Annotated in this window: 44 protein-coding genes (1 of these 44 running past the window's edge); 20 read left to right on the top strand and 24 right to left on the bottom strand. The window is 63.2% G+C overall.

Going from position 1 to position 57,671, the window contains the following annotated elements; genetic code table 11:
* Both MGN01_RS17215 and MGN01_RS17210 read right to left on the bottom strand, forming a co-directional pair.
* Window positions 1–313 carry the beginning of a pyridoxal phosphate-dependent aminotransferase gene (locus tag MGN01_RS17215; protein WP_147048061.1) on the bottom strand. Its footprint begins 875 nt before the window's first position, so 313 of the gene's 1,188 nt are visible here — the first part of the coding sequence; its start codon is at window positions 311–313; the stop codon falls past the left edge of the window.
* 87 nt (window positions 314–400) lie between these two features.
* Window positions 401–592, bottom strand: a complete 192-nt coding sequence (locus tag MGN01_RS17210) for a hypothetical protein (protein WP_147048060.1) — start codon at window positions 590–592, stop codon at window positions 401–403.
* A 355-nt stretch (window positions 593–947) separates the two neighbouring features.
* Between MGN01_RS17210 and MGN01_RS17205 the strand changes: the two genes are divergently transcribed.
* The 5 genes from MGN01_RS17205 (at window position 948) to MGN01_RS17185 (ending at window position 8,955) form a co-directional block, all read left to right on the top strand.
* Complete coding sequence (locus tag MGN01_RS17205) at window positions 948–3,080, top strand: TonB-dependent siderophore receptor (RefSeq protein WP_147048059.1); 2,133 nt, start codon at window positions 948–950, stop codon at window positions 3,078–3,080.
* 491 nt (window positions 3,081–3,571) lie between these two features.
* Complete coding sequence (mprF, locus tag MGN01_RS17200) at window positions 3,572–6,202, top strand: bifunctional lysylphosphatidylglycerol flippase/synthetase MprF (protein ID WP_147048058.1); 2,631 nt, start codon at window positions 3,572–3,574, stop codon at window positions 6,200–6,202.
* Window positions 6,199–7,575 (top strand): AcvB/VirJ family lysyl-phosphatidylglycerol hydrolase, encoded by a 1,377-nt coding sequence (locus MGN01_RS17195; RefSeq protein WP_147048057.1) that lies wholly within the window; start codon window positions 6,199–6,201, stop codon window positions 7,573–7,575. The genes mprF and MGN01_RS17195 overlap by 4 nt, the downstream gene beginning before the upstream one ends.
* A gap of 115 nt (window positions 7,576–7,690) precedes the next feature.
* The gene (locus tag MGN01_RS17190; RefSeq protein WP_147048056.1) at window positions 7,691–8,158 is read left to right on the top strand and encodes a low molecular weight protein-tyrosine-phosphatase; all 468 of its coding nucleotides are present in this window, start codon (window positions 7,691–7,693) and stop codon (window positions 8,156–8,158) included.
* On the top strand, window positions 8,155–8,955 hold the full coding sequence (locus MGN01_RS17185; RefSeq protein ID WP_147048055.1) for a fructosamine kinase family protein: 801 nt from the start codon (window positions 8,155–8,157) through the stop codon (window positions 8,953–8,955). Before MGN01_RS17190 ends, MGN01_RS17185 begins: the two co-directional genes overlap by 4 nt.
* A 208-nt stretch (window positions 8,956–9,163) precedes the next feature.
* Here MGN01_RS17185 and MGN01_RS17180 read toward each other — a convergent pair whose 3' ends face one another.
* The 3 genes from MGN01_RS17180 to MGN01_RS17170 are packed head-to-tail and all read right to left on the bottom strand — an operon-like array spanning window position 9,164 to window position 11,920.
* Window positions 9,164–10,573, bottom strand: a complete 1,410-nt coding sequence (locus MGN01_RS17180) for an ATP-binding protein (RefSeq protein ID WP_147048054.1) — start codon at window positions 10,571–10,573, stop codon at window positions 9,164–9,166.
* Between the two features lie 13 nt (window positions 10,574–10,586).
* Window positions 10,587–11,303 (bottom strand): response regulator, encoded by a 717-nt coding sequence (locus MGN01_RS17175; RefSeq protein ID WP_147048053.1) that lies wholly within the window; start codon window positions 11,301–11,303, stop codon window positions 10,587–10,589.
* Complete coding sequence (locus MGN01_RS17170; RefSeq protein ID WP_147048052.1) at window positions 11,303–11,920, bottom strand: MarR family winged helix-turn-helix transcriptional regulator; 618 nt, start codon at window positions 11,918–11,920, stop codon at window positions 11,303–11,305. Before MGN01_RS17170 ends, MGN01_RS17175 begins: the two co-directional genes overlap by 1 nt.
* A 111-nt stretch (window positions 11,921–12,031) precedes the next feature.
* Here MGN01_RS17170 and MGN01_RS17165 point away from each other — a divergent pair, with 111 nt between their 5' ends.
* From MGN01_RS17165 to MGN01_RS17155, 3 genes are all read left to right on the top strand, one after another.
* Complete coding sequence (locus MGN01_RS17165; protein WP_147048051.1) at window positions 12,032–12,919, top strand: branched-chain amino acid aminotransferase; 888 nt, start codon at window positions 12,032–12,034, stop codon at window positions 12,917–12,919.
* Window positions 12,920–13,077: 158 nt separating this feature from the next.
* Complete coding sequence (locus tag MGN01_RS17160; protein WP_147048082.1) at window positions 13,078–13,320, top strand: DUF3072 domain-containing protein; 243 nt, start codon at window positions 13,078–13,080, stop codon at window positions 13,318–13,320.
* 140 nt (window positions 13,321–13,460) lie between these two features.
* The gene (locus MGN01_RS17155; RefSeq protein ID WP_147048081.1) at window positions 13,461–13,646 is read left to right on the top strand and encodes a Flp family type IVb pilin; all 186 of its coding nucleotides are present in this window, start codon (window positions 13,461–13,463) and stop codon (window positions 13,644–13,646) included.
* A 75-nt stretch (window positions 13,647–13,721) separates the two neighbouring features.
* Here the strand turns inward: MGN01_RS17155 and MGN01_RS17150 are convergent, their stop codons facing one another.
* The 3 genes from MGN01_RS17150 to MGN01_RS17140 form a co-directional block, all read right to left on the bottom strand.
* Window positions 13,722–14,603 carry a DUF937 domain-containing protein gene (locus MGN01_RS17150; RefSeq protein WP_147048050.1) on the bottom strand — a complete coding sequence of 294 codons (882 nt, stop codon included), beginning with the start codon at window positions 14,601–14,603 and terminating at the stop codon, window positions 13,722–13,724.
* A 137-nt stretch (window positions 14,604–14,740) separates the two neighbouring features.
* A complete protein-coding gene (locus MGN01_RS17145; protein ID WP_147048049.1) occupies window positions 14,741–16,189 on the bottom strand; it encodes an MATE family efflux transporter in 1,449 nt (482 codons plus the stop codon).
* Window positions 16,182–18,077 (bottom strand): monovalent cation:proton antiporter-2 (CPA2) family protein, encoded by a 1,896-nt coding sequence (locus MGN01_RS17140; protein WP_147048048.1) that lies wholly within the window; start codon window positions 18,075–18,077, stop codon window positions 16,182–16,184. The genes MGN01_RS17145 and MGN01_RS17140 overlap by 8 nt, the downstream gene beginning before the upstream one ends.
* 207 nt (window positions 18,078–18,284) lie before the next feature.
* On the opposite strand from MGN01_RS17140, the gene ispH reads away from it, so the two are divergent.
* The 3 genes from ispH to serA all read left to right on the top strand — a co-directional run bounded on the left by ispH (window position 18,285) and on the right by serA (window position 21,829).
* Window positions 18,285–19,307, top strand: a complete 1,023-nt coding sequence (gene ispH, locus MGN01_RS17135) for a 4-hydroxy-3-methylbut-2-enyl diphosphate reductase (protein WP_147048047.1) — start codon at window positions 18,285–18,287, stop codon at window positions 19,305–19,307.
* A gap of 85 nt (window positions 19,308–19,392) precedes the next feature.
* Complete coding sequence (locus MGN01_RS17130; protein ID WP_147048046.1) at window positions 19,393–20,358, top strand: homoserine kinase; 966 nt, start codon at window positions 19,393–19,395, stop codon at window positions 20,356–20,358.
* 223 nt (window positions 20,359–20,581) lie between these two features.
* Complete coding sequence (gene serA, locus MGN01_RS17125) at window positions 20,582–21,829, top strand: phosphoglycerate dehydrogenase (protein ID WP_147048045.1); 1,248 nt, start codon at window positions 20,582–20,584, stop codon at window positions 21,827–21,829.
* Between the two features lie 231 nt (window positions 21,830–22,060).
* Here serA and MGN01_RS24430 read toward each other — a convergent pair whose 3' ends face one another.
* On the bottom strand, window positions 22,061–22,192 hold the full coding sequence (locus MGN01_RS24430; protein WP_280178552.1) for a hypothetical protein: 132 nt from the start codon (window positions 22,190–22,192) through the stop codon (window positions 22,061–22,063).
* Window positions 22,193–22,422: 230 nt separating this feature from the next.
* Window positions 22,423–22,599: a hypothetical protein gene (locus tag MGN01_RS23650; protein WP_170246034.1), complete on the bottom strand. Its 177-nt coding sequence runs from the start codon at window positions 22,597–22,599 to the stop codon at window positions 22,423–22,425.
* 158 nt (window positions 22,600–22,757) lie between these two features.
* Here MGN01_RS23650 and MGN01_RS17115 point away from each other — a divergent pair, with 158 nt between their 5' ends.
* From MGN01_RS17115 to MGN01_RS17105, 3 genes are all read left to right on the top strand, one after another.
* Window positions 22,758–23,027 carry a hypothetical protein gene (locus MGN01_RS17115; RefSeq protein WP_147048043.1) on the top strand — a complete coding sequence of 90 codons (270 nt, stop codon included), beginning with the start codon at window positions 22,758–22,760 and terminating at the stop codon, window positions 23,025–23,027.
* Between the two features lie 608 nt (window positions 23,028–23,635).
* Complete coding sequence (locus MGN01_RS17110) at window positions 23,636–23,878, top strand: DUF6894 family protein (RefSeq protein ID WP_147048042.1); 243 nt, start codon at window positions 23,636–23,638, stop codon at window positions 23,876–23,878.
* 1,359 nt (window positions 23,879–25,237) lie between these two features.
* Entirely contained in the window at window positions 25,238–26,011 is a 774-nt protein-coding gene (locus tag MGN01_RS17105) for a response regulator transcription factor (RefSeq protein ID WP_147048041.1), read from the top strand.
* A 331-nt stretch (window positions 26,012–26,342) separates the two neighbouring features.
* Here the strand turns inward: MGN01_RS17105 and MGN01_RS17100 are convergent, their stop codons facing one another.
* Complete coding sequence (locus tag MGN01_RS17100) at window positions 26,343–27,599, bottom strand: polysaccharide biosynthesis/export family protein (protein WP_147048040.1); 1,257 nt, start codon at window positions 27,597–27,599, stop codon at window positions 26,343–26,345.
* A gap of 550 nt (window positions 27,600–28,149) precedes the next feature.
* Between MGN01_RS17100 and MGN01_RS17095 the strand changes: the two genes are divergently transcribed.
* Window positions 28,150–29,001: a LuxR C-terminal-related transcriptional regulator gene (locus MGN01_RS17095; protein ID WP_147048039.1), complete on the top strand. Its 852-nt coding sequence runs from the start codon at window positions 28,150–28,152 to the stop codon at window positions 28,999–29,001.
* A gap of 36 nt (window positions 29,002–29,037) precedes the next feature.
* Here MGN01_RS17095 and MGN01_RS17090 read toward each other — a convergent pair whose 3' ends face one another.
* The 3 genes from MGN01_RS17090 to MGN01_RS17080 form a co-directional block, all read right to left on the bottom strand.
* On the bottom strand, window positions 29,038–30,291 hold the full coding sequence (locus MGN01_RS17090) for an HlyD family type I secretion periplasmic adaptor subunit (protein ID WP_238258078.1): 1,254 nt from the start codon (window positions 30,289–30,291) through the stop codon (window positions 29,038–29,040).
* A 158-nt stretch (window positions 30,292–30,449) separates the two neighbouring features.
* A complete protein-coding gene (locus MGN01_RS17085) occupies window positions 30,450–32,213 on the bottom strand; it encodes a type I secretion system permease/ATPase (RefSeq protein WP_147048037.1) in 1,764 nt (587 codons plus the stop codon).
* A gap of 109 nt (window positions 32,214–32,322) precedes the next feature.
* A complete protein-coding gene (locus MGN01_RS17080; protein WP_147048036.1) occupies window positions 32,323–34,377 on the bottom strand; it encodes a right-handed parallel beta-helix repeat-containing protein in 2,055 nt (684 codons plus the stop codon).
* 293 nt (window positions 34,378–34,670) lie between these two features.
* Between MGN01_RS17080 and MGN01_RS17075 the strand changes: the two genes are divergently transcribed.
* Window positions 34,671–35,774: an AraC family transcriptional regulator gene (locus tag MGN01_RS17075; protein WP_147048035.1), complete on the top strand. Its 1,104-nt coding sequence runs from the start codon at window positions 34,671–34,673 to the stop codon at window positions 35,772–35,774.
* 245 nt (window positions 35,775–36,019) lie between these two features.
* Here MGN01_RS17075 and MGN01_RS17070 read toward each other — a convergent pair whose 3' ends face one another.
* From MGN01_RS17070 to MGN01_RS17060, 3 genes are all read right to left on the bottom strand, one after another.
* Entirely contained in the window at window positions 36,020–37,375 is a 1,356-nt protein-coding gene (locus MGN01_RS17070) for a UDP-glucose dehydrogenase family protein (RefSeq protein WP_147048034.1), read from the bottom strand.
* A 271-nt stretch (window positions 37,376–37,646) separates the two neighbouring features.
* Entirely contained in the window at window positions 37,647–38,804 is a 1,158-nt protein-coding gene (locus tag MGN01_RS17065) for a DegT/DnrJ/EryC1/StrS family aminotransferase (protein WP_147048033.1), read from the bottom strand.
* A 229-nt stretch (window positions 38,805–39,033) separates the two neighbouring features.
* Entirely contained in the window at window positions 39,034–40,128 is a 1,095-nt protein-coding gene (locus MGN01_RS17060) for an NAD-dependent epimerase/dehydratase family protein (RefSeq protein WP_147048032.1), read from the bottom strand.
* Between the two features lie 548 nt (window positions 40,129–40,676).
* Here MGN01_RS17060 and MGN01_RS17055 point away from each other — a divergent pair.
* Together MGN01_RS17055 and MGN01_RS17050 are read left to right on the top strand one after the other, a co-directional pair.
* The gene (locus MGN01_RS17055) at window positions 40,677–41,888 is read left to right on the top strand and encodes a glycosyltransferase family 4 protein (protein ID WP_147048031.1); all 1,212 of its coding nucleotides are present in this window, start codon (window positions 40,677–40,679) and stop codon (window positions 41,886–41,888) included.
* A 96-nt stretch (window positions 41,889–41,984) separates the two neighbouring features.
* Window positions 41,985–43,331, top strand: coding sequence for an O-antigen ligase family protein (locus tag MGN01_RS17050; RefSeq protein ID WP_147048030.1), 1,347 nt, complete (start codon window positions 41,985–41,987; stop codon window positions 43,329–43,331).
* Between the two features lie 114 nt (window positions 43,332–43,445).
* Here MGN01_RS17050 and MGN01_RS17045 read toward each other — a convergent pair whose 3' ends face one another.
* Together MGN01_RS17045 and MGN01_RS17040 are read right to left on the bottom strand one after the other, a co-directional pair.
* Window positions 43,446–44,759 (bottom strand): lipopolysaccharide biosynthesis protein, encoded by a 1,314-nt coding sequence (locus tag MGN01_RS17045; RefSeq protein WP_238258071.1) that lies wholly within the window; start codon window positions 44,757–44,759, stop codon window positions 43,446–43,448.
* 206 nt (window positions 44,760–44,965) lie between these two features.
* On the bottom strand, window positions 44,966–47,143 hold the full coding sequence (locus MGN01_RS17040; protein ID WP_147048028.1) for a GumC family protein: 2,178 nt from the start codon (window positions 47,141–47,143) through the stop codon (window positions 44,966–44,968).
* 568 nt (window positions 47,144–47,711) lie between these two features.
* Between MGN01_RS17040 and MGN01_RS17035 the strand changes: the two genes are divergently transcribed.
* Window positions 47,712–49,181, top strand: a complete 1,470-nt coding sequence (locus MGN01_RS17035; RefSeq protein ID WP_170246031.1) for a right-handed parallel beta-helix repeat-containing protein — start codon at window positions 47,712–47,714, stop codon at window positions 49,179–49,181.
* A 60-nt stretch (window positions 49,182–49,241) separates the two neighbouring features.
* On the opposite strand, the gene MGN01_RS17030 is transcribed toward MGN01_RS17035, so the two are convergent.
* The 5 genes from MGN01_RS17030 to MGN01_RS17010 form a co-directional block, all read right to left on the bottom strand.
* Window positions 49,242–50,519 carry a glycosyltransferase family 4 protein gene (locus MGN01_RS17030; protein ID WP_170246029.1) on the bottom strand — a complete coding sequence of 426 codons (1,278 nt, stop codon included), beginning with the start codon at window positions 50,517–50,519 and terminating at the stop codon, window positions 49,242–49,244.
* Window positions 50,520–50,642: 123 nt separating this feature from the next.
* Window positions 50,643–52,115, bottom strand: coding sequence for an exopolysaccharide biosynthesis polyprenyl glycosylphosphotransferase (locus tag MGN01_RS17025; protein ID WP_147048025.1), 1,473 nt, complete (start codon window positions 52,113–52,115; stop codon window positions 50,643–50,645).
* A 174-nt stretch (window positions 52,116–52,289) separates the two neighbouring features.
* Window positions 52,290–53,291 carry an NAD-dependent epimerase/dehydratase family protein gene (locus MGN01_RS17020; RefSeq protein WP_147048024.1) on the bottom strand — a complete coding sequence of 334 codons (1,002 nt, stop codon included), beginning with the start codon at window positions 53,289–53,291 and terminating at the stop codon, window positions 52,290–52,292.
* A 451-nt stretch (window positions 53,292–53,742) separates the two neighbouring features.
* Window positions 53,743–54,525, bottom strand: coding sequence for a WecB/TagA/CpsF family glycosyltransferase (locus tag MGN01_RS17015; RefSeq protein ID WP_147048023.1), 783 nt, complete (start codon window positions 54,523–54,525; stop codon window positions 53,743–53,745).
* Entirely contained in the window at window positions 54,526–55,503 is a 978-nt protein-coding gene (locus tag MGN01_RS17010; RefSeq protein WP_147048022.1) for a UDP-glucuronic acid decarboxylase family protein, read from the bottom strand.
* Window positions 55,504–56,123: 620 nt separating this feature from the next.
* Here MGN01_RS17010 and MGN01_RS17005 point away from each other — a divergent pair.
* Entirely contained in the window at window positions 56,124–57,488 is a 1,365-nt protein-coding gene (locus tag MGN01_RS17005; RefSeq protein WP_147048021.1) for a hypothetical protein, read from the top strand.
* The last annotated feature ends 183 nt before the right edge of the window (window positions 57,489–57,671 follow it).

The raw sequence follows: 57,671 nt of genomic DNA, 5'->3' as shown, positions 1-57,671 counted from the left end.
ACATGGTGACCTTGCCGCCGGGCACGATCATCACCGAGTCCGGATGAACGGTTACCCGATGGCGCCGCAAGATGTCCGAAGCAACCGCCTCGCGAAGCGGCAGGATGCCGACCGCCGGCGTGTAGCCGTGATGCCCGTCACGAAGGGCCTTGATACCGGCCTCGACGATGTGGGCGGGCGTCGGCATGTCGGGCTGGCCGATGCCAAGGTTGACGATGTCGCGGCCTTCCGAGGCAAGCGCGCCGGCGCGCGCCAGCACGGCGAAGGCGTTCTCCTCGCCGATACGGTCGAAAGCGGGAACGACGTGGAGCATGCTGTCCTCGTTCGGTTGAGCCCCGCTTATCAGGCGCGGCCGAGGCGGCCTGTGGCGGCCGCTCCCGGACGACGCCCGAGCAAGAAATCAGCCGTTCGAGCGCTCGGCGAGCTTGCTGGCCGCGAACGAGATCGCGCCACCGACGATGATGAGGATTACCGAGGTCTTCACGGCTGCGTAGAACAGGTCCGGCAGGACGCCAGTGTCGGTGTAGAGCACGAGACCGATGGCCGCGAGCGGCAGGCAGAACAGGATACCGAGCGGAACCAGCGGGTTCATGGACAATCACTCATGTTGAGCGGGGTCGGATCCCCGCATCCGGAAAACAGGTGCTCATAGCACCGCTCCCGCGCCGAGGGAAAACCCCTTCATCAACAATTTTGCCGGCCGTCCCGATGGGCGAGTGGCTGCTGATCCGCTTTGCACGCCCGGCAAGATCAAGGAGTGACAGCGCCTCCACCGGACATCCGATCCTTCGTTTTCAAAACGACAAACTGATGATGTGTGCCAGGATTTTTGCTTTAGAAATGTTATAGATTCAATTTGTGCTGTAGAAGGCTGTGATATTATTGCGACGGATTTCCAGACGAGATGTCCGATAAGTCGGATCTGATCTTTTGGAATTCTTTGCTTCATGATTCAGCCGTCGCATATCCTGCTGTTCAGCGTATCGATGCTCGCTTTCGTCCATGCGGGGCAGGCCGTAGCCCAGCAGTCGGTCCAGCTCGATCAGGTCGAGGTCGTCGGCGACGGCTCGGGCTCCGGCGCCGATGGATCGAGTGGCGCGCCCGGCATCGTCGCGACCCGGGGCTATACCGGCATCGGCGGACGCACGGCGACGAAGACCGACACGCCGATCTTGGAAACTCCGCAGGCGATCTCGACGGTGACGAATCGTCAGCTCGAGGACCGCCAGCCGCAGTCGTTGGTGGAGGCGGTGGCCTATGTGCCCGGTGTCAATACCGGGCAGTTCGGCTTCGATCCGCGCTACGATGCCTTCAAGATCCGCGGTATCGACGTGACCTATACGGGCGTCTTCCGCGACGGTTTGCGCCAGATCAACAGCCCCAACGGCCTCTTCCGGCTGGAGCCTTACGGTCTGGAGGCGATCACCATCCTGCGCGGGCCGGCCGCGTCGATCTACGGCGCCAGCAGTTCGGGCGGCATCGTCGATCTGATCTCGAAGCGTCCGACCTTCGTGCCGCTGCGCGAGATCAACCTGTCTACCGGCTCCTACGACCGTATCCAGGGTGCCTTTGACCTGTCTGGCCCCATCGAGGGCAACCCGACCATGGCCTACCGGCTGACCGGCCTCGTGCGCAGCTCCGGTACGCAGATCGATGCGATTGCCGACGACCGGGTCTTCATCGCCCCGGCCTTCACCTGGAAGCCCGACGAGGACACCAAGCTCACCCTGCTTGCCGAATACATGAACTCGAAGACCGGCGGCACGGCCGCCTACGTGAACAATTACGATCCGGTGACCTTCACCTCGATCGGGGCGACACGGGTCTTCGCCGGCGACAAGCGCTTCAACGACTTCATCCAGGATCAGGGCCGCATCGGCTACGAATTGGAGCAGCGACTGTCGGACGCCATCGTCCTGCACAGCCGGTTCCGCTTCTCAGGCCTCTCCACGAACCAGGAATACGTCTCCTCGACTTTCCCAGGCCTCGTCCTGGAGAGCAACAGCGGCATCGTCGCCGACAACTACTTCGAATCACGCTTTCGTACGGGCTTCGCCGAGCACCAGCTGATCACCGGTGTCGACGTCACGAGCCTCGACTACACTTCGCGTCAGGGCTTTGGCACGCAGCCCTTCACGAGCACCTTCACCTACGTTCCGCCGATCACCACTCGCGACCGGCAGAATCTGACGGAGGTCGGGCTGTATGCGCAGGACCAGATCAAGGTCGATGCGTGGCGCCTGACCCTCGGCCTGCGCCACGACTGGCTCGACACCACCTTCACCAGCGGCGCCGTCGGGTCGCCATCGAGCACCTTCACACGCCAGGACGGCCAGACCACGGGCCGCGCTGCGCTGAGCTACGTCACGCCCTTCGGCGTCGTGCCCTATGTCAGCTTCGCCACGAGCTTCGTGCCCAATCCCGGCACCGTCCTGAACGGCGCCGCAGGCTCCGGCTCGCTCGCTGCGCCAACAACCGGCCAGCAGGGCGAGATCGGCGTCAAGTACGAGATTCCAGCCTACAACGCCCTCGTCAGCGCCGCCTTGTTCGACATCGATCAGAAGAACGGTGTGGTCTTTGAGGCTTCGTCCGGCGTCAACGAGCAGATCCAACTCGACCTGCGCTCGCGCGGCTTCGAAATCGAGGGCACCGCTTCGCCTCTGCCGGGCCTCAACCTGACGGCATCCTACTCGTACAACGACGTCGAGATCACCAAGCTGACGGCGGCGACGGTGGGCAACACACTGAACGCCTCGCCGTATCACACGGCCTCGATCTACGCCGACTACACGATCCAGGGTGGGACCTTCGACCGGTTCGGCTTCGGTGCCGGCGTGCGCTACGTCGGGTCGAGCTTCGGCGACAACGTCCATACGCCAGCCCTGAACAACGCGCCCGGCACGTTCGTTGACGCCGCGCTCCACTACGAACTCGGCGCCCTCGACCCGCGCTTCGAGGGCGTGCGCCTGCAGGTCAATGCCACCAACCTTCTCGACGACGTTCAGCAGGTCTGCACGTCCGGCTACTGCTACTTCAACCAAGGGCGCCGGATCATCGCCAACCTGCGCTACCGGTTCTGAATGCGGGAGGCCTGACGCTAGGACGAGGCGGGAATGCACCATCGCCTTGGCCGCCGGATCGTGTCCCCGCGATGCCCGAGGATGGATCGGATGGGGCTCGCCATGAGCGGATAGCAGGCGCGGACGATCAGCCGGTCCGGCAAGAGGACACGGTTGCCGGACTAGGAAGAGCGGTATGACGGCAAGGTGCGGGTTCTCGCTGGCGCGAGTGCCCGGATGACGGTGCTCCGGCTCGAGATACCCGCGGACATGCGGCGGCTCCGAAGAGCGATGCCGTGGCAACCGCTTAGAACCGTGTGCACAATTGCAAATCCGCTGCCTCGGCGTGCATTTTGCATTCAATTTGTGCGATGCTTGTGTAATTCTTCGCCTCATTCACGCAACATTCGGGCTCGATGGCAGAGAAGCGTGAGACGGGGTCGCTCCAGTGACCACGGCACCCGCGGCACCCTCCGGAGCGAAACCCGGCCCGCCTGATGTCTTCACCAACGATGCCTTCATCGACGCCCGCTACCGCCGAGCCCCAGGTCGCGGTGCTGCCGGCCGCGCGGTCGCATTGGCGCGTGATCGGGCGCGCCCTGCCGCGCGCCGTCGGCTTGTGCCTGACCGTCGTGGCGGCGATCGCGATTCATCGCACGCTCGGCCGCGTCTCGATCGAATCGGTGACGAAGGCCTACGACCAGATTCCCGATGCGTCGCTGATGCTGGCGCTGGGGCTGACTGCGGTGAGTTTCGCCGCCATCGCGATCTACGATCTCATCGCCGTTGAGGCGGTGGCGCCAGGGCGCATCCCTCGCATCGCGGCCCTCGCCACGGGCGCTGGCGGCTACGCGGTCTCGAACGCCCTCGGCTTCCCAATCCTGACGCAGGGCGCCTATCGCGTCCGCGCCTACGGATCGCGTGCCTCGGGTCTCGCCGATGTCGGTCGCGTGCTCGGCGCGTCGTGGTTCGCGCTGCTGATCTCGCTCGTCACGATGACCGCTCTGGCCCTGATCTGTGGCCCCGAGCATTTCAGCGGCTTCGGCAACACCACGTCCCAGGTCGCCGCTCTGCTCGGCATGGCGGTGCTCGGTCTCGTGGCCGGATCGCTGATCTGGCTCGGCCCGACCTCCCGGACCCTGCGGGTGCGCAGCTTCGAACTGCGCCTTCCGACCTCGCGCGCGGCGCTGCTTCAGATCTGTGCAGGCATCGTCGACATCACGGCGGCGGCCGGCACGCTCTACGTGCTGCTGCCAGCGGATGTGGTGCCCGGCTTCCCGGCCTTCCTGCTCGCCTATATCGCGGCCACGGTCGTCGGCATCGCAAGCCATGCGCCGGGCGGCCTCTGCGCCTTCGAGGCGACGCTGCTGGCGAGCCTTGGCCTCGCGGACCGGCCCGACCTGTTCGCGGCTTTGCTTGCCTACCGCATCATCTACATGCTGCTGCCCCTCGGCCTCGCGCTGACCGGCTTGGCGGCCGTGGAAGTCTATCGCCGCCGCGAACCGATCCAGGCCTCCCTGCGCTTCCTCGAACCGGCGGTGCCGGCCGCCTGGTCCGCCATCGCCTTTGCTGGTGGCGCGATGCTGCTGGCTTCCGGCGCGACCCGCGACCTCGCCTCGCGCATCGCCGTGCTGTCCGATGTCGTGCCAGTGCCCTTCATGGAGGCCTCGCACTTCGCTTCCTGCCTCGTGGGCGTCGCACTGCTGGTGCTCGCGCGCGGCTTGTACCGGCGCTTGGCGCGAGCCTGGAACGCTGCCCTGATGCTGCTCGTGCTCGGCGCCGGCTTCGCGCTCGGCAAGGGACTCGACTGGGAGGAGGCCACGCTTCTCGCCGTGCTCGCCGCTCTGCTCGCCCTGTTCCGCGGCTCGTTCTACCGCTGCCCCAAGGCCAACCCTTTCGCGGTGAGCCGGATCTGGCTGAAGCGGGCCGGGTTGCGCTCGACGCTCGCGGCCGGAGGCCTGCTGACCGCCGCTTCCGCGGGCCTCGGCTTCCTCGGATGGACACATGTCGCTGTCGCCGACGCACTCTGGTGGCAGATCTCCTGGGACGGGAGCGGCTCAGGCGCCGCTCGCGCCACCTTCGCCGTCGTGGTGGCTCTCGCCGCAGTCGGCTTCGACGGCGCCGTCAACCATCGCGGCCGCCGCCGCGAGCCCGAGCCCGCCGTGCCTGCGGCCATCGCTGATCTCGTCGCCGCCTCGCCGAACGCCTCAGCCGCAATGGCGCTCCTCGGCGACAAGGAATTCCTCACGTCGCCCGACGGCGAGGGCTTCGTGATGTATGCCCGCGCCGGCCGCAGCCTCGTCGCGCTGGGAGATCCCGTCGGACCGGCCCGGCTCCAGGCGGACCTCGCCTGGTCGTTCCGCGAACTCGCGGACCGGACCGCTGCGCGCCCGGTCTTCTACGGTGTGGGCCCTGAAAACCTCGCCCTGTTCCTCGACATGGGCCTGACGGCCCTGAAGCTCGGCGAGGTCGCACGCGTCCCGCTGGCGGATTTCTCGCTCAAGGGACCGGCGAGACATGACCTCCGCTACGGCCAGCGCCGTGCCGAGAAGGAGGGCCTCACCTTCGAGATCCTGCCGCGCGAGCGGGTTCGTGCCGCCATGCCGGAGCTGCGCGACGTCTCGGACGCCTGGCTGGAGCTCAAGCAGGGCGGCGAGAAGCGTTTTTCCATGGGCGCCTTCGACCCCGCCTATCTGTCGCGCTTCGACATTGCGGTGATGCGCAAGGACGGCCGCATCGTGGCCTTCGCCAACCTGCTGCGCGGTGCCGGCCACAACGAGATCGCCATCGATCTCATCCGCTACGCGCCGGACGCCTCGAAAGTGATCATGGACGCCCTCTTCGCCAACCTGCTGCTGGCGGCGAAGGAGCAGGGCTATCGCTGGTTCAACCTCGGCGCCGCCCCGCTCTCGGGCCTCGTCGACAAGCGGCTGGCCTCGCGCTGGAACCGCTTCGGCGCCTTCCTCTATCGCCGGGGTGCCGACCTCTACAGCTTCGACGGCCTGCGCAGCTTCAAACAGAAGTTCGATCCGGTCTGGACGCCCTACTATCTGGTCTGCCCCGGCGGGCTGCAGACGCCGAAGACGCTGCTCGACGTCGCGACGCTGGTGAATGGCTCACCGTTCGGCTTGATCCGGCGATGACCCGTCGCCTCCGCCTCGCCGTCGGCGGGGCGATCCTCCTGGCCGTACTCCTTGGCCTGGTCTGGATGCTGACCAGCCGGCCTGGCGGGACGGTGATCGTTCCCGAGCGCATCTCCTCCTCGCATCTCGACGATGTCGAGGTGCAGGCGCCCATGGGGACGCCGGTCGGGCTGGCGGCCGTCGTCTCCGGCGCCGGAGGAACCGGTGAGGCGGAACGCACGATCGGCGCGGCGCTTCGGGCCCGCGGCTTCATCGTGCTCCAGCTCGATCTGGAGAAATGGCGCGCTGCGCTGAACCGCGACACCACGCCCTGCATCCGCCCCATCGTCGATGTCGAGTTGCTGGCCAAGGAGGCGCAGCGCTCGCTCAAGGGCGGCAGCTATCTCCGGCCGGTTCTCGTCGGGCTGGGCGAGGGCGGCACGCTCACCGAGGCGATCCTGGGGCGGACCTTCGCGGCGACGCTCGGCGGCGGCGTGGCCCTCGATCCCGCCGCCTCCTTCGCAACTGCCCGCGCGATCTGCGACGATAAGGCTCCGGTGGCCGCTCCCGTGCCGGTATCCGGCGGCTTCGCCTACCCGCTGCCGGCGAAGACGCAGGCTCAACTCACCGCGGTGAGCGCCGCCCCCACGGCAGCCGCTGCCGACGCGGCCGCTGGTGCTGGCCCCTTTGCGGTTGAGCGCCATGTCGAGGCCGACTCCAACCGCCGCACGGCCGCTGCCGTCGATGCCGCTGCGGCCATCGCTGCGCAGGATGCCGGCACGGGCGGGCTGCCGCTGGTCGACCTGCCCGCGACCGGCACGACGAGGGCCTTGGCCCTGTTCTTCTCTGGCGACGGCGGCTGGCGCGACATCGACAAGACGATCGGCGAGCATCTGACCCGCGACGGCATCCACGTGGTGGGCCTCGACGCGCTCCGCTATTTCTGGACCGACCGAGAGCCCAAGACCGTTGCCGCCGATGTCGCGGCGATGCTGCGCGGCGCCGATCCCGACGGCACGCTGCCGGTGATCGTGCTGGGCTACTCCTTCGGCGCCGACCTGTTTCCGTTCTCCTGGAGCTATCTACCCGCGTCGATCCGCGACCGCATCCGGCTGATCGCGCTGCTGGCGCCCGGTCGCAGTACCGGTTTCAGCGTCTCGGTGAAGGGCTGGCTTGGCTATGGCGGCGCGCATGCGGTGCTGCCGCAACTCGCGGCGCTTCCGCTCGAGCGCGTGTTCTGCGTCTACGGTTCGAAGGAAGCCGACACCACGCCTTGCCTCGACCCGAGCCTTGCCGCCACGCGCCGCCTGCTCATCGATGGCGGCCACCATTTCGATGGCGATTATCCTGCGCTCGCCCGGCGCATCATCGACGAGGCACGGCTGCCGCGGTGATGGGTGGCCGTGCTCGACTGCGGTACCTGAAATCCGGCTCGTGTTCCCTGCTCACGCGCAGCGGAAGTCATATTGCCGAAAACGTTCACCGGTGATGCCTGCCGGAGGGGAATCGATGCCCGATCGCAAACCGGCCGTGCTGTTCGTCTGCCTCGGTAATATCTGTCGCTCGCCGCTGGCTGAGGCCGCGTTTCGGCGCGAGGCCGAGCGCAGTGGTCTCGATGTCGCGGTCGACTCCGCCGGCACGAGCGGCTGGCACATCGGGTCACCGCCGGACCCCCGGGCGCAGGCGGTGGCCCTGAGCCACGGTGTCGACATCTCCGGCTATCAGAGCCGGCAGGTGCAGCGGGAGGATTTCGCGCGCTTCAGCCACATCGTCGCCCTCGACCGCGAAAACCTCGCTGCGCTGAAGCGGCTGCGCCCGGCGGATGGCGCCGAGCTGTCGCTGCTGCTCGACCACGTTCCTGGCCGCCGGGGCGAGGCGGTGGCCGACCCCTATTACGGGGATGATGCCGGGTTCGACACGACCTGGGCCGACGTCACCGCGGGCGCAAAGGCTCTTGTAGAGCGGCTGAAGCGGTGAGCGGGCTCGCCGAACACGGGGCAGCGTTGCTCGGCGGCAGGCTTCTGCGGGCCGAGGCCATCGGTGGCGGCAGCCTGTCGAGTGTGATTCGTATCCTCTTGGATGACGGGCGCGAGGCCATCGCCAAGGACGGGCCAGCGCCTATCGTCGAAGCCGCGATGTTGCGCGCGATCCGCGCCTCCGGGGCGCCCGCACCCGAGGTGTTCGGAGCCGATGCCACGGGCATCGTCATGGCGTGCCTGCCGACCGGGCCTGGGGATGCCGACCGGGATCTCGGCCATGCCGTCGCCCGGCTCCACGCGGCGACCGGCGACCGCTACGGTTGGGAGAGCGACTACGCTTTCGGCGAAGTCGCCATCGAGAACGCGTGGAGCGAGGACTGGCCCAGCTTCTGGGCCGAGCGGCGCCTGCTCTGCCATTGTCGGCATCTCGACGCGCCGCTCGCGCGCCGCCTCGAAGCCCTTGCGGCGCGCCTCGCCAAGCTTCTGCCGGCGAGGCCGCGACCGGTGCTGCTGCACGGCGACCTCTGGGGCGGCAACGTGCTCACCGACGGGAGCCGCGTCTCCGGCCTGATCGATCCGGCCTGCTACCATGGCCACGCCGAGGTCGATCTGGCGATGCTGACGCTTTTCGGTGGCCCGGGATCATCCTTTCGCGAGGCTTACGGTCCTGCCGAGCCCGGCTTCGCTGAGCGAGTGCCAATCTACCAGCTCTGGCCGGCCCTGGTGCACTTGCGCCTGTTCGGGACGGGTTATCGCGGCATGGTCGAGACCCGGCTTGCGGCGGCTGGGGCGTAGGGCACTCGGCTTGCTGGGCATTGCGGCGACGCAACTGCCAAGCCGAGTGGACAAGGCTCGCTCACATATAGGAAAATTAGCATAGTAGCGGTATGCTGTCAATCGACTTCGCGTGGGGCCGATTCCTGCCGAATGGGGCCGTTTCGAGCGTGGGACGGCCTGGGACAGGTGGGACAGGTGTCCCGAACGTTCGTTATTCCGTCCGGCGTCAGGCGGGGATCCGCACCGTCGCGCGCAGGCCTCCGAGCGGGGAATCGTGCAGCGAAACGTCGCCGCCGTGGGTGCGGGCGATGTCCCTGGCGATGGCGAGGCCGAGCCCCGAACCGCCGGCATCCTGCCGGGAATCGTCCAGCCGCACGAAGGGCTTGAACACCTCCTCGCGGCTCTCGGCCGGCACGCCGGGACCGTCGTCGTCGATGGAGACGAGGAAGGAGCGCCCATCGACGCGCCCGCCGATGGCGACAGTGTCGCCGTAGCGTGCGGCATTGGCGGCGAGGTTGAACAGGCAGCGGCGGAAGGCGTCAGGCCTCACGGTGACGATCGGCCTTCCCTCGAGGGTCACCGCGTTCACATGCGCACCCAGGCGCTCGACATCGGTGCGCAGGTCTTCGAGCAGCGCGCGCATGTCGGTGGCAGCAGCGGCCTCGGCGGAGTCGCCGCGGGCGAAGGCGAGGTAGCCCTCGAGCATCCGGCTCATCTCATCGACGTCGCGGCGCAGGTCCTCCACGTCGGGGTTCTGCTCAACCAGGGCGAGCGAGAGCTTGAACCGTGTGAGAATCGTGCGCAGGTCGTGGCTGACGCCGTTGAGCATCGTCGTGCGCTGCTCCATGGCGCGCTCGATGCGCCGCTTCATCTCGATGAAGGCGTGGCCCGCCTGCCGTACCTCGCGGGCGCCGCGTGGTTTGAACTCGATCTCGCGGCCCTTGCCGAAGCTCTCGGCCACCTGGGAGAGGCGGACGATGGGCTTGATCTGGTTGCGCAGGAACAGGATCGCGACCCCGAGCAGCACCATCGACGAGCCGATCATCCACACCAGGAAGATGTGCGAGTTGGAGGCGTAGGCCTGGCTGCGCCGCGCCGTGACCCGGAGCACGCCGCCGGGAATCGCGACGCGAATCTCGATGAGATTCGAGCGACCGACGGTATCGATCCAGAACGGCCGCTTGATCTGCTTCTTGATTTCCTCCGAGAGCGCCTCGTCGAGGATGGAGAAGAACGGCCGCGGCCCTGGCGGCGGCAGCTTGGCACCCTTTAGGATGTCGAGATCGAGGTTCAGCCGGTCTCCTGCGATACGGGCCAGCGTCTCGGCATCCTTGTCCTGCGGGTAGGTCTCGTAGATGTCGATCAGCGCGGCGATGTCGGCGGTGACCGCAGAGGAGAGCCGCCGCGTCACGAGCTGCCAGTGCCGCTCCATGAAGGTGTAGGCGATCACCGACTGCAGCAGCACCATCGGCGCGATGATGATGATCAGGGAGCGGGCATAGAGCCCCTTCGGCAGCGCGTCGCCGACGAGGCGCGAGACGCGACGCCAGAGTCCGCGCCGGCGCAGCGGCGTCTTCCCTTGCTGATCGGACGCCGCGCCGACGATGGTACCCTCGATCGTGCGGCCCTCGGCCATGTCCGGCCCCGCGTCAGTCGACCGCGAGGCGGTAGCCGACGCCGCGCACCGTCTGGAGGTAGATGGGGTTGGCCGGATCGACCTCGGTCTTGCGGCGCAGGCGGTTGATCTGCACGTCGATGGTGCGCTCGCCTGCCCAGCCGCCGGCCAGTGCCTCGCGCTCCACGTTGGCGCCGCGGGCCTCCGCCAGCATGGTCAGGATCTCGCGCTCGCGCTCGCTGATCTTCACGGCTTCGTCGCCGCGCCGCAACTCGCCCCTGTCGATCTTGTAGGTGAACGGCCCGAAGCTCACCTCGCCACCGGGGCTGCGCGCAGCCCCGGCAGGGGCGCCGCGCCTGAGGATGTTGTTGAGCCGCAAGATCAATTCCCGCGGTTCGAAGGGTTTCGGCAGGTAGTCGTCGGCGCCGATCTCCAGCCCCATCACCCGGTCGTTGGAGTTGGAGCGGGCCGTGAGCATCAGGATCGGCACGTTGGAGGTCTCGCGGACCTGCCGCGCGTAGTCGAAGCCGTTCTCGCCGGGCATCATCACGTCGAGGACCAAAGCATCGAAGACGAACGCCTTCGATCGGGAGCGCGCCTCGGGCACGTCCCCGGCGGCGGTGACGCGAAACCCCTGCTCGGTGAGAAAGCGGGTCAGCAGCTCGCGCACCCGGCGGTCGTCGTCGACGACGAGCACGTGCGGTGCGTGATCCGGCAATTCTGCCCGCGGTTTAGGAGATGCGGTCGTCATCAGGCGGCCTTCGTCCGGCGCGCCATGAGGCGGCGGACCGCGGCTCGCTCCTCGGGCTCGATCAGCGCGAGCAGGAAGCTCTGCGCCGAGGCCAGGGCCGCACCAAGATCGTCGTTCGCGCCCCGCCCCGGCTGATCGACCAGAGCACGGGCGACGCGGCGGATCTGCACGCGGCTGAGTTCCTCGGCGAAGCGGATGCCGGCTTCGGTGCAGAAGAGCAGCCTCTGGCGCCGATCGCTCGTGCCGGTGCGCTGCACGATGTAGCCCTGCTCGATCAAGTCCTTCAGCACCCGGTTGAGGCTCTGCTTGGTGATGCGCAGGATATCCAGGAGTTCGGCGATCGTGAGACCCGGATAGCGGTCGACGAAGTGTAGCACGCGATGATGGGCCCGTCCGAAGCCGTACTCCGCCAGGATGCGGTCTGGATCGGCGACGAAGTCGCGGTAGGCGAAGAACAGGAGTTCGATCAGATCGTCGCCATCGTTGCGATCGGGGAAGCGCGGCTCCACGATCGGAGCAGTTTCAGCGCGTTCGGCTGTATTTGTCGTCGCTCGGTGGGGCAAGGCGGTTGCGACCTCGACGGGCGATCGGCGCGGATAAGTCAGTGTTATTGACATATCTCAGCCTCGTTGTTAGGCGTCAACCCTTCCGGCGCCGCCCCAGGATCATCCTATTCGGCCCGCCGTTCGAGCCCGCGGCGGCCGCGAGCCGCGCAAAAGGAACCCGACATGTCTGTGATCCCGTTCGACCAGCGCGAGGGCACCATCTGGTTCGATGGCGCCATGGTGCCGTGGCGGGATGCGAAGATCCACGTGCTGAGCCACGGGCTGCATTACGGCTCGTCCGTGTTCGAAGGCGAGCGCGCCTATGGCGGTGTGATCTTCAAGAGCCACGAGCACGCGGAGCGCCTGAAGCGCTCGGCGCAGTATCTCGACTTCGAGATCCCGTACTCGGTCGAGGAGATCGAGGCCGCCAAGGATCTCGTGCTCAAGACGAGCGGACTGCAGAATGCCTATCTGCGCCCGATCGCCTGGCGTGGCTCGGAGATGATGGGCGTGTCTGCGCAAGGTAACACGATCCACCTCGCCATCGCCGCCTGGGAATGGCCGAGCTACTTCGATCCCGCAACGAAGATGAAGGGTATCCGCCTCGACCTCGCCGACTACCGCCGGCCCGATCCGCGCACCATCCCTTCGGCCTCCAAGGCGGCTGGTCTCTACATGATCTGCACGATCTCCAAGCACCGCGCCGAGAACAAGGGCTACGCTGATGCTCTGATGCTCGACTGGGAGGACAACGTCGCCGAGTGTACGGGCGCGAACATCTTCTTCATCAAGGACGGCGTCATCCACACGCCGACCGCCGATCGCTTCCTCAACGGCATCACCCGCCAGACCGTGATCGAGCTGGCCAAGCGTCGCGGCTACGAGTTGATCGAGCGCCGGATCAAGCCGGAGGAGATCGAGGGCTTCTCAGAGTGCTTCATCACAGGCTCCGCGGCCGAGGTGACGCCGGTTTCTGAGATCGGTCCCTACCGGTTCACGCCGGCCGCAATGACCAAGACCCTGATGGATGATTACACGGCCGAGGTGCAGCCGCGGGCAAAGGCCGCCTGATCAGGCAATCTGCTTCAGCACGAGACCGCGCGACCATCTTCTGGGATCGGAGGCTACGACAAGGCTTCCGATCCCGTATGCCGTCCCCAAAATCCAGCGGAACCCATCGGAAGGCCAGACGTTTTCTGGAACAGTTAGTGAACAGAAATGGTGGTCTCATGACGAAAGCAGTGAACGACACGCAACAGAATCCGAAGGTCGACCCCGATGATTCCTCGAACCGTATCAAGGATCCGGACGAGTGGACGACAGGCGGCGAGCCGATGACAGGCGCGCAGGCCTCATACCTTAAAACCCTGTCGGAGCAGGCCAAGGATCCGAACGCCTTCGATGCAGATCTCGACAAGGCTGAAGCCTCGAAGCGGATTGATGCCCTTCGGCACGCCGTAGGGTCGGAATAAGCTGACCCAACCGCATCTCGAATTTCAGTGTAAAGATTTGAGATTATCGGACCAAGTTAAGATGTCTGCAATCGTTCGAAGCCAATGGTGACGAGTTGCAGTCTGGCGAAGGTTCGACCGACGTGTTCAACCCTGTTCCCATTGATCCCGCAGAAGAGGCGCCTCGGCGTTCGCTTCTGGCGCGGTTCAGAGCGGATTGCAGCGGCGCGACCGCTATCGAGTACGGCCTTATTGTGGGAATGATTGCGCTTGCTGTGACGCCAACCATCAGGAATGCGATCACCAAACTTTGGGACACAGTGGTCGATGGTGTAAACGCGAAGTAACGGCGATGGCCTTATTTCCGTGAGCTTTTCGCATCTGGCGCCGGTCGTAATGAATGCGCTTCGCCGTTAACCGGTCTACTTAGCCTTACGACGGGCGGATGGTTTGCTGACGGCACCGCTGCTTTTGGGTCGAGAGGTAATCGGTTGTTCGTTGGGATCCGGCCTATTGAGGCTGGATGCTCCGTGTTCGGCTGACGTAGGCGCCTCGACAGACTTGCTCCAGAACGCGTCGAAGATGTCCTGCATCGCCTTTGCATTCTGCTCCTGGACCTGGACACCGGTCTGGAACATCTGCTGAAACGCCTCGAACGGTGCCTCATCCGTGCCGTCGGTCTTAGCCGGCTGCGGCTCGGCGGGCTGCTCCGGCGCGACGGTCGTTCGCGACGACACAGGCGCTTCGCGGGATGTCGAGGACGGCTTGTCCTCCGAGCGGGGCGACGGGTTGGATGCGCCGGTGAACTGGTTGATCCAATCACTCCAGAATGCGGCTACCGGGAAACTGGGGTCGGCCGGCGGTGACGGTGCAGGCTGGTGTTGGGCTGGAGCAGCCGGAGGCTGGTTGACCAGAACGTGGACGATGCCGGCGACCACCATCCCAGCCATCACCGGCAACATCTGGCGGAGAGCCTGCTGGCCAATGCCGCTGGCTGCTGAGGCTTGCTGAAGCACGGCCTGGCTCAGCATCGGAGAACCGAAGAGTTGTCCGAGGAAGTCGGGCTGCGCGGGCGCTTGCGGCTTGGACGCCTGGCCGAAATACGACTCGGGATTTGCCATGCCCAACATGCGCCCGAAGCCCATCGGATCGCTCGCTGCACTGCGCTGGAGCCCGGCCGCGATGGCTGGCAACAGCGCGGTCATGGCGCTTCGACTCTGCTCGGGGGTAAGGCCGAATTGCTGTCCGATCGTCTGCATGCCGGGACCGGCCTGGTTCTGCAGGATGTCGAACAGGTTGAACATGAGCGGTACTCGGGCTCGGACGCTCCGCGGCAGATCCGGAGGTTTCGTCTCCGAATCTGTCGCATCGGCGAACAATTCGCCAGCGCCAAGGCCTGCTTTGGGCAACTTAACACGGGATTCCACTCATATGCGCCCCGTCAGATCGGCATTTTCTCCCTCTTATCCAGCGCGATCCCGAACTGACCGGTCGGCGGCGCCTTACGGGCGCGGCGCTCCAGCGTTCCAATGGTTCGGATCGCCAGCGTGATCCCGATGATTCCGAAGGCAAGGGAGCCGACCCCGGTCCCGGCGATGACCCCGCGCGGCCCATAGAGCATGCCGCCGAGGAGGGCAGGGGGCATGGTGCCGAGCGTCGCCCGGCCCCAATTCAGCGCCGTTGAAGTCAATGGGAAGCCGAGGTTGTTGAAGGAAGCGTTCCCGAGGAACAGGAGCCCGTTGCAGAACCAGATCGGGCCGCTCACGAAGCAGAAGAAGACGAGCAGGCTGGCGGCGACGCCGTCGAGCTCGAACAGTCTGGTCAGCGGCCAGGCGCAGGCCATTAGCGCCAACCAGACCACGAACACGTAGCAGGCGCCGACGATTGCTCCGTCCCACAGCACGCCTCGCATCCGGTCGAAGCGGTAGGCGCCCCAGTTCTGGCCCAGGATCGGGCCGATCGCGCCGGACATGGCGAAGAGCCCGCAGAAGGCAACCGGCGCGAGGCGGTCGATCACGACGTTGGCAGCGATCGCAGTCGTACCGAATCTCGACAAGGCATGGGCGACGAAGGCGCTTGCTATGGCGGGCGCGAGATTGGTCAGAACTGCCGGAAACGCGATGCGTGCCACGACCGAGCCATCGTCCAGCACTTCCGTCGCCCTCGGTGGTTGGAGCATCTTGTGCTTGCGCACGCCCATCCAGCCGATGACGGCGAAGGTCGCCCTGGCGAGGCAGACCGTGATCGCTGCACCGTCGACGCCGAGGCCGGCCGCGAAAATCAGGAGCGGGTCGACGAAGGCCGTGACGATGGCGCCCCCGAGCGTCACCCACATTGCCTCGCGCGCCGCGCCCACAGCGCGCAGCAAGCCGGTGAACAGCATGCCGGGAGCCATCAGCAGGTTGGAGGGCAGGGCAATCCAGAGGAATCGCTTGGCGATCGGAAGGGTATGCGCATCGGCGCCGATCGCCCGCAATAGCGGATCGAGGAGCGGCAGCAACGTCAGCACGAGCGCGCCCGAGACGAGGAGCGAGTGGATCAGGGTCGAACTCGCGATCCGCCGGGCATGCGCCTCGTCGCCGGAGCCGATCGCCCGTGAGACCAGGGCGCCGGCTGCGATCATCAGGCCGATATTGATCGAGATCGCGAAGAACTGGACGATCGACGCGAACCCGACGGCGGCGGTGAGCTGCGGGGCGCCAAGCTTTGACACGTAGATCAGTGAGAGAAGATCGACGAGAAAGATCGCCATCAGGCCGACCGCGCCCGTCGAGCTCATCACGACGACATGACGCAGGATCGAGCCCGATAGGAAGCGGGCGCCGCCCGGCGGCGCAACTGCCTCCGGGCTCGGCCGATGTACGCTATCGTCGGGCCGTCCATCAGCCATCGGTGGCTGCGTCTTCCGGCTCCAATGTCCGCATCGCCGCGTCGCGCCGTTCGGTCTCGATGAGGCCGCGCGTCTCGGCACTCAGCGCGCGTGAGGGCCGCTGCGGTTCGGTCAGCGGTTCGGGGCGCAACTCCGTCGAGGCGCCGCGCATCCAACCCGCACCGTCGGGCAGGGCGCCGGCTTGCTGCAGGACGAGGCGGGCGACGTCGCGCTTCCGTACATCATCGACGCGCGCGGCCGCGACCGCCTCCGAGAGGCCGAGTCCTTCCAGGGCAGCCCGGCCGAACTGAAGAGCGGATTCGAGGGTCTCACGGATCTGATAGTCCACGTCGCGGTTCATCAGCTCGATGGCGTGATTGCGGTCGTAGGCTCTCAAGTAGGTGCGCACGCTGGAGAATTCCTCGTGCACGATGTCGACAATCTTCAATGCGGAGGCTGCGTCGTCGATGCAGATGCAGACCAACTCGGCCCGGCCGATGCCGGCGGCGCGCAGCACGTCGAGCCGCGTCCCGTCGCCGTAATAGACCCGGAAGCCGAAGCGTGCGGCGTTGCGGATCTGCTCAACATCCTTGTCGATGACGGTGACGCTGATGCCTTCCGCGAGGAGCACTTGGGTCGCGAGATGCCCGAACCGGCCAAAGCCGATGACGAGCACGCGCGCCTCCGACGGCTCGATCGTATCGGCCGGCGCTGTGGCGGTCTCGGGCCTTCGGCGCGCGAGGAGGGTATCGAGGCCCTTGGCGGCCAGTGGCCCGACGATCATCGTGAGCGCGGCGAGCGCAACCGAGAAGCGGGAGGCGGCCGTATCGAGCAGATGCAACTCGCCCGCGGCCGGAAGGATGACGAAGGCGAACTCGCCCGCGGGCGCCAGGACGGCACCGCCGCGCACGGCATCGAGCCAAGACGAGCCGAACAGCCGAAACAATCCCGCCACGAGGGCGATCTTGATCAGGATTGCGGCCGCCGTCGCACCGAGCAGTTCGGGCCAATGCGCGTTGAGCAGGCCGCCATCAATCGACATGCCAACGCTCATGAAGAACAGGCCGAGCAACATGCCGCGGAACGGCTCGATATCGGCCTCGAGCTGGTGGCGGAAGTTCGATTCGGCGAGCATCACGCCCGCGAGGAAGGCGCCCATCGCCATGGACAGCCCGACCTCCTCCATCAGCAGCGCAGTACCGAGCACCACGAGAAGCGCCGCTGCCGTCATCACCTCGCGGCCCCCGGCCGCCGCGAGCAGGCGGAAGAACGGGTTGAGGCCGTAGCGTCCTACGAGGACCACGGCGACGATGCTGATACCCGCAATCGCGGTCGAGCGGAAGGCACCCTCGATCCAGCCGCCCTCCGGCGCCTCTCCCGCCGAGGCGAGCAGCGGCAGCACGGCAAGGATCGCCACGACCGAGATGTCTTGGAACAGCAGCACCGCGAAGGAACGGCTGCCATAGGCACTTCCGAGATCGCCGCGCTCCTCCAGCAACTGCAGCGCCACGGCCGTGGCGGAAAGCGCCAGCGCGATGCCGATCACCGCCGCCGCGGCGACCGGGAGGCCGAACACAAAGCCTGCTCCGGCCAGCACCAGGGAACACACGGCGAGCTGCGCCGCGCCGAGCCCGAAGATATCGCGCCGCATCGAGACAAGGCGGGACAGTTCGAGCTCAAGCCCGACAATGAAAAGCAGCAGCACGACGCCGATCTCGGCGACGCTCGTTGCAGTCTCGGGTTCGGCAATGAGCGAAAGCCCGAAGGGTCCGATCACGACACCGGCAACGAGGTAGCCAAGCACCGCGCTCTGCCCGAGCAGCCGGAAAATCGGCACGCCGACAACCGCTGCCGATAGGAAGGTCAAGACCGGCGGCAGGAAGCTCGCATGCGTCGTGGCGCTCGCCATGAGGCTCCCGGAACTGCGAAGGGCCGCGCGGGGCGGAATGCCGCCCCATTAACGCGCCGCAACGCTGCATGCGAGAGCCCTGCTGTGCCGTTCGTCACCCGGGGGTCACGTTGACGACGGATTGTGCTACTAAGTTCGCACGACTTCGGAGTTCAGCCGCCCAGCCGGTTGACAGCATACCACCTGCCTCTCCACATCCTCGGGATCATGAGCGCCGATACCATCAACCTGACCGCGGATCCCGACCGGATCCCGCATCCCGCCATCAGCGGCGAGAAGCCTCCGCTGGAGATCCTGCTCTGTGCGCCGCGTGGCTTCTGCGCCGGCGTGGTGCGGGCGATCGACGTGGTCGAACGGGCGCTCGCGATCTACGGGCCCCCGGTCTACGTCCGGCATGAGATCGTCCACAACAAGTATGTGGTCGAGACGCTGAAGCGGAAGGGCGCCGTTTTCGTGCGGGAGCTCGACGAGGTGCCCGACGAGGGGGCCCCGGTGGTGTTCTCGGCGCATGGCGTGGCCAAGACCGTGCCAGCCAACGCCGTCAGCCGCGGTCTGACCACGATCGATGCGACCTGCCCGTTGGTGACCAAGGTGCACCGCGAGGCCGAGATCCATCACAAGCGCGGCCGCCACGTGCTGCTCGTCGGCCATTCCGGACATCCGGAAGTCGTCGGCACAATGGGGCAACTGCCCAAGGGCTCGATCACGCTGGTCGAGGACCTTGAGCAGATCTCCCGCCTCGAAGTCGCCGATGCCAACAATCTCGCCTGGGTCACGCAGACGACGCTCTCGGTGGACGACACCAAGCACATCGTCGCAGCGCTCAAGGAAAAATTCCCGAACATCACCGGGCCGCACAAGGACGACATCTGCTACGCGACCACCAATCGCCAGGAGGCGGTGAAGGAGGTCGCTCCGCAGGTCGACGCCCTGATCGTGGTGGGCTCCTCGAACTCCTCGAACTCGCAGCGTCTGCGCGAGGTCGCCGAACGTGCAGGCTGCCCGATCACCCGGCTCGTGCTCCGGGCCGAGGAGATCGACTGGGAGGCCTTCGGGAATATCCGCCGCCTCGGCCTGACCGCTGGCGCCTCGGCACCCGAAGTGCTGGTCGAGGAGATCATCGACGCCTTCGCCGCGCGCTACGACGTCAGCGTCGACCAGGTCTCGGTGACCATCGAGGACATGTCCTTCCCGCTGCCGCGCGAGCTGCGCAGTGAGGCTGCCGAGTAATCATCGGCGTTTCGAGAATCGCGACAACGAGGGCGCCGTGGTCGGCGCCCTTTGTTTTGGGTTGAGCAGCGAGGGGCAATCTGCCTTGGCCGTCTATACCGAGGTTTCCGACGAGGCGCTCACCGCCTTCCTCGCTGAGTACGATCTCGGCTCGCTCCTGTCCTACAAGGGCATCGCCGAGGGGGTCGAGAATTCCAACTTCTTCCTGCACACCACGGCCGGTTCCTTCATTCTCACGCTCTACGAGAAGCGCGTGCGTGAGGAGGATTTGCCGTTCTTCCTTAACCTGATGGGGCATCTCTTTCGCGCCGGGCTGTCCTGCCCGCAGCCGGTGAAGAACCGCCACGACACTGCGCTCGGTTCGCTCTGCGGCCGCCCGGCAGCGATCATCAGCTTCCTCGATGGCGTCTCCGTGAAGCGCCCGACGGCCGACCATTGCCGGGAGCTCGGTCGCGCGCTCGCCGGCCTCCACCATGCCGGCCGCGATTTTGGGATGACCCGGGCAAACAACCTCTCCGTCGGAGCTTGGCGGCCGCTCTTCGAGCAAGCCGGCACCCAGGCCGACACCGTCGCCGCCGGGCTTCGGGCGCGCACCCTGGAGGATCTCGCGCTGCTCGAAGCCTCCTGGCCGCGCGACCTGCCCTCGGGGGTGATTCACGCCGATCTCTTCACCGACAACGTGTTCTTCATCGGCGACGAACTCTCGGGCATCATCGACTTCTACTTCGCCTGCACCGATGCCCTCGCCTACGACCTCGCGATCTGTCTCAACGCTTGGTGCTTTGAGGCGGATGGCCGCTACGACCGCGCTATGGGCGCCGCGATGATCGCTGGATACCAGGAGAGTCGTCCCCTGGAGCCGCGCGAGGTCGAGGCGTTACCGGTTCTCGCACGCGGCGCCGCGATGCGGTTCATGCTGACGCGGCTCGTCGACTGGCTGAACGTCCCGCCCGGCGCCCTTGTGCAGCCGAAGGACCCGCTGGAATACGACCGCCGGCTCGCCTTCCACCGCACGGTAAGCCACGCGAGCGATTACGGCTGGACGGGATAGAAAATCCGACCGCTCTTTAGAGAAGCTGACAGGCTGCATACCGACAAAACTTGAGACACTCGCACTCGCCGGCAGGAATGCTGATTCCCCGGCGCTTACGCACCCGCGGTCATATCCCCTACGGCGCTACAATCCCGGCGAAGCGCCCATGACCCTCACCAGTGCGGTCAGTTTCTGTTAGAGCGTCTTAGATGCGCCGCAATACGACGGGTGCTCTGAGACCATGACAGCAGCACACACCCTCGAACCTCGATCCAGCATCAGCGTGGTCCTGACGGAGAACATCGCTCTCTCGGCGATCGATGTCCTGACCCGTGCTGGTCTGCATAACGTCTTGCGCCTGCCGCGTGCGGCCGGGCCCGGCGACACGGCGGAACTGGCCGGCGTGCACGTGCTCGGGATCCGATCCCGGACACAGGTCACGTCAGAGCTTCTGAAGGCTGCGCCGGAACTCGTGGCCGTGGGCTGCTTCAGCGTCGGCACGAACCAAGTTGATCTCGACGCCGCTCGGGCGCGGGGTATTCCGGTTTTCAACGCGCCGTTCTCGAATACTCGCAGCGTGGCCGAGCTGACCATCGGCGAGATCGTGATGTTGCTGCGGCGGGTTCCGCAGCGGTCGATCGCGGCCCATGCCGGCGGATGGGACAAGTCCGCAGACGGTTCGTTCGAGGTGCGCGGCAAGACGCTCGGGATTGTCGGCTACGGCAATATCGGCGCGCAGCTCTCGAACTTGGCCGAAGCCATGGGCATGCGGGTGATCTTCTTCGATCTCACCGACAAGCTCCGTCACGGCAATACCGAGCCGTCCGACAGCCTGGATGCGCTGCTCGCGGCCAGCGATGTCGTCAGCCTGCATGTGCCGGAGACACCGCAGACGGCTGGCCTGATCGACGCCGCTCGAATCCGCGCGATGAAGCCCGGCTCCTACCTGATCAACAACAGCCGCGGTACCGTCGTCGACCTCGACGCGCTCGCCGAAGCCTTGAAGCGAGGTCACTTGCGTGGCGCCGCTGTCGACGTCTTCCCGATCGAGCCGAAATCCAACAGCGAGCGCTTCGTCTCGCCGCTTCAGGGTATCGACAACGTCATCCTCACGCCGCATGTCGGCGGCTCGACCGAGGAGGCCCAGGATCGGATCGGTTCCGAGGTGGCACGCAAGCTCGTCGACTACGTCGAGACCGGCTCGACACTCGGCGCGGTCAACTTCCCGCAGGTGCAGATCCCGCCGGGGAAAGGCAGTGCTCGCTTCCTGCACGTTCACCGCAACGTTCCCGGTGTCCTGGGACGCGTGAATGCCGCTTTCGCGCAGCGTGGCGTCAACGTCTCCTCGCAGTTCCTGCAGACAGATGGCGATCTTGGCTACGTTGTCGTCGAGGCCGATGCCGTCCCTGCGGATCAGGCCGGTATCCTTGCAAGCCTGGGCGAGATCGACGGCACGGTACGGACTCGGCTGATCCGCGCTCGCGACTGAGCCGACGGGGGAGTGCCGCAGAGCAAGACTGGACCCTCGGCGGCGCTGATAGCGCAGCTCGCCGAACGGCTTAGGCCGGCTGGCGTTCTCACCGCGGAAGACGATATCGCGCCCTATGCGATCGACTGGCGCCGGCTATTGCCCACGCATAGGGCCGCCCAAGCCGGACTTGGCTATGGGTGTTTGAGGATCGGATCGACCGAGGAGGTCGTCGGGGCCGGCCTGGGCGACCTATTCGAGCCAGTCGCCGGGAAAGACACGCACGACCGCGTGCTTCCAGCGCTCGCGGGCCTCGGCCGCGCCGCCGGCATCGTGATCACCTGCGTCATGATCCGGGTGATCGTCTCTGCCAAGATCGTGCATCCTCACCTCGTCCCTCGCCGCGCGGCCGGAGCGACGACTCGAATGCCGGCATCGCCGATCGTTGCTGTTTTCGGAATCAGGCTACCGCGTAGGTAGAGACCGAGCGTGCGCTGCCTGTCGCCACTGACCGCATCGCGGACGGGCACGGTAGATACTCGGCACAGCCTCGGACAGGCCGACAAAGTCGTGTGAGGTGCCAGCTCGAATCGAATGGCCGGCGGCCCCGTCGGTTAGGGCAGCCATCTCAGCCACACGCACAGGACGCCGATCGCGATCAGCACCAGACCGATCGCGGCCCCCCTGGCTGCGCCGATCAGCGCGATTCTGAGGGCGGGCGGCCGTTCGTTCGTCGTCCCGTTCTCGCGGAGCCATTGTTGAACGAGCGTCTGTCGCGGCGCCGCCTTCACCGTTGACGCCTCGGCGCGTGCAGACGATCAGCCGATTTCTCGCCAACGACCGGGATGCGTTCGCTCGTTCTCAGAAAGGCCTCTCGCCAGCCCAACGTTTCGCGTGTGGCCTGGATTAGCAACCGAACGCCGAGCGGTTCATCCGTATCAACCGCCTCATGCTCGATCTCCATCAGGCGGTCGAGCGCCCATTTCTGGTGGTCGCACCGGGGGGCCTTTCGGACATCCTCGATCAGGGCGATGAGCTTGTCCGAAACGGAACCGTCGAGATCGTGATGGTGTGGCTGGCCCATGGCGGCCTACCGATCCCAGCCGACGATACGCAGGGCCATGCTGAGCGAATGCACTCCGAAGCCAGCCCGTTTCACGGCAAAGCCCTCCCGGTGTCAGCGGGCATAGCCACTTACTTGAATACTGACAGAAATTAGCAGTGAAAAAAGTATTCGACAATCGGCCACGTGCCGGCGGCAGGTGTCTTCAGTGGTGCGCCTTGAGACCTCCGACATCTGCACAACACGTCCAGGCCCACATCGAACGATCCTGCGCTCCGGCAGCCAGCACAGGGCTTGGTGGTTCGCGATATCGGGGCGCGTCGGACGACACTGCAGGGAGCCAAGCTACCTGATCGATCAGTAACCAGCTCTGCACTGGCGTTTGCCCGGATCATTGGGCGGGCATTGATCAGCGACGTCATGCTCCAATGTGGAAGCTAGAAAACATGGTCACGTGTGACTTTGGCACTGTCATCAGCGCCTGGCGAGGATGGCGTCATGCTGCCTACGCAATCTCCAGCATGGTCTAACTCACGGGTAAACAACCAGAAATTGACGAAAATCACATTAAAGTGAAAATCGGAAGCGCGCATTTCAATGATAATTTTGCTAAAGACAGATCTTGTCCTATTCCGACGATCGGTTTGAATTTTTGATTCTGTTCGGGCGAAAGCATCGAACCATGATCAGGGGCGCTCGGCACAGGGCGGCGTCCAGGTTCAGCCTTTGAAGGGCCGCTAGGGTCATTCGTTTCCGGAGGTCGCATGCCATCTCGCTTTCGGTTCGATCTTGAGAGCAGCCACGACCATATCAGTGATCTGGTTGGCGCGGAGGCGAGCGATATCAATCAGGCGACAGTGTTGGCGATCGATGCGATCCGTGAGATTCAACAAGAAGACGCGTTCGAGAGTGGGGTTTCTGATTGGGAACTCGTGATCCGCGACGATGCTGGAACTGAGTTAAGACGGCTTGCGCTCGTGCAACCGATGCTTCAGCGGGCCTCTTAGGCCGGCAGTACGCCATGCGATCAAGCGCTTGAGCTGCGCGCCGTCAGTTTGAAGAAAGACGGCACTCTCGTCAGAGTTCACGACTGGTCTTTATCATTCATGCGGCCGGCCGGCGCGCCAGCCGCTCAGGGTTCCTGAACGAGCCGCCACGATCACGCGTGACGAACACCGCCTCGGCTGACACTCACGCGCCTCTGCTACCGAGCTCACTTGGCAATCTCGCTTCCAATCGGTGCGCGACCGCCGAAGCGCTTGCAACGAGTCCGGAATGTCACGGCTCGGCGACCGACAAGCCATCCCTGATCGTCAATCGTAATCGATCAAGAGCCCATTATCGCACTATAGAGCCAGCTTAGCTCAGACGGCTCGGCGAAGCGCTTGGCGCGCGCAAACCGTGGGTGGTGGGCGTAAGGCCTCACGCCGATCCGCTGGAAGAGCGCCTGTTGCGCGATGCATGGTGCACCCGGCATCACCGTGCTCCCGATCGCGGCGGGATCGATCAGATCCCGCACCCGCTGCGGTTCGGCCCTTTCAACGCAATCCACCCAATTCAGCCATCCATCTGCCTCGAAGCTCGTCCTGTTGGAGCGAACCCTCATGAGGCGTCCAGAACAGCTCCGATTCCTCGACCTCTGGTAAAAGCTTGCGAGGATCGACCAGCGAAGGATGCGCCCAGCCGGGGCGAATGATCCAAACTGAAGGATAACTGTAAGGCTGCCGAACCGTTGGCGGCAGGATCCAAGGCCTCCAATTCAGATCGTGCAGGTTCACTGCCGAATTTTTGCTAGCCAATGTGATTACCTAAAATGTGTCGCCGACCGCTCTGCCGCCGATGCCGTTAGTCGAGGCTGTACCACTCGTCATACTGCGAACTTGCGATCTGGATCCATCGATCACAGCAACGGATATTTATTTCGGCAATGTGATGCGTGTATGCATGATGCTTGGCGGTTCAACCATTGGTACTTCGGGCCGTTATATCGACCGAAAGAAATTGAATTTGGATCATTGAAACAGCGTGACATTCCACGCGAAGCCTTAACGCGGATTTTTTATTTGATCAGTTTGATTTTTCTCCAGATTAGCTCTCGGATAATAGCGTTTTGCTAGGGCGCCTACCTTTGCGCCAGGAATTATCGGATAGCAGTATCCGGGGATCGATGATGGCCCGGGCGCCAATTTCTAGACTTTATTGACTAAGCCTGATGCGCCTACCACCGGGCGATTATTTGTGGAAAAGGCGAAGGACGAGCGTGGTAATTGTATTAAAAAATCGTATAAAAACTAATATGGATCATTCTGCTGGTTTTTGTGACTCTGTTAACAGGGATACTCGGCTCCTGACACTGTGAGGTTGACATGCACAATCGCTTCGAAAACGCGACTTGTAGATTGTCCAGCGCTGAGACTGGCCTCAAAGGATTGCCGGCGACGCGAACGGAAGGTGCGCCCTGCGCTCCCGTGCTCATCGTCGGTCAATCCGACATCCACAATCTCGGCTTGCGCCAGGTACTGAACCAACACGGCTTCCGTCATGTGTCGCAGGCGGCCGCGCTGAAGGACGCCAAGCTCGCTCTGCCGGGGAAACCCCAGTTGATCCTCATAACCGATCCGACGCTCGAGCCTGAATTGCCGGATACGGTATCAGCCTTGAGGGCTACTCATCCTGCTGCACGCATCGTCATTTTCGTCGACACCAATAATAGCGCGCATATCGAGGCGGCGATTGGGCTTCAGGCGCACGCGTACCTCTGTAATCGGATCAAGTCTTGGGCCCTCGTCAGTGCCCTTGACGTCGTGCTCGGTGACAGCGGCGTCCTTTCGATGGATTTCGTATCACGCTTCGTCACTCAGCCGAGCGGGCAGCCGGTCAAGTCGGCTGAGTACAGCGACCGCACGCCGTCTACGCCTCAATCCTGGCCACTCTCCAACCGAGAGGTCGACATCCTAAAGTGCTTGACGGACGGCGCTTCCAACAAGCTGATCGCACGGCAGTTCGATATTGCGGAATCGACCGTCAAGATTCATGTCAAGGGTATCTTGCGGAAGATCAATGTTCGCAATCGCACTCAGGCGGCAATCTGGGCGCTGGCCCACTATCCTTCAAACAACTCAATGAATGCTATGGTATGAAATTACAAATTGCCGCAAATTCGAAAATGGCAATATGCTATACTTCATAAATCGGCGGCAATAGCATGTTGTGACCGGGGTATGTTGCAAGCGAATTCGTATCGCTTCCCGAATCTCGGCTTGCCAGTCATTCTCACACAAGCCTCAGGCAGCAGGGAAGCTGCCTGAGGCTTGTGTGCGAGATGCGATTGCAGCCCGAACGCTTCGCAGCTCTAAGATGAGTGTTCGAGGCGACGACGCGACCCGCGGAGCAGGATCGCGTCGCTGAAGCCTTACCCGAGAGACTGCTCCTCCGTGGCCGAACGCGTCACGGATAACGCAGAAGCCTCCCTCACGGCCGGTTGTCGGATATGCGCTGTGGGGCTTGGTCGCCAAGCGCCGCAGCGCTCGATTGGACTTTCGGGCTCGCAGGTTCGCGTCGGACATCGACGATGTCACCAGGCGCAAGGAGCGTGCTCTCCGAGGCCTCGAACGTCTCGGGAACCTTGTCGTGAACCCGGGTGATGAAGACCTTCCGCTTGATGGGCGCACCACTGAACGCTGCAAGGGCCCCGCCGCTCTGGGTCCTCGACTCGCGGATCTCACGGGCGATAGGAAGCTGCGTCTCATTCTCGACCAGGCGGGTGGTCACTTCCTGAAGCTCTGACATGACCTTCCGGTAGTAGGCGTCCTTGGTCTCCTGGATACGCAAAACGAGGTCACCGAGAGCAAGATCGAGGCGAGCGAGATCCGAGTTCATCCGCGCGATCGATCCCCTGTTGCGCGCCTCTTCCCGCTGAAATTCGATGCCTTGGTAGCGGCGGGCCAAACCGCTCGCCATGAGCTTCTGATAATCCTCGATATGGGCCTGGATGAGTTGGAGTTGCGTCTCCTCGGACGTCCGCTGCGCCCGCACGCCGGCGATTTCCGCCTCGAGCCGAGGCTTCTGCGCCTGCAGCGACTGGATAGCCTGAGCCAACGCTCCCTGTTGGGTGGCCAGGATGTCCCGCTCCTCTGCGAGGATATGGTCGATATTTCCTTCCGCCTGCACATCGAACGGCGCTTCGAAGGAATTGCGGTTCTTCCGCTGGGCCTCGAGCCTTGCGCGCCGGATCAGGTATAATCGGCGGTTGGCTTCCAGCACCCGTACACGTTCATCAGCTGCCAGGAACTCCGTTCGCAGGTTGGTTTGCGCCTGCTCCGGGATGCCGAAGCCACCGGCGAGCGCAATGCCGCTGAGCACCGAGGAGCCGTACCGGAAGGGGTAGCTGCCCGGCAGACGGACGTCGCCCAGTACATAGATCGGTCGCATTTCCGCGATCCGAAGGCTAACAACGGGGCGCTGCAGGAAGCCATCTCCAAGGCGCTCGGCAATCGTCTTCTGCGCTTCGGGCAAGGTCATCGCTGCTACGGAGACTTCGCCGATGAGGGGAAGTAACAGGCTGCCGCCGCCGCCTACCCCGAATTCTCCAGACAGGTCAGCCTGGCCATACACGGACACCGCCACCCGGTCGCCCGGTGCGAGGCGATAGTTCGCATCCTGCGCGACAACCGGATGGACGAGCCCGACTGCTGCGAGCAGTGGGCCGAGATAACGGCCTCGCCACATCAGACGAGATCGGTGAGTTGAGACGGGCATGCAGTTCATCGCTCTCATCGAGACAAGATATCTCAGCTGGGAGCGAAGGTATCCGAAGGTGCTCGGGCGAACGCATCGGCTTTGGCACTAAAGGAATTCGCTTCCGAACTAATCCAGATCGTCAAGTTTTGGGCTTGAACAACCCTCGGATTTCACGTGGTGCGAAGTTCTCCGCTTCGAGGACGTGCCGCGACCATATCGCTGCAGCTTCGATACCTCGCCTTCGCCATCCAGTTCGCTGAGCCGATCTGCCTGCCTTCAGATCGAACGGACTAGGCATTCTACCGAAGTTTTCGCCGTCGCTCGGCATCATCACTTGATAAATTCGCGTTCAGACATCAGAGTTTGGGCATAATGCAATCTCAAGCTTGGCATTAAGGGATTAAAACAGTCTCAGTTGAGACTTTTCGCCGGGTAGTACTTTTGGGATCGAGAGATCCACCCCAAGAGACAAGCGGGTCTGATCCCCGCGACGTAAGCTCCATGTCAGAGGAATGCTCGAACGTTGAGGTGGGGTTCGATGAAAATCGAAAAGCGTAAGGCGACCGCAAAGGCTCGCTCCGGCGGTCGTCGGCAAACAGGCTCACTCGTTCCGACGGCCCTGGTCGAGCCCAATATTCTGTTCCGCGAGGGCTTGAATCACATCCTCGCGCAGACCCGCTTTCAGGTCGTGATTAGAGCCGATACCGTTGCCGAGCTCCCGGCAGCATCCCACATCTACAAATCGCCGAGCCTGGTGCTGCTCTGCACGCAAAACAGCGTCGAGGCCGCCATTGCCGACATCAGGAGCCTCAAGGCGACATACGCCGATTGCCGGGTGGTCTGCAGCGAACAGAGTTACAGGTCCGAGGACATCATCGACCTGCTGCGGGCCGGAGCCGATGGCATCCTCCTGCGCAGCATCAGCGCCGATACGTTCGTGAAGTCGTTGGAGCTCGTGATGCTCGGCGAGCGTGTGATCCCAGCGGCAGCCATGCAGTTCAGTGCTCTCGTCGGCAAGATTCCGACCGAGAAGCCGGACATCGCACGACTCGCGCCCGAGCAAGCAACCAAGCTTCATACGAGTCCCAAGGGCTATCAGCTCTCGGGACGTGAACTGGCGATCCTGAAGTGCCTACTCCTGGGCGAGGCTAACAAGATCATCGCGCTGAAGCTCGATATTGCCGAGGCGACGGTCAAGGTTCACGTCAAGGCAATTCTCCGCAAGATTCATGTCCAGAACCGCACGCAGGCGGCAATCTGGGCTCTCAACAACCTCACGGAGGTCGACGCGAGCGAGATCGTCGACCAAACCGACGATCATCCGGATGGGGCGAAGGGGCCGCAGCACCTGAAGCTTTCGAATGGTGCGGACACACCCCTCTGGCTCTGACGCATTCGTATCGATCCAGCCGCGGACGGCAGGATCTCAGTTCTCGCGCCAGGCCTTGGCGACTTGGTCGGCAAGCGGCTTGGTCAGGTACGAGATGACCGTCCGTTTGCCGGTTCGAATGAAGGTTTCGACCGGCATTCCGGGAATCAGGCTCACGCGCCCGAGCCGCTGACGCTCGGCATCCGGAATCGCGATGCGCGCCGTGTAGAACGACGATCCCGTTTTCACGTCCTGCGTCACGTCGGGTGACACACGATCAACAAAGCCGCGGACTTCCGGCGTCGTCCGTTGATTGAAGGCCGAGAAGCGCAGACCTGTCAGCTGGCCGACATGGACATGATCGATGTCCTGCGGCTGGATCTTCACGTCGACCGCGAGCGTGTCCGCCTGCGGCACGATCAACATGACCGGTTCGCTCGGAGTCACGAGGCCGCCGATCGTATGAACGCTCATCTGGTGGACGATGCCGTCCTGAGGCGCGCGCAGGTCGATGTGACGGAGCTGGTCCTCGGCGACGACGCGCTTCTCGACGGCTTCCGACAGCTTGCCGCGGATCTCGGCGAGGTCCTTGGCGACCTCGGAGCGCATGTCCTGCTCGATCTGCAGGATCTGCAGCTCTGTCTCGCTAATCTTGCCCTTGGCCTGCGCTGTCGATGCCAGGAGTTGCCCGCGTTCGCCTTCCAGCCGGGCAGCCTCCCGCTCCAGGGCCGTCACGCGTGAGACGGGCACGAGGTTCTTCTGGCGAAGCTCACGCAAGCCGACCAATTCGTCCTGAATCAGAGCGATCTCGCGATCCTTGGCCCCGCTCTGGTTGCCTAGGCCAACGATCTCCTGACGCAGCTGCGCGACCCGCTCTTTCAGCTGTGCCTTCTGACCCTCGCGCGTCGCGAGGCGGATCTTGAAATGCGCGGTCTCGCCCTCGACGAGGTGAGCGACCGTCGCATCCGTCTTGGCTCGTGCCAGAAATTCCGGCGGGAAGGAGAGGTGGTCGGCACCCTGCTGCTCCGCCTCGTCCCGCGTTCGCCGTGCCGTCAACTCGTCGATGGACTTGACGATGATGTCGAGATTGGCGCGGATCTGAGTGTCGTCGAGCCTTACCAGCACCTGCTGGGCTTTGACGACATCGCCCTCGCGCGCGAACAGGGCGCCCACGACGCCGCCGACTGGGTGCTGAACTTTCTTCACCTCGGACTGGACCACGATCTGGCCCGGCGCGATCACGGCGCCGACGAGCGAGGTGAAACAGGCCCACCCCCCGATACCGAAGACCAACACACCGCCCAGGATCATCGCGGCGCGAATCTGTCGGTTCAACGAGGTGTGCGCGCTGGTCGGGCCGGCCGGCGGCGTGATCAGGGTCGACACGAGGGCGCGAGCCTGGCCGACCCTCGGCCCGATCACGGCCAGCAATCGCCTGTCCGGCTTCCAAGCGAGAAGACGAACGAAAGTCATGCGCGCACCTGCCTGATCATCGACGAGCCGTGGCTCTCCTTCTGCACGCCCCCGGTCACTGGCGTCCGCTTGATCTCCCGGGGGTCGGATGCTGGCACAGGCGCGGGACGCAGCAGACGGCGCAGAACCTCGTCTTTGGGGCCGAAATCCGCGATGCGCCCGTCGGACAAGGCGAGGATCAGGTCGACGGTCGACAGCACGTTCGGGCGGTGAGCCACGACAATGACGATTCCGCCGCGCTGGCGGACACTCATCATGGCAGCCGACAGGGCGTTTTCTCCCGCAACGTCCAGGTTGGCATTGGGCTCATCCAGGACGACGAGAAACGGATCGCGGTAGAGTGCCCGCGCAAGCCCGACACGCTGGCGTTGACCGGCGGAAAGCCGCGTGCCCCGCTCGCCGATGGTGCAATCGTAGCCGTCCGGCATATTCACGATCGCGTCGTGGAAGCCGGCCGCCTGGGCCGCCTTGATGATCGCTTCCGGCGTGGCGTCCGGGTCGAACCTCGCGATGTTCTCGGCGATCGTCCCGTCGAACAGCTCGACCTCCTGCGGCAGATAGCCGATGTGCCGGCCGAGGACGGTGCTCGACCATTGATCGAGGGACGCGCCGTCGAGACGGACATAGCCTCTGAGCGGGCTCCAAACGCCGACGATCGCCCGCGCCAGCGACGATTTTCCCGAAGCACTGGGTCCGATGATGCCGAGCGAGTCGCCGGCTTCGAGTTCGATGCTGACGTCGTGCAGCACGACGCGCTGGACCGATGGGGGAGCGACGCTCAGGGATTGCACGCTCAGCCGCTGGCTCGGAGCCGGAAGGGTGTTCCGCTCCGGCAGCCGAGGCAGCGTCGCGAAGAGGTGGTCGAGGCGATGCCAGCTCTGCCGCGCAGCCACGAAGCTGCGCCAGTTCGCGATAGCGAGTTCGACCGGTGCAAGCGCACGCGAGACGAGAATCGAACTGGCAATGATGATGCCTGACGAGGCCTCGCCTTGGATGACGAGATAGGCTCCCAGGGCCAGGACGCCGGACTGGAGCGCGAGGCGAAACACCTTCGACACCGCCCCCAGGCCGCTGCCGACATCGGCCACGATCTGCTGCGTCTGCAGGTAGTCGCGACTGGCATTCGTCCAGCGGCGCGCGAAGACCTCCCGCATGCCGAGCGCGGCCAGCACTTCGGCGTTGCGCTGCCCGGCCTCGGCCAGGGCGTTTCGGCGCACGGCAAACCCGGTCGCCTTCTGCGCGGGTGCGCGGGTCATGCGATCGGTGAGAATCGTCAAGGCAACGAGCGCAAAGCCCCCGAACAAGGCCGCAACGCCGATCAGGGGATGAAACAGGAAACAGATGCCGAGATAGAGCGGCATCCACGGCAGATCGAACAGCGCGCTCGGCGCTGGCCCGCTCAGGAATGTGCGCAGCGCATCAAGATCCCGCACGGGCAGAAGGCCGTCACCGGGCATGGTCCCGACAAGCGGTGCCCGCACGACGGTGTCGAAGACGCGGGGGCTGAGCGCCTCATCGAGCGTCGCGCCGACTCGAACGAGCGCGCGCGCCCTGAGAATCTCGAGGCCACCCTGGAACGCATAGAGCAGCAGGGCAAGGATCGCCAATCCAAGCAGGGTCGGGACGCTACGGCTCGGGATGACCCGATCGTAGACCTCCAGCATGAAGAATGAGCCAGTGAGATAGAGGATATTGACGAGTCCGCTCATCAGGCCAAGCCCGATGATCGCGCGGCGGTAGCCGCCGAGAACGGAGGCCATTTCCGGGTCGTGATGTTTGGGTAGCAAGGAGATTCAGGTCCTGGACGTCAGACGAGCAGCACAGTCGCCAGGCTCCCCGGTCCGGAAGGACCGGGGAGCCTGATATGTCTCACAGCGAGAGGCTGGAATGATCGCCCATCTTTGCGTGATGGAACTGGTCGAACAGCTCGTGGATCGCATTGCCGTCAAGCGAAGCCTGACCTGCGCAATGCTTCGCCGCCAGTTCTTGATAGTGCTGGAAGACGTTCTTGATGGAGTGCGAGCCGATGTCCGGCTGTCCTCCGCACTGGCCGTGCTCCCTGAAGCCGTCAAACATCCCGGAACCGGAATGTTTGCCGAAGAAGTGGCTCGCCCAAGAGTTCACCCCTCCCGAGGTGGACGGGTCGTGCTGTGCCACCCCTCCGTTGCCTTCCGAAGCCGGATCCGTCGACACGCCCGGTGAGGTCACGACGGGTGCGCCGGCCGTAGCCTCGGGCGAGCCATCGGCCTGCGTCTCCGGGTTGGATGATCCGGCATTCTCCGGGTTGAGGACCGTCGACGGATCGACCGCCGAAGGAGTTGCAACGACGGTTCCTGTCGACGGCGCAACCACCGGATCCGTGGATGCAACCGGCTCCGCGGATGGAACCGGATCAGCGGATGGAACCGGATCAGCGGATGCCACTGGATCAGCGGACCCAGCCGGCACGGTAGGTTCGACGGCAGGCGCGGGAATCGCCTGGCCTCCATCCGTCGCAGCCGAACTCGGAATCGCTGGAGCGCTCGCGAGGTCCGTCGAAACCGTGCTGTTCGCATCCTGTCCCGACACCTGGCGATACTCGTCCCAAGTGTAGAAATTGTTCGTCCAGGCCCAGTGCTCGCCGGATGGGTCCGATACGTAGTATTGATTGTTGTTGAAGCTGTTGCCGCCTCCAGCCATGGCGGATTGATTGTAGTCGGCGATCGAGCCCGACGCACCGCTGCCTGGCGTCTCGTCGACGATGACGTTGTCGTGCACCGAATTGCCGGTGGTCACCCACGGCCCATACGTTCCCGAGCCGCGATCCTGTTGGATCAGCGTGATTGCGTTGCCGCCGGCCGACGCATCGACATGGTTTCCAAAGACCTCGACATTCTGTGAGTTCTGGATCTGGATGCCACCGTTCCACAGCCAGCCCGTGCCCTCGGTGCCATTGCCCGTGATCACGTTGTTACGAATCGTGGCGTCGTAGCTGATCTCGTGATTGATCCCGCCCGATATGTTGTTGGTGACCGTATTGCCTTCGTACAGGGTGTGGATGTTGTTGATGTCGGTCCAGAGACCGTAGCCGTTATTGTCGTGCGAGTAGTTGTTTCGCACCGTCAGATTGTCAGTTTCGGCGAACTTGGTGCCGCCACCTTCCCATCCGCGATCGAGTCCCGAAAAATAGCCGTTATGGGCGATCTCGTTGCCTTCGATGAGAACGTTGTCGCCGCTCGCGCCGAGGCCCATCTGCCCATTGTCATGGACGTAGTTGCCTTTGACCTGGCCGTTCGAGCCCGAATAGATACCGACGCCGTAGTTCAGGCGCACTTCGTTATCTTGTATGGTCCAGCCTTCAGCGGAAGAATTGTATCCGATCGCTCCGGCTTGAGCCGGGACGCTGTATTTCTCGACGACGAGATTCTGGACGACGACACCCTGGGCAGCGCCGCCAATGGCAAAGGGACTGACGCCTGCTTCGACCTTGTGGCCTGCCGGGTCATCCTGGAAGTAGATCTTGTCGGCTGCGTAATCGAAGTAGAACTTCCCCGGCGCGACCTGATCCAACGAATCGACAGGGGTCAAGGGCTTGTCGTCGATGTAGAAAGTCTCCGGATAGCCCGCGCGCTCCGCACCCTGGGCGCCATTCTCCGTACCCTGCCTGAAACCTTCCTGCGTCTGGCCGCTCGCGACCCAGTTCTGCCCCTCCTTGTCGAAGCTCGTAAGCAGCCTCGATCCATTCAGCACGGCTCCTTGCTCACCGATGAACTGGTCGTTGTCCTTCGGCGTCACCGACTGCATACGATGCTCGCCGGCCTCAATCCAGAACACCGATCCGGCAGGAGAGGCGTCGACTAGGCTCTGCAGATCCGCGCCGACGGGAACCGAAATTGCGCCTGCAGGCTTGGTCGTCGAAGTAGTACCGAATGTCTGTGATGCCACTATTGCACTCCACGTGACGTTGCTGATTGAATAGACGTGGTAGTCGATCCCAACTTGGGATTTTATGCTGCGAAGAACACTCTATTGGACTGAGGTTTGATAGGGATTTGAATGTCCGCGGCTTGGCCATTTGATACGCGTGCTCCGTCTGCGTTGTCTTGCTCTGGCTCGCCAGATGATCGCGACAGCGCGCCGATTGGCCGAGAAATGAATATTGCGATTGTTCTTGAGCGCCATGAATGCGGCATTGACGGTCAGATCAGCCGGGATTTTGAACCATCCGCGGAGGTTCGATGACCCTACCCGGCCAAGCTCTACCGCCCCGTACTCCGGCAGGCGGCACTGTCGTTCGGCTTGCCATGGAACGCCTGGCTCAGGCGGGGCTCGATCCTGGACCGCTGCTTCGGCAGTCCGGCCTGTCGGACGCAGCTACAGACAATCCAGACGTGGGCTCCGAAGCCGACAGCCAAGTCGCATTCCTGAACGCGGCCGCCGACGCCCTGCAGGACACGTCGCTGGGGCTGCATCTGGCTCAGGATTGCGATCTGCGCAAGCTCGGCCTGCTCTTCTATCTGATGAATTCGTCCGAAACGGTCGGCGAGGCGCTGAGGTGCTTCGAACGCTTCGGATCGGCCGACGACCCGAGCATCTACGGTTCCTACCGAATCTCCGACGTCGCCGTGACGGTCGCCCTCGGACATGCTGATGCCGAGCGACAGCTCGACCGGCAGCTCTCCCAGTTCTGGCTCCTGACGATCTACCGCCTGGTGCTCTCGTTCGCCTCCGAAGCAGTGGCACCGATTTCCGTCAGCTTCAGGCAACCGGAGCAGGATAGGTCCCCGGCGGCCCAGAGCTACTTTCCCGTACCGATCGACTACAACGCTTCAGAGGACCGGATCGATTTCGAGATCCAGGTATCGGATATGAAATTATCGACATTCGATCCGTACCTTCACGTCTATCTGACTCAATACTTCGAAGCTTTGGTCGAGGCGACGCGTTGGGAGCCGGCGATTCTATGGTCGCGCGTGAAGAAGGCGATGGCGCCTCGCCTCTCCCATGGGACGGTGACCATGGCGAACATCGCCAAGGATCTCGGGTTGAGCACCCGCACCTTGTCGCGGCGACTGAGCTACGAGGGCAAGACGTTCAGCGCGATCCTGGACGAGCTGCGGGCGGAGCTTGCGATCCATTACATCAAGATCAAGGGGATCCCGATTTCCGAGATTGCCTGGCATCTTGGGTATCGAGAAGCGAGCGCCGTCGTGGTCGCCTTTCGCCGCTGGACGGGCATGTCGCCGAGCCAACTGAGGCGGACGCACATCCTGAGATCAGTCTCGTCCGAGACGCTCGGGCATGGAGATCAGACGAACGGCCGCCTGGGAGAACGGCACTAGATCACGCTGCGTTTTGCGGGATCGATAAGGACCGGCTGTCGGCAGTGACACAGGCATCCGAGCGGGAAACGCATTCTGGGTAGCCCGACAGGATGGATTGTGCTGTCGCGCCGTCGCGACAAGATCGACGCTGTTGCGACTGGCATCATTCGGCGTCGGTGCCCGCCTTCGTCGAAATGGACGTTACGAAGCAACGGGCCCCTGACCGAGCGATCGGTCAGGGGTTTCCTGTCGGTCGATCTTGTTTATCCGACTAGAGCCAGAGGCACGCGCGGCTCGTGATCGACGATGCTGGCCTTCCCCCGTCCGACACCGACATAGCGGAAGCCGGCCTTGTCGGCTTGATCTGGCCCGTAAATGTTGCGCAGGTCGATGAGATTGGGCCGGGCCATCAGGGTCCGGATGCGGTCGAGGTCGAGCGCACGGAACGCGTCCCACTCCGTGACAATCGCAACCGCCTCAGCGCCGGTGACGCAGTCGTAGGCATCCCGACAATATTCAACATCGTCGAGGACCTCCCGGGCACGGTCCATCCCAACGGGGTCGTAGGCACGGATACGTGCGCCTGCATCCTGCAGGGCGGTGATGATGGAGATCGCCGGGGATTCGCGCATATCGTCCGTATTCGGCTTGAAGGTCAGGCCGAGCATCGCGATGGTTCGCCCGCGGACGATACCTCCACAGGCGCGGATGATCCTTCGGGCCATGGCGCGCTTGCGCTGGTCGTTCACTGCGGCGGCGGTCTCGATGATCCGTGCTGGCGCCCCGTGATCCTGGGCCATCTTGATCATGGCTTGGAGATCCTTGGGGAAACAGGAGCCGCCGAAACCCGGGCCCGCGTGAAGGAACTTGCTGCCGATCCGCTTGTCGAGCCCGATGCCGTGCGCGACTTCCTGCACATCCGCGCCAGCCTGCTCACACAGGTCGGACACCTCGTTGATGAAGGCGATCTTCGTCGCGAGAAACGCGTTGGCCGCGTATTTCGTCATCTCGGCGCTGCGTCGCGCCATGAAGAGAAGCGGAGCCTTGTTCAAGAAGAGCGGGCGGTAGATCTCCGCCATCACGTCCCGGGCGCGATCGTCCTCGGCTCCGACGACGATGCGGTCGGGTCGCTTGAAGTCGGCGATCGCGGCGCCTTCGCGAAGGAACTCGGGATTCGAGACCACTGCGTAGTCCAGTTCGGGACGAACCTCCCGAATGACGCGTTCGACGTTATCGCCTGTCCCGACCGGAACGGTCGATTTGACGACAACGACGGTGTAGCCGCGCAGCGCAGCCGCAACGTCGCGGACCGCGTCCAGGACAAAGGTGAGGTCCGCCTGTCCATCGCGGGACCGTGCGGGCGTTCCCACCGCGATGAAGACAGCCTCGGCATCCGACACGGGATCCGCCACCGTGGTCGAGAAGGTGAGTCGGCCTTCGATCGCATTCTTGGACACCAACTCCGAGAGCTGCGGCTCGTAGATCGGGATCTCGCCGCGCTGCAGCGACTCGATCTTGCTCGCGTCGCGATCGATGCAGACGACCGTGTGGCCGAAATCGGCAAGGCAAGCGCCGGTCACGAGGCCTACATATCCAGAGCCGATGATTGCGACACGCATCGTAATGACCTCCTGTTACCGGGACGGGGCGCCCAGTGCAGCCAGACGTCAGATCAGAAATCGAAATCTGAGCATGACCAATTGCGTTTAATAGTTATGCAATTCAACATTAACGCAGCAATTATACTTGCTGTATGGATATTAAGCTGCGCGATATCGTATAATTATTAATGTGTAATATTCTTGTGCTCTGCTCAATTCGAGCGAACACCTTCGAAGATGTGCCTCGCCACGCACGGCCCATGGGCGGAGCACCGATCGCCGCCGCGGCTCATGAGGCTGCTGTACTGAGCTCTGGCCTAGTGCCACGCATTGCCTCGGCCTGGGCGAGCAACACGGCCAGAACCTCGTCCTGCTCATCTTCCCGAAGGTCGGGGAAGAGCGGCAAGGACAGCGTGCCTTCGCCCCACGCTTGCGACACGGGCACGACCGGCGCCTCTACGGTAGAACGGTAGTAGGTGAGGGAGGGCACACTTCGATAGTTCACCGTCGCGCCGATCCCGGCTTGGCCGAGCGCGTACAGCACTGCGTCACGACGATTGCCCGGCACATGGATCGGAAAGAGGTGACGCGCAGAGACGGCTCCCTGTGCGATCGTCGGCCACGTGAAGGGCGTGCCGGCGAGGGCATTCTCGTAGCGCAGGCTGAGGGCCTCGCGTTTGACGAGCCGCTCTTCGACGGTGCTGATCTGAGGTTCGAGCAGCACCGCCAGGAGGTCTGGAAGGTTGGCTTTGGTCCCCAGACGGTCGATGTCCCAATGCTTGTACGTGCCGCCCTGGAAGCGCTGAGCCGCTCCGGCCGACATGCCGTGGAGCACCGTCTGCGTCAGCAGCTTGGCGAGGTCAGGATCGTTGGTGATGACCGCGCCGCCTTCGCCGCAGGTCACGTTCTTGGTTGCGTAGAAGGAGAAGATCGCGGCGTCGCCGTCCTGTCCCGGGCGGCGCCCGAACAAGCTCCCCTCGAAGCAGTGCGCGGCATCCTCGATGATGCGCACGGAGGGTGGAAGCACCTTTCGCAGCGCCGGCACATCGACCATCTGACCATAGAGGTGGACCGGGATGACGGCGCGCGTCCGCGGCGTGAGCGCCGCAGCCACGAGCCCCCGATTGATCAGGAGTGTCGATGGGTCGACATCGACGAAGACCGGTGTCGCGCCGACAAGCCGGACCACGTTCGCCGTCGCCGCGAAGGTCATGGCCGGTACGATGACCTCGTCGTCCGGTCCGATTCCATAGGCGAGCAGCGTTGCGACCGCCCCTTGGGTCCAGCTCGACGTCATCTTCGCATGATTGACGCCGAAAAAACCGCACAGTTTTTCTTCGACGCGTGCGCAGTGAGGCCCGGTCGTGAGGAACGGGCTCGCCAGCACCTCGGCGATGCGCGCGGCAGCCTCAGCCGTGAGAGAGTGTCTGTAGAAGGGAACGGCCATATTTGACCTCCTGACAATGGACCCGCCTGCGGAACGGCGGGCGGCGAAGGGCGTGCCGGCATCCGACAGCGACCGCGCCGATCAAGGAATTTGTTCTTGCGAAGTCGGGGATCGAGAGCCGATATCTGTCCTGCCCTCGATCCGGCTTTGACGACGAAGACTATGTGAAGACCGGTGTATCTGCTCCGGATCAACGGGCGACGATTGTCGTCGCCGAAGCTTTAGTTGATCAGATTATCGCGGCTTGAGCAGAGGCCTCGCGAAGCTCGGCTTCTGCGACGATCGCGCCGATCGGTGCCAAACCTGCCATCTCCTCGAGGGGCGCCTGCAGCAAATTGCGCGCCTCCTCCATCAGCCTGGCATACCATCTGACGGTGTAGCAGTTCGGCGACTCGACCAGCGTGCCGCTTGTCAGCGCCGTCGTGATCTCGACGACGCCATCTTCGATGGTCGTTCTGGGCGCGTACTTCAGGACATTGCGGATCTTCGAGAAATCGACGTGATAATCTCGCTTGTCGCACTTCGAGTCCAAGAACTCGATTGAGCAGGACCGCGACGAGAGGTTCTTGACCGCGAGAGCGACGTCGAGGATCTGCCGGTTGTCCCAGCCGACGTTGAAGACTTGACCGGCAACGATGTCGTGCGGCGCGCGCAAGGCCTTCAGAAAGGCGCTGACGACGTCGGCGACGTGAACGAACGGCCGCCACTGCGAACCGTCGCCGCCGACCTTGAGGTGACCCTGTTTCGCGGCGTCGAGCGTCATCTGGTTCACGACGAGATCGAAGCGCATGCGCGGCGATAGGCCGAAGACTGTTGCGTTCCGCATCGCCGTCGCGGTGAAATGACGATCGTTGAGGGCGAGCACTGTTGCTTCGGCTCGGGTGCAGGTCTGTGCATAGACCGTCAGCGGGCGCAGGGGTGCTTCTTCCGTGAGAAACATCTCCTGCCCTGCGCCGTAGACGGCACACGAACTCGCGAAAAGATACCTTCGGACGCCCGCCTGCTTGGCCGAGGTTACGACGCGAATGCGCCCGGTCTCGTTGATCGACTTCGTCAACTCAGGATCGAGATCGCCCGACGGATCATTGGACAAGGCGGCCATGTCGATGACCGCGTCGCAACCCTCGAAATCAGCCGGAGTAACCGACCTGATGTCGCGTCTCACGATCTCGAGACGAGGATGGCCTGAATACTGCGCCAGAGGTTCTTTCCCGAAGAAGAACATGTCGATGGCTTTGACTCGATAGCCGCTTTCGAGCAGCCCCCTGACCATGACCGAGCCAATATACCCGCCCGAGCCCGTCACAGCTATTCTCTCGCGCATGGTGCAAATCCATTATTGAAACATCCTGGTAAGTCTGAGATTTGCAGATCAACGATGTGCAATATCAAGACTTACGTGAATTTATTAATCCTATTATAAGTTATAACTCAAACAATCGATGGTATTACATAAAAATAAAAAGTGTTCATCACCGTGGGTGGCGGACTCAAATTACTGAGCACGAAGGTCGTAACCCAGAAGAGCATAGTACGGATGGCATAAGAGTTTGCCATGTAGAGACATGACGGTAATGTCATTGTCGCCACGAGCATTGTTGTTTTGTTTCCGCGGGTCCGAAGGTTGATAGGCACGCCGTCGCTCGCACTGGGCGGGACGCCCTGCACTGCGGCACGTAAACGGTGGAGGCGAGTTACCGCGCCCTCGCAAAGGTTCAAGTGAATGCTGCCTGCAGACTGACGCTGTGGTTTCGCAGCTACCAGAAGTCAACAATCTCGGTCGCGGGTTGATATATATAAAGTATAGCTACCTTAAGAAGCAAAATATTCTGTTATCATGGCCATCGTTTACCATCGCGCGAGGCCCTCGGCATGATCCGGAAAGTGCTGATCGTTCACAACGAGTATCAGAAGCACGGCGGAGAGGATTCTGTCGTCGTTCAGGAAGAAAACGCGCTTAAGCGGGCCGGCTACGAAGTCCAACTTTTCACCGTGAGCAATAAGGCAATCTCTTCCTTCGCCGACAAGGTCCAGGCAGCGTTCTCGGCGTTCAACTCACCGAGGATCATCAAGTCGATCGTAGACGTCGCTCGCGAATTTCGTCCGGACGTAGCCCACGTTCACAATTTCTTTCCGATGATCTCGCCGATGATCCACGCAGCCCTGCAGGAAAACGGTATCCCGACCGTTCAGACCCTGCACAATTACCGGGTGATCTGCGCCGGCGCGACACTGAATCGGAACGGCGCGCCTTGCGAGATCTGCATCACCAAATCGCCTTACAATGCCGTCCTCCATCGGTGCTACCGTGGCTCCTTGCTCGGATCACTGGCCGTCGCCTACTCGGTCCAGCAGCATAAGAGTCGTGGCACTTGGTCGAACGATGTCGACCGATTCATCGTGCTGACTGAGTTCGAACGCTCCCGGTTCATCGCGGCAGGCTTGCCGGCCGAGCGCATCAAGACGAAGCCGAATGGTTTGGCCGACCCAGATCCCGGCGTCGGCGCCGTGCAGCGCCACGGCCTGCTGTTCGTCGGCCGCCTGACCCATGAGAAGGGCGTCGACGTTTTGGTCAGGGCGGCACAGATGGCCGGCTGTCCGATCAAGGTCTTGGGCGAAGGCCCGCTACAGCCGCTCGTCGAGGGGTGCGCCGAAATCGAGTATCTCGGTCAGTGCGAGCCGAGCGTCGTACGCACGGCCATGGCTGAAGCGGCTGCGATGATCGTCCCATCGGTCTGGTACGAGGGGTTGCCGATGGTGATCGTCGAGGCCTTCGCCTCGGGCACGCCGGTGATCGCTTCGCGCATTGGCTCCCTCATCGAAATCATCGAAGACGGCGTGACCGGAATTCATACCGAGCCGGGAGATGCCGCGGATCTGGCGAGGGCCATGACGCGACTGGCCTCTGACCCGGCTGCGGCCCGCCGCATGGGTAAGGCCGCGCGCCTGAAATACGAGCAGAACTGGAGCGAGGCCCTAACCACGAGCCATCTCCTGTCGATCTATGAGGAGGCCGTCGCGTCCTACGCGCGGAAGCAGATCGTCGTCGAAGGCTCGCAGCCCTCGGAGCTGGCTCTCACCTAGAACGCTACGGCGTTCTCCCGTCGGATCGATCTCGCCATCGCAGTCGTCGTTTTCTTCGCACGCCGCGAGGCGAGCACAGGCCATGGAGCGCGGGCCGTGACCCAGTCCACCGTTCAAGCCTTCGGTTTCGCCCAGCCGGCATCGCGGACGTTCAACGACACCTACATGCGGGTGCTGTGTGTTGCGCTCGGTGGATACGCGGTTGTCGGGAAGACCTTCGCGTATATCGGCGTGCCGCCGCTCTACCTCGGCGAGCTCCTGCTCATCACCGGCTTCCTCACCTTCGTTCGAACGGGGTGCTGGCTGGCATCGATTGCGACCCCGGCGGCACGGATTCTTCTCGTCTTGATGGCATGGGTCGTGCTGCGCACAGTCCCTTATGTCGGGACCTACGGCGCCGACGCGCTGCGAGACAGCGTCATCGTCACCTATGGTTTCTTCTGCTTCATCGTCATCGCGCTGTTGCTCGAGGACCCGGGTCGTCTGGATCGGGCCATCGTTTCCTACTACGCGCTCATACGGGTCTACGCGTTCATCGGCGGAGGTTGCTCGGCACTCGCCCTGGCCAAGGTCACGATCCCGGGGACGAACCTCCAGATCATCGACCTCAGCCCTGGAGCGATCGCCACGCATCTCGCGGGAGCAGCCGCCTTCGCAATCCTGGGTCTAGGGCGCTTCTCGCGTATCTGGGTCGCGATGCTCCTCGTGAGCATGGTCATGGTCACCTCCAGCCGCGGGGCGATGCTGGCCTGCATCGTCGCCATCCTTGCATCCGCCATCCTCGGCGGTCGTCTTCGGCAGCTCGTGCCCGTGGTTGCATTCGCCGCCGTTGCGCTGGCGATCGCGTCCCTGCTGGATATCAACGTGCGCATCACTCCCGAAGGCCGCGCGATTGGTGCCGATCAGATCATCGAGGCCCTCAAGAGCATTCTCGGGGTAAGCGATGCCTCCAACTATGAGGCGACGAAGGAATTCCGGACGCGCTGGTGGTCGACGATCCAGGACTACACGTTCAGAGGTCCCTATTTCTGGTCCGGCAAAGGCTTCGGCGTGAACATCGCCATGGAGGACGGCTACCAGCTCTGGGCGACCACTGAGGGGCTGCGCAGCCCTCACAATGCGAGCATGACGATTCTCTCTCGCGCCGGCGTGCCCGGCTTGCTCCTGTGGGTCTCCCTGTTCGGCACCTGGTTCACGATGCTCATCCGCAGCATGCTGATGGCGCAGCGCCGGAACGAGACGCGTTGGGCGAAGATCTTCATTTGGATCGCGTCCTACGGTGCCGCGATCATCATCGAGGCGTCTTTCAACGTCACGCTCGAAGGCCCGATGGTCGGCATCTGGTTCTGGTGCCTATTCGGCTTCGGGATCGCGGCCAGTATGATGTTCCGATCGGGGCTGATCTCCGAGCACGCCCCTGACGAAATGCACCGGGCGGAGTGAACCGGCCGGGGAGGTGTCGTTACGGCGACGCCTCGTCTGGCTGTCGACGCGCATCGACTGCGTGATCAGATCTGCCGCCGGCCCCGCCAAGGGCTGTCTCTGAACCCTCTGCGATCAAGGCAGGGCAGCGATGCCCGGCTCGATCGGACTGCGCTCGGCCGAGGACACTTCTTCCGCGACCAGACGGTGCAGCAGGATCGCTGAGACGAGCATGCGGACGGCGTTCGCGATGCAGAGCGCGATGCAGGCTCCGCTCAGGCCGAAGCCGATAATGAGCGGCGCGGCCGTTACGATGGAGGCGGTCATCCCTGCAATGTTCGCGATCATCGCCTGCCGGACCGCGGAGATGCCGTGGAAGTACGAACAGATCATGTCCGCGATGTAGGATATGACGGCTCCGACGGTCAGCAGCCGGACGGGCGTGGCCAGGTCGGCATAGATCGATCCGGATCCGTAGATCACGCTCAACACCCGCTCGGGAATGGCTGCGACAACCACAAGGAACGCGATCGCCATCAGCAACCCCGAGAGCGCGAACGGCCGTGCCGCCCGAAGGGCCTCGATCTTGCCGCGCAGATGGGCGCGCGCAGTCACCTGGGGGATGACATTGCTGAGCCCGATGATGAGCGGATTCAAGATGTTCACGATGTTGATGCAGGCCAGCAGAAGGCCCGGAACGACGTCGCCCGATAGGGCCGCGAGGAACCAGAACACCGCCTGCAAGCGCAACGCCGCGGCGAGATTGCCGGCCAACGACCATCGTCCCAGGGCGAAGAAACTGTCTGCGATGTTGCGGAGATCGAGATCGGCACGGCTGCGCGAGATCAGGCCGGATTGAAAAGCCTGAAGGATCGCGGCCAGGCCCGACGTGGCCGCCATGGCGTAGAGCGCACTGGTCAGCGTGAGGCCGTCCCGTCGGTAGAGCCAGAACAGGACGAGGATCTGACCGAGATAGCTGATGATCTCGCCCGGGACCGCCGCCGCGAAGCGAAGCTCCGCGAACAGGCAACGGCGAAATGTCTCCTGGACCTGCCACGCCAAGAAGTAGGTCACGACCGGGAGAATCAGATCGATGCGGCCTAGCAGGACACCGACGAGGCAGAGGCACGCCATGGCCGGCACACAGAGAAAGAGCAGCAGGGCGAGACTCGCTCTCATCAGCTGCGCGCTGCGTTCGGCGCCGGAAACGTTCGACAGCACCGACATCGGGTAGAACACGAGCGACAAGATCGCCGTGAACAGAAGCATCTGGACACCGAGGAACAGGGCGAAGTTGCCGTATTCGCTGGGGGCGAGCGTCCTCGCGAGGGCGATCGTGAGAAGGAACCCGCCGAGGCTCGCGATGCCCTGATCCACCACCGGCCACAGGATGCGTCCGGCGCTCGTCGCAAGGTCGGGCCTGGCAAGGAAGGATCGCAGCCCCTTCACGGTCCTTGGCCGTGGCGAACTGGCATCCGCCTCTGCGGAGCATGCTCTTGTCTGCATCGGCTGGTTCCGGCTTGGCGGCAAAAGCGGTTCAAACAGATTGATCCCGACGGGTGGTCCTGGCCATTCTGGGCCGATTGATCCATCGGCACGAGGAGAACGGGCCGGTTTGTCCGGACGTCCGCGGGAGAGGCGTCCGGTTTACGCTGCTAGGACGCTTTCAGATCGATCTGCATGGGCGCCGATCCTGCCGTCTGCGCAGTCCGGGCACGTCTCTCGTACAGGGCCCTGTACTGGCTGTAGTGATAGCACTGGTCGACCACGCGATCGTGCCGATGGTCGTCCAGATCAACCTGGGTCAGGATGATCCCGCGAACACGAACCGTTTGATCCTGGAGACGCTGCAAGGCAGCCAGCACCGTGTCCCGCGGCGTCTGTTTCCAGCGCACCGCTAGAATGGTCGCATCGGCATGGTGGGCCAGCGTGATCGCTTCCTGGAACAGCAGCACCGGCGGCGCCTCGATCAGCACGAGATCGAAGGACTCGCGAGCGAGGTCCATGAAGTTCGAGAAAGCGGTGGTCGCGTAGAGATCGCGGAGGTTGCCGCCCGAGGAGCCGCGCAGCACGGTCAGATCGGAATTGCCGAGCCGATCTAGGACGAGCCGCTGATCGCCGAGCACGGCATCGCTCAAGCTCACGCGATCGTCCTGCTGATCGTCCTCATCGGAATTGCAGTCGATCACGAGGACGCGATGTCCGCGTCCGGTCAGGGACTTTGCCAGCGCCGTGCAGAGAAGCGACTTGCCCTCGCGGGGCACGGCCGAGCTGACGAGCAGGGTCTGAGGAGCGAGAGATGAGCGCGACCAGCCGAGCGATGCGCTGATGAGCCGAACCGCCTCGTCGAACATGCGCATCTCGCCGGCGGTCGAGCTGCCGTCGATCTTTGGCACCATGCCGAGGCAGCGCACGGCGGCGTCCTGAACGAGGTCGGTAGCCGACCGGAATCCCGTATTGCGTCGCTCCAGGAGAACGGCGGCGCAGAGGCCAGCGCCGCTTGCACCAAGGATCGACAGGCCAATGATGAAGGCGCGGTTGGGGCCGCTGGGTATGGTGTTGGGCTGTGCCCGCACGAGAGCTTGAGACGTCGACGACTTCATTCCGGCCAAGGCGGCGGCTTGAGCGTAGCCGTCGTTCAAGAGCTTCAGACGCTCGCGGATCGCGGAAGCACTGGCCTGCAGGCTGGTGAGCTGGGTCTCGCGGCCCATCGCTTCGATGACGCCCTTCTTGAACTTGTCGACTTGGCCAGACAGGACGGTCTCGTCCCCAAGTGCCGTGCGCAGGTCTGCCTCCAGGTTTCCGATGGCTTGCTCCACCTCCTTGCGGAGCCGCTCCTCCACCCCCTCAAGATTCGCCTTGGCGTTCAGGTAGTTCGGGTGGCGAGGCCCCATCTGGGCGACGTTCTGGAAGTCGCGCTTGGCCGTCTCGACGGCTTCGAGCATCCTCTGGACGACCGGAGCTCCGGCAAGGTCCTGCGCGGAAGGAACGCTGCCTGCGGCGAAGGCCTCACGCGCCCGCGCCAGCCGTGCTTCGGCGGCGAGGCGATTCTGGATTGCGGTGCCGAGCCGCGTCGTGGCGTCCCGCAACTCTTGTTGCGCAAGGTTCGGAGCGTTCACGGTGCCTTCGATGTAGCCCGTCTTCTGGCGGAACTGCTCTACGGCCGTGTCGGCTTGGTCGAGCGCAGCGCGCGTCGAACGGATCTGCTCCTGAAGCCAGGCGCTCGTCCGCTCGGCGGATGCGACGCCCATATCGAGGCGATTGCGCAGATAGGCGTCGACGAAGGCGTTCGCGATGCGGGCCGAGCGCTCTGGGTCGCTCGATGTGTAAGTGACGGAAATGAGATACGCGCGCGAGTCGTTCGTCACGCTCAAGTTGCGAGAGAGCTCCTTGGCGATCCTCTCCGTGACCTTTTCGGGATCCGTCCTGTCCTTGCGTAAGAGCAGCCGCGACAGCAGCGATGGACGGGGCGCAAAGTCAGGATCCTCCTCGAGCCCAAGATCCTTGACGACCCGTTGCGCGATGAAGTTGGACCGGAGGACGCGGGCCTCGCTTTCGACGATCGCGGAGCCTTCGAGCGTCGCCGTGACGGCCTGAGCGGCTTGTTGTGCTCCAGGCCGTCCAAGCTCGACTTGGATCAGCGCCTCGGCGGCATATTTGTTCGGGAGCTGCAAGCTCACCGCGGTCGAGATGACGAGAGCTGCCGCAGCGAGGATCGCAATCAAGCGCCAACGTCGCCGAGCTGCAGCGACGATACCAAGTGTCTGACCCTCAGAGGTCTGGCGGAGCAGGAAGCTGACGCTACGGCTCGGTTGCTCCACTGTTCGGTTCATTCGATCCCAACCTTCCGTAACAACTGCGTAGATCAGCTTCCATCATCATCAGTAGTCTTGGCGAAGTAATTCGGCAGCTGATCTGCCAGCGCGACGATGGGCGATGCATTCGATCCTGCTTCTGTCGTGTTGTGAACAGACGATCCGGGACTAGTTCGATAGCCTCCGTCACCAAATGGAGGACAGCTCGTCGCATCCTTTGGTCGATCCCAAGGGAAATTCCGAGTCTGAACGACATCCGCCGGACTGATCATTCATCGAAGACGCCGATTGATGTGCGCGTTTCGAGACTGAATTTTAAGTGATTTCAGATCAATCAATTTTGCTACAAAGCAACATGATTGGAAGTAACTGAAATATACCTGCAGATATATTACAACTAAGCTTTAGATCAAATTGGTAGTACCTCTGTAGGTGATGTTGAGGGTGCCTCGACTGAAGCGCAGAATAGGGCAGCCGAGGGGCTCTGATGGTGCGGAGTACGAAGCATCGCATCGTCGTCGGCGTCGGTGATGATGCAAAACGCCCGCAAACGGCGCGGTCACACATGATGCTGCGGATCGAAGCTATGCCGAGTGCCTCATGGCGCGCCGTGTCCTGCCTCGTGCCGATCCTGTTCGCCGTCGCTCCGATCTACTCGCTCGCCCAGAACGGCGAGCCGAACGCGCCGCCATGTCCTGCGACTGCCGTACGCGTGCCGGCCGGGGAGTCGATCCAAGCCGCGGCCCTGCGCGCCGGGCCTGGCGGCGCGGTGTGCATCGGCGCTGGGCTGCACCGGATGCAGCAGGTCGCGCCGCTGCCGGGACAGACTTTCGTCGGCGAGCCGGGAAGCATCCTTAACGGCGCTCAGATTCTCGGCCCCTTCGCACGCACCGGGCCGTTTTGGGCGACCTCCGTCATGCTTCCTCTTCGGCCACGCACCGGAGAATGCCGGAAAGGCTCGCTCTGCTCGCCCTTGCCTTGGCTGTTCCTGGATGGAAGGCCGCTGCGTCGCGTGCTCTCGAGAGCCGAACTCGGCCCCGGACGCTTCCTTCTGGAGCCTGCTCTCGGACGTCTGCTCATTGCGGACGACCCGACGGGGCGGCAGGTCGAGGCGAGCGTCGTCGCCACCGCGTTTCAGAGCTTGTCTCCCGATGTGCGGATCAGCGGCGTCATCGTCGAAAAATACGACTCACCCCCGCAGATCGGCGCCATTCGCGGGGATCGCGCGACCGGCTGGCACGTGGAGCGAACGGAGATCCGCTTCAATGCGGGGCTCGGCGTTGCGGTCGGCACGAACGGCATCGTGCGCGACAACATCATCCACCATAACGGCCAGCTCGGCGCAGCCGCGCACGGTCATCAGATCCGGTTCGAGAACAATCGGATCTTCGAGAACAACACCGCCGGGTTCGACCCCGGCTGGGAGGCCGGCGGCATCAAGATCACGGAGGCCCAGTTCGTCACGGTGCGCGGCAACCACGTCTACCGCAACGACGGCCCCGGGATCTGGTGCGATATCAATTGCCGCGATGCAGTCATCGAAGACAATATCGTGGAAGCCAATCAAGGGGCTGGCATCTTCTACGAGATATCCTTCAGCGCAGTCGTTCGCCGGAACAAGGTTCGCTTCAATGGAGCGAACGACGCACCGTGGTATTGGGATGCCGACATTCAGATCGCCGGCTCGCAAGGTGTCGAGGTCACGGACAACGTGATCGATGTGAGGCCCGGCGGCCACGCGATCATGCTCATCGACCAGGGCCGCGCGAAGTTGGGCGGCGGCCTGTACCGGACGACGGGCAACCGCGTTCACGGCAATCGGATCGTGTTCAGCGGAGACGGCGACGCCGGCGGTGTCACGGATACGGACCGGCTCTCGCCCAACGGCTCGGTCATCGAGGCCGGCAACAACAGCTTCGACGGCAACACCTATCTCGCACCGGCCACCGTATCACCGAGTTTCGTCTGGGGACGCGACCCTCTGACCTTCACCGCGTTCCGTCAGTTGGGCCAGGAACGAGCCGGCAGCGTGAAACTCGGAGCCGAGGTCCAGTAGCCTCAGCGGGCGACGAGGACGCTTGCCCCCGCGAGATCCGCGTTCACTCTTGCGATCATGTTAGGCAACATGACGCGCGCGCTCAGCATGCGGAGCGGGCGGGGTAGTCAGTCCGAGCCGGGCCGCGATGTCGTCGTATGCGAGCGTCACGAACTTCGACCAGGACAGTTCGCCGGCGCGGGTGAGGGCGCCTCTGCTCAGGCCCAAACGCAGATTCTCGGAATCTGCGAGTTCGAGGAGGGCGCGCTGGAGCCGCGCGACGACCTCTGCCTGCGAGCCATCCGCAGAGACGGCCCGGCCGCAGGTGTCATCGATCATGACCGCCGGTCCCCCGAGTGCCAGACAGATCACGGGGAGCCCTCGGGAGAGACCCTCCAACACGGCCATGCCTCCCGAGTCGTGCAGGCTCGGGATCAGCACAGCATGCTGCCTCTCATAGACCGCAAGCAACTCGCTGCGAGGAATCTCGCCGTGCCACGCGACAGCCGAGCCCAAATCCAACCGGTTGGCTTGATCCTGAAGCCGCTGCATCTGCGGGCCGTCTCCCACGACGGTCAGGCGAATGTCGGCGCCGGCCCGCCGCGCGCCGGCTAAGGCTTCCAGGCCGAGATGCAGACCCTTCCAGGCAAGAAGTCGTCCCGCGAAGATCACGTGGAGCGGATCACCGTCGCGGCGAGGCACGAGCCTCGCTCCGGCTTGCGGCTCAATGCCGATGCCCAGATTACAGACGACCTTCGGCCAGAGATGAGCGGGCAGGACCGCTCTGGTCTCGTCCGTGCGGACGATGATGACAGAGGCATCCGCGAAGGCGCGCTGGGAGATCGGATCGAAACGCGTCGCCCACGTGTGGAGCAATCTCATCGCTTCCGCTAGCCGGTCGAACGGGGCAAGGCCGCGTCTGAGATGAACCGGCCCGGATTCACCGCCGCCGAGCGGCCCGAGGATCAACGGCAATCCGAGCCGACCGAGACAGGTTGGATGCCGAATGGTCCCGAAGGTCACATGATGCACGAGATCGAAATCGAGCTTCGGGTAGATCTTCCTGACGTGGGACGGTAGCGCGAGTTGCCACAACAGGTTCGTGAAGAACCAGGTCATCGACTTGAAGCGACCACGCAGACCGCGGTCGCGAAACGTCGTCAGCCAGCCTGGCATGAAGATTTGGAAGGTGAGATTGGGTGGCAGCCGGCCTGAGGAGATCTCAGCCTGAATGAGCGGGCCGAATTCCGTGCTGGTGACCACCGTGACGTCGTGGCCGAGGCGCGCCGTCTCAAGAGCCCAGTTCCAGCCGATGCCCGCTTCGGAGCCCTGGCCGGGACCGCACGAGAAGGCGCTCATCAGGATTTTCATTCCGTTCCCCTCGGCCGGAAGAGGCCATCGACGTGCAAGTGGAGACAAGCCGCAGGGCACCGGAATGCCGATGCCGGGCCCGCTCCATTCCGCTCCCGAATTCAAGACGCTCTATCGCGCACCCGAGCCGCTGATGACGGCCGGGATCGTTGCGAGCAGGATGTAGAAATCGAGCCAGATCGACCAATTGCGTATGTAGAAGGTGTCCTGGCTCTTCTGGACGGCGAGGTCGCCATCACTGCGCGAGGAAACCTGCCAAAGACCTGTCAGCCCTGGCGGAACGGTCTGCCGCAGCGCCTGAAAAGGTTTGTCGAAGCCAGCGGTATGGTAGGATGGGAAGGGTCTTGGCCCGACGAGGCTCAACTCGCCGCGGACGACGTTCCAGAGCTGCGGGAGCTCGTCGAGGCTTGTACGGCGAATGAAGTGGCCGATGCTCGGTAAGATCCGCGGATCGCGCGAGAGCTTGAAGAAGCGCCGCCACTCACTCCTGGCTTGCGGGTCAGCGTCGAGATGATCCTGCAGACGCTGCTCGGCGTCGATGTACATACTCCTGAGCTTGAGAACCTGGATCGGCTTGCCGTTTCGCCCAACCCGTTGCTGTACGTAGAAGGCGGGCCCGGGATCGACGATCTTGATCGCGAGGGCGAGGGCCGCAACCAGCGGCGTCGCCAGCAAGACGGCGGGCCAAGTCAGCAACGTGTCGACGCACCGCTTGATGCGCAGATTGTGACGGCGATAGAGGTCGCGCCGCAATTCGAGCCCGAGCACGCTGCCCAGGGTCCGTGTCTGCGTCCAGAGGCTTTGGAAATCCGGTGCCTGCTGGGCCACAACGACCCGGGGAAACGGCAGCGGGCCGGGTCGTGCGAGATCGTTCAGCACGAGATCGGTGCAGGAACAGACGATCGCGACCTCGATATCGGCGTGACGAGCCGCGTCTTCCACCGATCCGAGAACTGGTAGCTTGGCCTGTAAGTGAGCTTCGAAAGTCTCATCGGAACCGAGGACGAAGCCGGCTGGGTGGAGGCCGAGTTCGGGTTGGGCCAGGAGGGCGTCGGCAAGAGCCAAGGCGCAGGCATCTGTGCCCACGATCGCCGTCCTGGCACCCCAGAGATCCCTTCGGATCAGGAAGCCTCTGGCCGCAACCTCCGCGTAGAACCCGACGACCAGGAGAAGGAACCCGATCAACGCGATGCCCGCAACCGTCATGGGCGTCGCGCCGAGCCCGGCTGCGAACACGAGGCAGCCGGCCGTCACGGCCAGCACGCAGTAAGTCCGGAGTCGCAGGCGCTCGGCAGGGCTTGGGCCGTAGCCGCCGTAGAGGCCGGCTGCAGCGAAGCTCAGGCATGCGATGATCGGCAACGCGACAACGTCAAAGCCGCCAAATAGCCCACCACCGGTCAACGCCGATCCAACCACGACCGCCACCGCTGCCGCCGCGGTGTCGGTCGCGACGAGTGCAGCGATGACTTTGGTGCGTCGGACAAATCCCGCCGTTACCGTCGTATCGAAAGATTGCCGCTCTGGTGTGATGAGGGCGTGGACGGCTGATGCGTCGACCTCCGGCCCTGCAACAGTCGTGTTCATCTCACGGCATCTCCGAATGAGAGCGAGGTCTTCCAGCGCGAGACGTCCGAGATCGACGCCTGTCGGACGGGCTGCCGCGGCGCACAGACACAACAGCGGCCATGGAACCGTGTCGGTTTGGCACCGGCGGCGCGGGCGCAGCCGCCGATGCTGATCCGAGAGAGCGCGGCACTGCTACTCCGCAGCGACGGCTGGGGCCGCCAGCGGGGCCTTGGCTGGGGCTTCGAGTTCCTTTGCGATCCAGTGGTAGGTCGGTACGAGGCCTTCCGCGAGCATGATCCGCGGTTCCCAACCGAGGACTTCCCGGAGTCGGCTGTTGTTGCTGTTGCGACCGCGCACGCCTTGGGGACGCGAAGGATCGTGACGCTTGATCAGGCGCTTACCGGCGATGGCGCTGACGAGGTCCACCAGGCCGTCGACGGAGATCAACTCGTCCGTTCCAAGATTCAGCGGCAGGTGGTAGCCGGACTGCATGATCCGGTAGATGCCCTCGACACAGTCGTCGACGTGCATGAAGGACCGCGTCTGCAGGCCGTCACCCCAGATCTCGATCTCGCCGCCGTCCTGGCTCAAGGCAACCTTGCGGCAGATCGCGGCCGGCGCCTTCTCCCTGCCGCCGTCGTAGGTCCCGAGTGGGCCGTAGACGTTGTGGAAACGGACTACCCGTGTCTCGAATCCATAATCCTCGGTGAAGTACTGGCAGAGTTTCTCCATGTAGAGCTTCTCGAGGCCGTACCCCTCCTCGGGATCCGCCGGGAAAGCATCGTCTTCCTTCAGCGGGGTCACATCGGCATCCCGTTGCAGGTATTGGGGATAGATGCAGGCTGACGACGAAAACAGAAACCGTTCGGCTCCGAATTTTCGCGCCGCATCGATCATATGAACATTGATCTTCGTGTTGTTGAGGGTGATGCCCGCATGTGACGATGTAATGTATCCGATGCCGCCCATATCAGCAGCGAGGTGGTAGATGTCCTGAATGTCCTTCACGGCTACGTCGCAGGACTCCGGCACGCGAAGATCCAAAACGTAGAATTCATCGGCGGACGAAGCCTCGTATTCGGGCTCTTTGATATCGACGCCGCGGACCCAATAACCTTTGTCTTTCAAAAATCTGACCAGATGGTGCCCGATGAAACCACCAGCTCCCGTAACAAGAGCGCGCCGATCTGCCATTGTATATCTCCCCGGGTCCGAAAAATCGGTCAGACTGTGTTTTGGGGAGCGAGAAATTACTATTGCTAACGCGTATTACGCCCTCCTCTCCGCAGAGATCGTCCGAAATTGCTCGTTGCGCCAATAACGTGGCCAACATGTATTGTGTTCGGTAGATAATGTAGGGGGGTGCCGGTTTAGGTCGGTCCTCTGCGCGGACTCAGTACAAAATGCGCAGTGCGACCGTGTCGCCTGCGCGGCCAAATTCGTATTGGTGGATGTCGTTTCGACGCAGCAGAGCTTAAGGCCTGCATATGGAGTGTCGAAGGCCCGAACGAGCTAGCCGGGCGCCGTCGCGCCTACAGCACCTCGGATGGGTAGCGTAGCGCTGTTCGATGGCGCAGCGCCATGCGGGCGCTTTCCACGTCACATCCGAACGCGATGTTGGGTGGTTCCTGGGCCGGAAAGAACCCTACGTGCGGACCGCTCTACCTCGAGTAAGCGCCAGTTGCGCCCCGGCTAGGATGAGAAAACGCGGGACGATCGTCGCATATCGACGTCCCAGGCGCCGTGGCTCCGAAGCAAGCCGGAAGGCCCATTCCAGGCCGTTTCGCTGCATCCAGCGAGGAGCTTGGCGCTTGGTGCCAGCAAGGAAGTCGAACGCTGCGCCGACACCGATCATGACGGGAGCCTCGATACGGTCGCGGTGCGCGCTCATCCAGCGCTCCTGTTTCGGAGTGCTGAGGCCCACCCAGACGATGTCGGGCTTGGCCGCATTAATCGCCTCGACGATGGCGTTGTCTTCCTCTTCGGTCACGGGACGGAAAGGGGGGCTCAACGTCCCAACAACATCGATGCCGGGGTAGGTTTCACGGAGGCTCGCTTCGAGAGTCTGGGCCAACCCGGGCCCACCACCGAAGTAGAAGTGACGATAGCCGCGCTCGGGCGACAGCCGGCTGACTTCCCTCATCAGATCGGGCCCGTAAACCCGACTGACACGGTCGAAGCCGAGGCGACGTGCCATCCAGACCAGAGGCATGCCGTCGGGAGTAACCATTCCAGCGGCATGGTGGATGCCGCGTAGATCGCTGTCGCGCCGGCATTCCATGACGCCGTGAACGCCAGTGATGCAGACGAAATGCTTCTGACGCTGACGAATCCAGCGATCGATGGTTGCGACGGCATCCTTCAGGTCAATCGCGCTGACGCCGACGCCAAGGATGTCAACTCGGGGAGGGAAAGCCGACGTGCTCACTTAGCCGACCTTCTGCAACGGGTGCACGGCCGATTGATTGCGTGCCAACAAGGCGTCGAAGTAGCTGATCGTCCGCCGCAGCCCGTCGTCCAGGCCGATCCTGGGCTTCCAGTGCAGAAGCTCGCGAGCCTGCGTGATGTCGGGGCGCCGCTGCATCGGATCGTCCTGGGGAAGCGCGCGATACTCCAGGACGGAGCGGGAATCGCAGAGCGCAATGATGCGTTGTGCGAGTTCCATGACGGTGATTTCGGTCGGGTTGCCAAGATTGATCGGCCTAGCGGTCTCACATTCCATCGCCATCAGTCGCACGAGCCCCTCAACGAGATCATCGACGTAACAGAACGATCGCGTCTGGAGGCCGTCGCCGAACAGGGTGATCGGTTGCCCGGTCAGGGCCTGAATGATGAAATTGGACACCACGCGGCCGTCCTGCGGATGCATGTTTGGACCGTAGGTGTTGAAGATCCGCGCGACGCGGATCGGCAACCGATGCTGTCGTTGGTAATCGAAGAACAGGGTTTCCGCGCAGCGTTTGCCTTCATCGTAGCAGGCCCGGGGACCAGTAATGCTGACGCGGCCGCGGTAGTCTTCTGGCTGTGGGTGTACGTCCGGATCGCCGTAGACCTCGCTGGTGGATGTCTGGAGAACACGGGCTCTCAAACGTTTCGCGAGACCGAGCATGTTAATCGCGCCCATCACGCTCGTCTTCGTCGTTTGGACGGGATCGCGCTGGTAGTGAATAGGCGACGCCGGACAAGCGAGATTGTAGATCTCGTCTACCTCGACGTAGAGGGGAAACGTCACGTCGTGACGAAGCAATTCAAAGGATGGGTTTTTGAGCAATTCCGCAACGTTATCGCGAGAGCCCGTGAAGAAGTTGTCGACGCAAAGAACCTCTTTATTCTCCTTTAGTAGCCTCGTGCACAGATGCGACCCGATGAATCCGGCGCCCCCTGTGACTAGAACGCGCTTTTTCATAATGTCTCTCCGGATTCGATGTTTCGGTTAGATGAGCTTTTGATGCGACTGGCCTTAAATATCTGTCGTGCTAGCCGAATTTGTAACAACGACTATTTTATATATTTCGTAGATTTGTTGTCAAAATAGAGACTTGCGCGCATTTATGCAGATGACAATATGTGCATTGGGAGAGTGGAAATCCCGGAATATCTACTCTCGTACTAATCCTAACAAGATTGAGATATGCATGGTAGCTCGGACGCGGCGTCCCACGGCGCAAGACAGATTTCGAACGAGCAACTTGTTGGAGAAGGCGCAATAGGATGCGACAAAGTCGCTCGCAAAAGTAATGGCGCCAATCTTGATTACATCTAATTTGCTTGACTGGTTATACTACTGCTTTTGACCGAAATTGGATTAATAGGTTAAGAATTACGTATTGCTCTAATTCCCGGCTGTTCACTCGGTTGGTATTTGTTGATGGTAGTATGAGATAGGATCGTTCCGAATAATCATATATTGATTTGTACAGTTTCTAATATAGCGTCTCGATTGTTGTAAAAATATCTATCGAGAAGTATTCCAAACAGCTCAGCCCAATTTTGCGCCGGGCTCATCTCCAAGAATGGTGGTCCTCGATGCAGAGACTGGATTTTTCCTTGGCCTTCTGCGGTTTCGGCCCCGCAAGCTCTGGGCTTCTGTTCAGCTTGGTGAAAAACGGGGAAATTGCTGACGTCGCTGATCATGGCATTATGGTCGTCGAACGCAGCCGGTTGCTCGGATGCGGCAAGCTTTCGGAATATAGGATTCCATCGAATACGCTGGCGGATGTCATCTTGGAATGCGTTTGCGACAACCTCCTGCCCGAGGGGATGGCTCGGCTGCGGCAGCAATCCCCCACTGTCGCTCAGCTCGAGGCGATGAAAGGCCTGGCTCCAGACCTCGATCTGGTGTCGGACTGTCTTTCGGATGCTGCCGAGATGCTTGTCTGTGACCTCTCGCAGCATCACCGCATCGCGGTGCAGCGCGAACATCTCGTCGAGACATTGATCGTACGTGACGACGGCACCTTCGATATCGAGGTGCGGAAGCCGTCGGGCAGTCCGACGACGGCGCGTGTCGCCTCGGTTGTTCTCAATCTCGGTGGGGTGCAGAAGGCAGAGACCATCGGCAGCCTGGGATCGTTGTTCCAGTGCGATCTTCCGGACACCATGCCGATCATGGCGTCCGACTCGATTCTGCAGCAATCCGATGCAGGGCTTGTCGCGCGATTTGCGCCGCTTATCGGTAAAAAGCGCACGATCGTCGTGGCCGGCAGCTCGCACAGCGCCTTCTCGGTCGTGGAACGTTTGGCCCGGGTTGCTGATCGTCTCGGACTCTCACGCATCATTATCGCCCATCGTACACCTCCGCGATTCTACTACCGCGACCTGATGGAAGCTGAGGCGCGTGGTGATGTCGTCGATGCCGTGGAGGACGTCTGTCCGCTGAGCGGCCGGGTGAACAGGCTCGGTGGTCTGCGCTTTCGAACGGCCGAGGTCGCACGAGCGGTGTTCGGAACGAACCGGCTCGACGCGTACCCCGTCGAGATCGAGACCAGGCATGTCATCGCCGGTTGCAGCGAGACCAGCCTCGCCGAAGATATGCCCGACGTCGGGGCGATCGTGACGTGCTTCGGCTATCGGCCGCTTCTTCCGATCATACGCGACCAGACGGGGGAGATCCTGCAGCTGGCGGAAGATCGGCACGGTCTCACGACCGACGATTTCGGACGCCCGATGAGGCAGAACGGACGCGTGATTCGCGGGCTGTTCTCGTTCGGACTGGGGTCCGGAATGCGCATCGGGAGTGAGGTCGGCGGTGAGCCGAGCTATAAGAGACGCCTAGACGGCATCTGGCTCTATCACAACCATGTCGGCAGCAAGGTCACAGCGGGATTGATCGAAGACTTGCGCCACTTCGATCTTGCGGAGCGCCAGGAGCTGGAGCTTTGCGCCTCCTGACGCTTAGCGGATGCCAGAACACCTCGTGGCGACGGCTACGGCCACCCTGCGATACGCTACATCCTGCGGAGCTAGGTTATTGCAATGATGGCGGCTGAAACTGCGTGGATCGGAAAGAGTAATCGCCGCGATTCAGGAAGCACAAATGCCGCTCTTACTCCGCCTGCCTGCCTCTACCGCCCA

The organism is Methylobacterium gnaphalii, assembly GCF_007992215.1.
Classification (GTDB): domain Bacteria; phylum Pseudomonadota; class Alphaproteobacteria; order Rhizobiales; family Beijerinckiaceae; genus Methylobacterium; species Methylobacterium gnaphalii.
Note: the sequence above shows the minus strand (reverse complement) of the source record. Positions and strands in the feature narration are given on the sequence as shown.

Excerpts from the sequence above, each read along its gene's own strand:
- MGN01_RS17210 (WP_147048060.1), bottom strand. The coding sequence starts at position 592 with ATGAACCCGCTGGTTCCGCTCGGTATCCTGTTCTGCCTGCCGCTCGCG.
- MGN01_RS17205 (WP_147048059.1), top strand. The coding sequence starts at position 948 with ATGATTCAGCCGTCGCATATCCTGCTGTTCAGCGTATCGATGCTCGCT.
- mprF (WP_147048058.1), top strand. The coding sequence starts at position 3,572 with ATGCCTTCATCGACGCCCGCTACCGCCGAGCCCCAGGTCGCGGTGCTG.
- MGN01_RS17195 (WP_147048057.1), top strand. The coding sequence starts at position 6,199 with ATGACCCGTCGCCTCCGCCTCGCCGTCGGCGGGGCGATCCTCCTGGCC.
- MGN01_RS17190 (WP_147048056.1), top strand. The coding sequence starts at position 7,691 with ATGCCCGATCGCAAACCGGCCGTGCTGTTCGTCTGCCTCGGTAATATC.
- MGN01_RS17180 (WP_147048054.1), bottom strand. The coding sequence starts at position 10,573 with ATGGCCGAGGGCCGCACGATCGAGGGTACCATCGTCGGCGCGGCGTCC.
- MGN01_RS17175 (WP_147048053.1), bottom strand. The coding sequence starts at position 11,303 with ATGACGACCGCATCTCCTAAACCGCGGGCAGAATTGCCGGATCACGCA.
- MGN01_RS17170 (WP_147048052.1), bottom strand. The coding sequence starts at position 11,920 with ATGTCAATAACACTGACTTATCCGCGCCGATCGCCCGTCGAGGTCGCA.
- MGN01_RS17165 (WP_147048051.1), top strand. The coding sequence starts at position 12,032 with ATGTCTGTGATCCCGTTCGACCAGCGCGAGGGCACCATCTGGTTCGAT.
- MGN01_RS17160 (WP_147048082.1), top strand. The coding sequence starts at position 13,078 with ATGACGAAAGCAGTGAACGACACGCAACAGAATCCGAAGGTCGACCCC.
- MGN01_RS17150 (WP_147048050.1), bottom strand. The coding sequence starts at position 14,603 with ATGTTCAACCTGTTCGACATCCTGCAGAACCAGGCCGGTCCCGGCATG.
- MGN01_RS17145 (WP_147048049.1), bottom strand. The coding sequence starts at position 16,189 with ATGGCTGATGGACGGCCCGACGATAGCGTACATCGGCCGAGCCCGGAG.
- MGN01_RS17140 (WP_147048048.1), bottom strand. The coding sequence starts at position 18,077 with ATGGCGAGCGCCACGACGCATGCGAGCTTCCTGCCGCCGGTCTTGACC.
- ispH (WP_147048047.1), top strand. The coding sequence starts at position 18,285 with ATGAGCGCCGATACCATCAACCTGACCGCGGATCCCGACCGGATCCCG.
- serA (WP_147048045.1), top strand. The coding sequence starts at position 20,582 with ATGACAGCAGCACACACCCTCGAACCTCGATCCAGCATCAGCGTGGTC.
- MGN01_RS24430 (WP_280178552.1), bottom strand. The coding sequence starts at position 22,192 with ATGCACGATCTTGGCAGAGACGATCACCCGGATCATGACGCAGGTGAT.
- MGN01_RS17115 (WP_147048043.1), top strand. The coding sequence starts at position 22,758 with ATGCTCGATCTCCATCAGGCGGTCGAGCGCCCATTTCTGGTGGTCGCA.
- MGN01_RS17110 (WP_147048042.1), top strand. The coding sequence starts at position 23,636 with ATGCCATCTCGCTTTCGGTTCGATCTTGAGAGCAGCCACGACCATATC.
- MGN01_RS17105 (WP_147048041.1), top strand. The coding sequence starts at position 25,238 with ATGCACAATCGCTTCGAAAACGCGACTTGTAGATTGTCCAGCGCTGAG.
- MGN01_RS17100 (WP_147048040.1), bottom strand. The coding sequence starts at position 27,599 with ATGTGGCGAGGCCGTTATCTCGGCCCACTGCTCGCAGCAGTCGGGCTC.
- MGN01_RS17095 (WP_147048039.1), top strand. The coding sequence starts at position 28,150 with ATGAAAATCGAAAAGCGTAAGGCGACCGCAAAGGCTCGCTCCGGCGGT.
- MGN01_RS17090 (WP_238258078.1), bottom strand. The coding sequence starts at position 30,291 with ATGATCCTGGGCGGTGTGTTGGTCTTCGGTATCGGGGGGTGGGCCTGT.
- MGN01_RS17085 (WP_147048037.1), bottom strand. The coding sequence starts at position 32,213 with ATGGCCTCCGTTCTCGGCGGCTACCGCCGCGCGATCATCGGGCTTGGC.
- MGN01_RS17075 (WP_147048035.1), top strand. The coding sequence starts at position 34,671 with ATGACCCTACCCGGCCAAGCTCTACCGCCCCGTACTCCGGCAGGCGGC.
- MGN01_RS17070 (WP_147048034.1), bottom strand. The coding sequence starts at position 37,375 with ATGCGTGTCGCAATCATCGGCTCTGGATATGTAGGCCTCGTGACCGGC.
- MGN01_RS17065 (WP_147048033.1), bottom strand. The coding sequence starts at position 38,804 with ATGGCCGTTCCCTTCTACAGACACTCTCTCACGGCTGAGGCTGCCGCG.
- MGN01_RS17060 (WP_147048032.1), bottom strand. The coding sequence starts at position 40,128 with ATGCGCGAGAGAATAGCTGTGACGGGCTCGGGCGGGTATATTGGCTCG.
- MGN01_RS17055 (WP_147048031.1), top strand. The coding sequence starts at position 40,677 with ATGATCCGGAAAGTGCTGATCGTTCACAACGAGTATCAGAAGCACGGC.
- MGN01_RS17040 (WP_147048028.1), bottom strand. The coding sequence starts at position 47,143 with ATGAACCGAACAGTGGAGCAACCGAGCCGTAGCGTCAGCTTCCTGCTC.
- MGN01_RS17035 (WP_170246031.1), top strand. The coding sequence starts at position 47,712 with ATGCCGAGTGCCTCATGGCGCGCCGTGTCCTGCCTCGTGCCGATCCTG.
- MGN01_RS17030 (WP_170246029.1), bottom strand. The coding sequence starts at position 50,519 with ATGAGCGCCTTCTCGTGCGGTCCCGGCCAGGGCTCCGAAGCGGGCATC.
- MGN01_RS17025 (WP_147048025.1), bottom strand. The coding sequence starts at position 52,115 with ATGAACACGACTGTTGCAGGGCCGGAGGTCGACGCATCAGCCGTCCAC.
- MGN01_RS17020 (WP_147048024.1), bottom strand. The coding sequence starts at position 53,291 with ATGGCAGATCGGCGCGCTCTTGTTACGGGAGCTGGTGGTTTCATCGGG.
- MGN01_RS17010 (WP_147048022.1), bottom strand. The coding sequence starts at position 55,503 with ATGAAAAAGCGCGTTCTAGTCACAGGGGGCGCCGGATTCATCGGGTCG.
- MGN01_RS17005 (WP_147048021.1), top strand. The coding sequence starts at position 56,124 with ATGCAGAGACTGGATTTTTCCTTGGCCTTCTGCGGTTTCGGCCCCGCA.